Source organism: Streptomyces sp. NPDC032161 (assembly GCF_040636995.1).
Classification (GTDB): domain Bacteria; phylum Actinomycetota; class Actinomycetes; order Streptomycetales; family Streptomycetaceae; genus Streptomyces.
The window spans coordinates 1-45,025 of sequence record NZ_JBEZVN010000039.1 but is presented as its reverse complement, the minus strand read 5'-3'; the positions used below and the strand labels follow the sequence as shown (position 1 = coordinate 45,025).

Sequence of the window (45,025 nt, the reverse complement as noted above, 5' to 3'; positions counted from 1 at the left end):
AACACCCCCCAGGTCATCCACTTCGACAGGGGGCACACAGCCATACCGGACCCGGGGGCCAGGCACCCCATTGCGGGGCCACGAAAAAGGTAACGAGGGGTCGCGCACCGCGCGCGGCCCCTCCCCCCGTACCCGAACCGGTTACGGCCTGGGGAGCGATAGGGAGCGGGCTCGCGCCGCCCTGCGACTCCGCTTGCGACGTTTCGTCGGTTGTCGATGCGCCGCATCGACTCCCTCCTCCGCCTTGCGATCGAAGCCGCATGACGACGCTCCCTGATCCACTCCCTATCGCTCCCCAGGTCGTTACGGGCGCACCCCGTGCTCGTTCACCACGTCCCGGCCGTCCTGCCGGACGTCGAGCCGCGCGTCGAACTTCGCGAGCGGCTTCGCCTGCGCCGGGTCCTGCTGCACGGCGGCCGGGGCGACACCCGCCCAGCGCAGGATGGCCGCGGTGGCCTTCACCCGGTCGTTCTCGGGGAGCTGCGCCACGTTGGAACCGTGGTTGCCGCCGGGCACCGTCATCACGTAGCTGTCCCGCGCGCCCGCGCCCAGCCGGAAGCGCTCGGCGCCCCACGGGTCGTTCTCGCCGTAGACGTAGAGCATGCGGTTGGCGCGGTGCTTCACCCAGGTGTCGATGTCACGCATCGCCCACGGCTGGAACTTCATCGGGATGTCGCGCGGCACGAAGTTGCGCGGCGGCTGGTACCCGTAACGGCTGAGTCCGCCGAGCCACGGCTGCTTGATGTCGGGCGAGCCGAGCTGGGTGCCCGCCTGGTAGTAGTACGGGGTGTACCGCTCCAGGCCCTGGTCGGTGTAGGCGGAGAAGCCGGAGATCGCGTCGACCGAGTCCCAGATCGCCTGGTCGGGGGCGGACTCGGCGTCGGCCGGGAGGGTGTCGCAGTCGGCCAGCAGGCTGTACTGCCAGAACGCCCAGATGTAGTCCATGACCACGGCCTCGTAGGCCCGGTCGAGCGAGCCGACGGTGCTGAAGGTGTAGCCGTTCGCCTCGGCGTACTCCCGGAACCTCTCCTCCAGCGGTCCGCGGCGGATCAGCGCCTCGCGCTGCACCCCGTTCAGCCGGTCGCGGCACTCCTTGGTGCCCACGTTCGCGAAGAACCGGTCGTACGCCGAATCCTCCTTGTTCACCACGTCGTTGGGCGCGACGTACGCGACGACGCCGTCCATGTCCCCCGGGTGGAAGCGCTCGTAGTACGTCGCGGTCATGCCGCCCTTCGAACCGCCGGTGGTCAGCCAGTTCTTGGTGTAGATCCGCTTGAGGGCGGTGAAGATGCGGTGCTGGTCGTCGGCGGCCTGCCGGATGTCGAGCTCGGACCAGTCGGCGGGCGACGGACGCGACGGGGTGAAGAACCGGTACTCCAGCGAGACCTGGTTGCCGTCGACGATCCGGGTCGGCTCGGAACGGCTCGGGTTCGTCGAGACGTTGTAGCCGCTGGTGTAGAAGACGGTCGGGCGGGACGTGTCCTTGTGCAGCAGGGTGAGGCGCTGCTGGAACGTGCCCTTGGACGGGCGCCGGTGGTCGACCGGCTGGGTGTATTCGAGGACGAAGTAGCGGTAACCCGCGTACAGCTTCTCCTCGATGAGACTCATTCCCGGGATGGCCAGAATGCGGTCCTTGATGTCCGCGTTCGTACCGCTCTCGCCGCTGGTCACGGCCCGGGACGTGGTCGGCTGTGCGGCGGTGGCCGCCCCGGCCGTGGCCCCGGTGGCGCTCACCGTGCCGACGAGCACCGCGAGCGACAGGACACCTCTGAGCGCCTTGCGCATGCACCCTCCCCAGGATTCACAACAGTCATCGCGAACCTAGCGGGGGCAACACCCCGGCCGCCAGACCCAGTTGGAGACCGAAAGAAGGGGCCGGGGCGTCAGCAGAGGATCCAGCCCGTGGAACCGGACTTCCCCGCGACGAGGGCCGAGGCCCGGACGCACCGGTTCAGCGCGTGGACCGTCACCGGACCCGCCTGTCTGGCGTACCGGCCGCTGTCCGCGACCGGCCTGCCGCCGCGCGGCTGGATCATCACGGACATCACGCGCTTCGGACCGGGCTTCTTGGCGATCGCGACGGCGCAGGCGTAGGCGCGGCTCTTGTAGACGCGCAGCTCGCCGGTCTTGAACGGGACCGTCTTCGCCAGGCGCCCGGCACAGGACGTCGCGGCGTCGGCCCTGCCGGTGACGGTGCCGGTGAGCACCAGCGCGAGGGCGGTCACGAGCGACAGGACGAGAAGACGCACCAGCGTGCCCCCGCCCGTCCGTCCGGCCCCACCCGTCCGCCCGGCCTCACCCGTGCCCGCGTTCATCAGCGACCCACACCCCCGATCCATCCCCCTGGCCCGTCCCCTGCTCGAACACGCGCACCCTCACTCGACACCTATGCATACATGCGTACGACGCAGCAGTCCGTCCGGAGGTTGCATCCGGCGCGCTCTCCCTTACACGCAACCGAATCGCCACAGCATGGCTCCCACAGGACAGAGTCGCAGGAAAGGCAGGAACACCGCCATGCTCCGATTCCGTACTCCACAGAGCACTTCGCGGGCCCGCTCGCACCTCCGCGGTCGGCCCGCCCTCGCCCCGGCACTGATCGCCGCCGCCCTGCTCGCTCTCACCGCCGCCACGGCCATCCCGGCCATCGCGGCGGCACCGCGGGCCACGACGGGCACCCGCAGCCGCGCCCGGCACCCGGTGCCCGGCCCCCGTGGCCGCACCCGACAGCCGTACCGAGGACGAGTCCCGCTCACACCCCCGCGCGCTCGTCCTCTCCCACGTCCTCCCCCATGTCTTCCCCTATGAAGGTGCGCCACAGCCCGGCGTAGTGGCCGTCCCCGGCGAGGAGTTCGTCGTGCGTGCCGTCCTCGACGACCCGGCCGTGGTCCATCACCACGACCCGGTCGGCACGGGCGGCCGTAGTCAGCCGGTGGGCGACGACCAGGGTGGTGCGCCGGCCGGCGAGGCGGTCGGTCGCCTGGTTGACCAGGGCCTCGCTGGCCAGGTCCAGGGAGGCGGTCGCCTCGTCGAGCAGCAGGACGTCCGGGGCGACGAGTTCGGCGCGGGCGAGCGCGATCAGCTGGCGCTGCCCGGCGGACAGGTTGCGGCCCCGCTCGGCGACCTCGTGGAGGTAGCCGCCGTCCAGGGTGGCGATCATGTCGTGGGCACCGACCGCCCGCGCCGCCGCCTCCACCTCCGCGTCGCTGGCCTCCGGCCGCCCGTACGCTATGGCGTCCCGGACCGTGCCGGCGAAGAGGTACGCCTCCTGCGGCACGACCCCGAGCCGGTGCCGGTACGCGGTGAGGTCGAGGCGGCGCAGGTCGGTGCCGTCCGCCGTGACCCGGCCGCCCGTCGGGTCGTAGAACCGGGCCACGAGCTTGACCAGGGTGGACTTGCCGGCCCCGGTCTCGCCCACGAACGCGACCGTCTGACCGGCCGGGATCCGCAGATCTATGCCGGACAGCGCCTCCTCGACGCCCTCGGCGTCCCGGACGGCCCCGGCGCCCTCGGAACCACCGGCTCCGACGTGGCCGTCATCGGCGCCGTCGCCGCTCCCGTAGGCGAAGGACACGTTCTCGAAGGCGATCTCGCCGCGCAGCGACGGCACGTCCAGCGGTTCGTCCGGGGCCCCGGTCGAGGTCGGCTCCCGCAGCAGCTCCTGGATGCGGCGGAGCGAGACGCTGGCCTGCTGGTAGCCGTCGAAGACCTGGGAGAGCTGCTGCACCGGGGCGAAGAACAGATCGATGTACAGCAGGTACGCGACCAGGGCACCCGCGGTGAGGGTGCCGTTGTCGACCCGGCCCGCACCGACGATCAGCACGGCCGCGGCGGCCACCGACGACAGCAGCTGCACGAACGGGAAGTAGACCGATATCAGCCACTGCCCCCGGACCCGGGCCTCGCGGTAGTGGGCGCTGCGCTCCGCGAACCGGCGCGCGCCGTCGTGCTCGCGGCGGAACGCCTGCACGATCCGCAGCCCGGAGACGGACTCCTGGAGGTCGGCGTTGACCACGCTGATGCGTTCCCGGGCCAGTTCGTAGGCCTGGACGCTCTTGCGGCGGAAGAAGTACGTGCCGATCACCAGCACCGGCAGGGTCGTGAAGACGACGAGGGCCAGCTGCACGTCCAGCACGAGCAGGGCGACCATGATGCCGAGGAAGGTGACGACGGAGACGAAAGCCGTGACCAGACCGGTCTGGAGGAACGTGGACAGCGCGTCCACGTCGGTCGTCATCCGGGTCATGATGCGGCCGGTCAGCTCGCGCTCGTAGTAGTCCAGACCGAGCCGCTGGAGCTGCGCGAAGATCTTCAGCCGGAGCGAGTAGAGCACCCGCTCACCGGTGCGGCCGGTCATCCGGGTCTCGCCGATCTGGGCCACCCACTGCACGAGCACGACGACCAGGGCCAGCGCGGACGCCGCCCAGACCGCGCCGAGCGCGAGCCGCGTGACGCCCTGGTCGATGCCGTGCCGGATCAGCACCGGCAGCAGCAGCCCGCCGCCCGCGTCCACCGCGACCAGCAGCAGGCTCACCAGGAGCGGCAGCCCGAAGCCGCGCAGCAGCCTGCGCAGCCCGTAGGACTCCTCGGAGCGGACGGCCCGCCGCTCGTCGATGTCGGGGGTGTCGGTGGCCGGTGGCAGTGCCTCGACCTGGGCGAGCAGTTCGGGCGTGGCGGGCATGCCGGCCGCGCCGTTGTCGCGCGGTTCGTCCTTGCGGACCCACAGGCGGGGGCTGATGCCGCGTTCCGCGTCGTACTCCGCGTCGAGTTCGGCGTCGAGCTCCTCCTGGAGCGCGCGGTCGTCCTCGGCGGTGGTGTCGGCGGGGGTGGCCGGCCGGTGTCCGGGCGAGGTGCCGCCCAGCTCGTCGGGGTCGGTGAGCAGGCGCCGGTAGAGCGCGGAACGGCTCTCCAGTTCGGCGTGGGTGCCGATGTCGGCGAGCCGCCCGTTCTCCAGGACGGCGATGCGGTCGGCGAGGCCGAGGGTGGAGCGGCGGTGGGCGATCAGCAGGGTGGTGCGCCCGGCCATCACCTGCCGCAGGGCCTCGTGGATCTCGTGCTCGACCCGGGCGTCGACGGCGGAGGTGGCGTCGTCGAGGAGGAGCAGCCGGGGGTCGGTGAGGATGGCGCGGGCGAGCGCGACGCGCTGGCGCTGGCCGCCGGAGAGGGTGAGTCCGTGCTCGCCGACCTTGGTGTCGTAGCCCTCGGGCAGCTCCGCGATGAACCGGTCGGCCTGGGCGGCGCGGGCCGCCTCCTCGATCTGCTCCTGGGTGGCGCCGGGGAGCCCGTAGGCGATGTTGGCACGGACGGTGTCGGAGAACAGGAAGCTGTCCTCCGGTACGAGGCCGATGGCGGCGCGCAGGGACTCCTGGGTCAGCTCGCGCACGTCGTGGCCGCCGACCAGGACGGCGCCGTGCGTCACGTCGTAGAAGCGGGGCAGCAGCAGTGAGACGGTGGACTTGCCGCTGCCGGACGCGCCGACGACGGCGACGGTCTCGCCGGGCTCGATGGTCAGCGAGAACCCGTCGAGGACGGGGCGGCCGTCGGCGTAGCCGAACCGTACGTCGTCGAACTCGACGCTCGCCGGGGCGTCGGCGGGCAGCTCCTTGGTGCCGTCCTTCATGGTCGGCTCGGTGTCGATCAGTTCCAGGACGCGTTCGACACCGGCGCGGGCCTGCTGGCCGACGGTGAGGACCATGGCGAGCATCCGGACCGGGCCGACGAGCTGGGCGAGGTAGGTGGAGAACGCGACGAACGTGCCGAGGGTGATCTCGCCCCGGGTGGCGAGCCAGCCGCCCAGGGCCAGCATCGCGACCTGGCCGAGCGCGGGCACGGCCTGGAGGGCGGGGGTGTAGCGGGAGTTCATCCGGATCGCCCGCAGTCGCCCGGCGAACAGCTTCCGCCCGACCTCGCGCAGCTTGCCGGTCTCCTGCTCCTCCTGTCCGAACCCCTTGACGACCCGGACCCCGGAGACGGCCCCGTCGACGACCCCCGCGACGGCCGCGGCCTGCCCCTGGGCGTACCAGGTGGCGGGGAAGAGCCGGGCGCGGGAGTGGCGGGCTATGTACCAGAGGGCGGGGGCGACGGCGAGCGCGACCAGGGTCAGCAGCGGCGAGAGCCACGCCATGATCACCAGGGAGATGATGAACAGGAGCACGTTCCCGATGGTCATCGGGAGCATGAACAGCAGCCCCTGGATCAGCTGGAGGTCGCTGGTCGCACGCCCCACGACCTGCCCGGTGGACAGCTCGTCCTGCCGCTTCCCGTCGAGCCGGGTGAGCGTCCCGTACATCTCGGTGCGCAGGTCGTGCTGGACGTCCAGGGCGAGGCGTCCGCCGTAGTAGCGCCGGATGTACGTGGCCACGTACACCAGGACGGCCGCGACCAGCAGGAGCCCGGTCCAGACGGCGAGCGACCCGGTGTGGTCGCCGACCACGTCGTCGATGATCACCTTGGTGATCAGCGGGACGACGGCCATCACCGCCATGCCGGCGAGCGACGACCCGAGCGCGAGCAGTACGTTGCGCCGGTAGCGCCACGCGTAGCCGCTCAGCCGTCGCACCCAGCCCGGGGCCCGCGCCGCGCCCGTCGCGCCGCCTCCCGAGCGCTTCGCGCCCTCCGCGTGCCCTGCGTCCGTCACCGGTGCCCTCCCGATCGACCTGCTCTACCGGAAGGCACCAACGCCGTGGGCAGCGGATTTCATCCCGTCGTAACAAACTCGGGGGCGGTTCGGGACCTTGGTCGCAGGTCGGCTCGGACTCTGGTCGGAGGCGGTTCGGCTCTCGGGCCGGGGCGGTCCGGCTCCACGGCGCAGGGCGGCCCGCCCCGCAGGTCCGCGACCGGCTCCGACAACCCGGCGGGCCGTGCGGATCCCGTACTGGCTCGCCCCCGAACGCCGCATCGTGCCGCTGACCGTCTTCCGCAAGACACGGCAGCGCGAGAATGCCGAGGTCGAGCGCGCTCGGCGGGCGAAGGCCGTCTGCGAAGGGGAGCACGAGCCGGCGCATGACGTGTTCAGCCGCGACATCCAGCGACATCTGGTGCCGCTCCCGGCAACGTTTGCCCGTCGCGCCGCCCGGCACGCACGCTCGCAGCGTTGGCCAAGAGCCCACGTAGCCCCGATACGAGGGCTTCCGGGCAAACCTTGCTGGTCACGGCACTAGGCAGGAAGGAAGAGCGACGTGGTCAGTCACGCGGATTGGAGGCTCGCCCGGGACCGGAAGGTCGCGGAGAGCATCTCGGAGGGAAAGGACGGCGCCGAGAGCGCCGAACGTGCGAGGCGGCGCCAGGAGCTCGACCTGGCCTGGGACCTCGGCCAGGCCGTCTACGACCGCCGCACCGAGCTCGGTATCGCGCAGACCGAGCTGGCGCGGCGCGCCAGAATGACGCAGCCGCAGGTCTCCGAACTGGAACTCGGCGGCGCCATGCCCACGGTGCCGCTGCTGGTCCGCCTGGCACGGGCCATGGACTCCACGTTCAGCATGCAGTTCGACGGCGAGACCCTGCGGGTGGCGTTCACCGCCCACGCAGGTACGGAGCCGGACGCGGAGGCGGAGGTGGAGGCCGACGCCCGGGCGGTCGGTGGCTGACCACCCGGGCGGATCGATCGACGGGCCGGTCGGCGGATCGGCTACGAACGCGGCGTCGCGGTGAGCATCCGGACCGCCGGGGCCTCCGGCACCGCGGGAACCGCTTCCTGCGGGGCGGCGGGCGGGGCGATGGTGGTGGTCTGCTTCGCGGCGACGGCCGGGTTCAGGTCCTTGTGGACGGCGCGGGCGACGGCCTGAATGGTGTTGATGCCGTCGTTCATCGTCTTGTTGTCGTGGGTGAGCACGGTGATCGCGTAGTCGTGCCCCTTGCCGGTGAAGGCTCCGACGCTGTGCACCCGCCAGCCGTGGGTGGCGCGCGGCAGCCAGCCGTTCTTGACCTGGACGGTCACCCCGGACGGGGCACCGGCGGGCGTGCCCCAGCGCTGCGAGGAGACGACCTTTCGCATCAGCCCCAGCTCGTACGTCCGGGAGTTGTCGCTCAGCACGGAGTTCTTGGCGGTCAGCAGGGTCAGCAGCCGCAGCTCGTCCTGGGCGGTGATCTGGGTGAGACCCCAGTACCCGCCCGAGCCCGGCACGGTGTGCGTCATCCCGGCCGCCTTGAGGAACGCCTTGATCCTGGTCACCCCGAGCTGCTTCCACAGGGCGGTGGTCGCGTCGTTGTCGGACTTGGTGATCATGGCGGTGGCGAGCTTGGTCTCGCGGTCGGTGAGGTAGCGGTTGTGCTTCTTGTTGTCCCACAGGAGCGTCGCCAGCACGGTCGCCTTCACGACGCTGGCCGAGTCGTACTTCGTCGTCGCCCGCAGGGTGCAGTTCGTCTTGGTGGTCCGGTCGTAGAGCGCCACCGCCGTCGTCGACTTGCGCGCCTTGAGCGCGGCGGTGATGTCCTTCGACAACTTGGCGGCCAGCCCCGCCTTGCCGGACGTGCAGGCCACCGTGGGCGTGGCCGCGGCGGCGGGCGACGCGGCGCCGAGCGCCACGGGCGCGAGCACGCCCGCGGCGAGCGCGACGGCGAGCGCCCGATGCGGTATTCGGGTCGTACCGGGCTGATTCATGTGGCGTTCCCCCCTGAGCTGTTGAGTCCGGCGCGCCCCCGCGCGCCTGTCACTGATGACTGTCGGCGGGCGGAAAAGTTGTACACGGCGCGCCCCTGTTGCCCGCGCGGCGGGCCGGGGTAGGAATGTGCTTCCGCCGACGGAACGGGGAGAGAGCATGTCGGACGACCGGCCCACCGACGCCCACCTGTGCGGGCGGTTGTACGCCGCCCTGGAGATGCTCCAGCGACTGGGCGACATCGACTTCCGTGCGCTGGGCCGCGAGAACACCAGGCTCAGGGCCTCGAAGAGGCCCCGCACGGAGATGACCACGCCGCTGCACACGGTCGGCAAGTCGCTGCACTGGGCCCGGATGCGGGGCAACGGAGCCGCGGCCGGCGCCGTCTTCCGGACGATCCCGGACCTGATGCCCTCCACCAAGGATCTGCCGGGCTCCCTGAACCCGGACCAGCAGCAGGAGTTCCTCCGCGGCCGGGAGGCGGGGCTCGAAGCCATCCAGAAGATCACGGGCGCCGCCGGGGCAGCCGTCGCGCCGTGAGCGGACGCCGAGCCGCACCCCCTTCGGAAACCGGGCCGCACCGGGCCACCGAGCCATCCGCTCCCCGAGCCGCACCGCCCCTTCGGAAACCGAGCCACGGCTGCCCTCCCGGCCGCCCTCCCCTCACAGGTGCGTCGGCTCGAACATCCTCAGCCGAGCAGGCAGCACGATCACCGAAGGGCCCGGCTCCGCGAGGGACTTCGCCAGGTCGACGGCCAGCTTCTCGGGGTTCGTACGGATCGCCGGGACGCCGAAGGACTCGGCGAGGGCGACGAAGTCCGGGCGGGAGAGTTCGGTCGCCGCGGCCTCGCCGAAGGCGTCCGTCATGTACTCGCGCAGGATGCCGTAGCCGCCGCCGTCGACGATCAGCCAGGTGACCGGGAGGTCGTGCTGGCGGGCCGTGGCCAGTTCCGCGATCGAGTACATCGCACCGCCGTCGCCGGACACCGCCAGGACCGGCTTGGTGGGGTCGGCGACCGCCGCGCCGAGGGCGGCCGGGAATCCGTAGCCGAGACCGCCCGCGCCCTGCGCCGAGTGCATCGTGTTCGGGTGGCGGGCGTCGAACGCCGACCACGCCCAGTAGGCGAGGATCGTCATGTCCCAGAAACTGGGGGACGTGTCGGGAAGTGCCTGCCGGACGGCGTCCAGGAGCCGCTGTTCCAGGGCGAGTTCCTGTCCGGCGAGCCGGTCCCGTACCGCTTCGAGCACCGCGCGGACGCGGTCCGCGGCCGACGGGTCCTCGCGGCGGCCGACCGACCCCAGCAGGTCGGACAGGGCCTCGCGGGCATCCGCGTGGATACCGAGAGCGGGATGGTTGGCCTCCAGCTTCCCGGCGTCGGCCTCGGTCTGGATCACCGGCCGCGCGGGCTGAACGTGTGGTAGTTCGAGGAGAGTTCACCGAGTCCGGAGCCGACGACCAGCAGCACGTCGGCGGATTCCAGGAAGTCGGTCGTGTGCCGGTCCTCCAGCCAGGACTGGAGGGAGAGCGGGTGCTCCCAGGGGAAGGCGCCCTTGCCGCCGAAGTGGTGACGCGTCGGCGGCGAAGCCCGCGTTGTTCTCGACGCGCAGCCCGACGTACGTCAGGGACGAGCGGCGCAGCGCGTCGAACATGCCCAGCGCGTGCTTCCGGGCAGACCGAAGACGGTGGTGGCACCGAGACCCTGAAGGGTCTCGACGACGAGGTCGCCCCCGTTGCGCCCGGGCGGAGGGGCGAGGGCGGCCGCGATCCGCCCGGGCCGAGCCGCGGCCGCCCGCCGTGGTGGTCGTGGCTCACTTCACGCGGGCTTGCGCGATCTGGCGGGACATGACCGTGGTCAGTTCGTACGCCGTGTGCGAGGCGGCGACGGACGTGATCTCGGCGTGGTCGTACGCGGGGGCGACTTCGACCAGGTCGGCGGAGACCAGGTTGCAGGAGGCCAGTCCCCGGACGATTTCGAGGAGTTCGCGCGAGGTGAGGCCACCGGCCTCGGGGGTGCCGGTGCCGGGGGCGTGCGCCGGGTCCAGTACGTCGATGTCGATGGAGATGTACAGCGGCCGGTCGCCGATGCGCTGACGGAGCTGGTCGGTGACCTCGTCGACGCCCCGCCGCATCACATCGGCGGAGGTCACGATGCCGAAGCCCATCTTCGCGTCGTCGTCCAGGTCCTGCTTGCCGTAGAGCGGGCCGCGCGTGCCGACGTGGGACAGCGCGGAGGTGTCGAGGATGCCCTCCTCGACAGCGCGGCGGAACGGGGTGCCGTGGGTGTACTCGGCGCCGAAGTAGGTGTCCCACGTGTCGAGGTGGGCATCGAAGTGCAGCAGCGCGACCGGGCCGTGCTTCTTCGCGACGGAGCGCAGCAGCGGCAGCGCGATGGTGTGGTCGCCGCCGAGCGTCATCAGCCGGGCGCCGGTGGAGAGGAGGTCGTCGGCGGCGGACTCGATCGTCTCGACGGCCTCGTCGATGTCGAACGGGTTCACGGCGATGTCACCGGCGTCGGCGACCTGCGCGAGCGCGAACGGCGAGGCGTCCTGCGCCGGGTTGTAAGGGCGCAGGAGGCGCGACGCCTCACGGATCGCGTTGCCGCCGAAGCGGGCGCCCGGGCGGTAGGAGACCCCTGTGTCGAAGGGCACGCCGACGACGGCGATATCGGCGGTGCGGACCTCGTCGAGGCGGGGCAGCCGGGCGAACGTCGCGGGGCCGGCGTACCGGGGGACGCGGGAGGAGTCGACGGGACCGCGCGGCGTTTCGTTGCTGCTCATGGCGGGGGCCTCTCTGTGGCTCGTGTCTCGTATCTCGGGTCTCGTGCTCGCACTCACTGCCCGGTGGCGGGGCGGGTGGCGGCACACGGCGTACGTGGTGGCGCGCCCCGCATGCGTCACGTCGTACGCCCTGTCCGCCGAGGGCGGGCATACGCGCTGGTGCCGCCTTCCGGGCAGACATCGCCGTTCGCACCACCGGTACGGGGTCGTGCGTGCAGTACGCAGGCGTGCGTGCGAACGACGGTAGGTGGCCCGCGCGCGGCGGTGAAGTGTACGTTTTATCCATCATCACCGGACTCGATGGATGGTTCGTCCATGTCGCAGGCGATGCCGCAGGCCCCGGCCGGGGTCACTGCGCCGCCCACTCCCCCGATTCCGCTCACGGAGCTGCTGGCCCGTACGGAACTCGGGCTGCGCCGGATCGCGGGGCCGGCCGAGGCGGAGCTGTTGTGGGTGCACACCTCGGAGATGGCCGATCCGTACCCGTATCTGCTCGGCGGTGAGCTGCTGCTGAGCGCCGGGGTGCTGCTCAAGGACCCGGACGCGTACGTGTCCCGGCTGGTGGAGGCGGGAGCGGCGGCGCTGGGATTCGGGGTGACGCCGGTGTTCGACACGGTTCCGGAGGCGCTGATCGAGGCGTGCGACCGGCACGGGCTGCCGCTGGTGGAGGTGCCGCCCCGGACCCGGTTCACGGCGATCGCGCGGGCGGTGTGGCGGCTGATGGCCGAGGCCCGGCACCGTGAACTGCGCCGGGTGACCCGTGCCCAGCAGGCGCTGGCCTCGGCGGCGGCGCGCCCGGACCCGGTTCCGGCGGTACTGCATCAGCTGGCGGCGCAGTTGGAGGGGCGGGCGGTGCTGCTCTCCGCGGACGGCGAGGAGCTGCACGCGGCGGGCCGTCCCCCGGCCCCCGACGTCGGCGAGGGCCTGGCCCGGCTCGCGCGGGTGGTGTCCACCGCCCCGCGCCCCGCGCCCGCGCCCGCGTCCGCCACCGACACCGTGCGCGGGGCGCACTTGTCCGCGTACGCGCTGGGCGGAGGGCAGGGCCTGGTCCTGGCGCTGGCGACGGAGCGGCGCGCGGCGGGCGATCACACCGTGGCCGGGGTCGCGGTCGTGCTGTTGTCATTGCTGGCCGCCCCGCACCAGGGCGCCGACGCGGCGGGCCGGTCGGCCGCCCTGGTGCGGCTGCTGCTGGGCGCGGCCCCGGAGGACGTGGCACCGCTTCTCGGCGGCACCGAGGAGTGGACGGTGGTGCACGCCCGTCGCGCCGACGACGGTCCCGTCGACCCGCTCACGGCGGGAGCGCTGGGCGCCGCGCTCGGCTCGGCCCTGGTCGACGCGGGCCGGGGCCGTGACGCCGTGCGGGTGCTGGTCCCCGGCGACGAGCGGATCGCCCCGCAGCCGGGCTGGACGCTCGGCGCCTCCGCCCCCGCCTTGATCACCGCTCTCGAAACCGCCGACGGCCAGGCGTCCCGCGCCCTGGGCCGTGCGGCGGCGACCCGCGCCCCGCTGGCCCGTCACCGCGCCGACACCGGTTCCGGCCTGGCCGCACTGGTCCCGCCGGACCGGGCCGAGGCGCACGCCCGCGCGCTCCTCGCCCCGCTCGCCGAACCACTGGCCGAGACCCTGCGCTGCTGGCTGAGCCTGCACGGCAGCTGGGACCGCACCGCGACGGCCCTCCGGGTCCACCGCAACACGGTCCGCCAGCGCATCGCCCGTTGCGCGGCGCTGCTGGACGCGGACCTGGACGACATGGACGTGCGGACGGAGCTGTGGTTCGCCCTGCGGACGCGCTGAGCGGCCGCGCACGGGAACCCGTACGAGCTCGGACCCGCGCACGCCGTACGCGAGCGGGCCCCGTGGCCCCCGTACACGAACCGCCCGTTCCGTCACCGCAGGCCGAGGCAGGGCAACCAGTCGCGCGGGGCGCCGTGGACGACGGTGAGCAGGGCGCTCAGGGCTCCCGGGGCACCGACGAGCAAGGAGGTCCGTGATGCGCCGGAGGTCCGGGGTTCACCGGAGGCCGAGGCGGACACGGGGGCGGGAGCGACCACGGAGGCCGGGGGCGCGGCAAGGACGGCGGGAAGCCGTCGCACCAGGTACTCCGCCATCCGGGAGCCCAGCGCGGCGGCGGCCGGGAGGCGGGCGTGCCGGTGGAACGCGTCGGCCACCATGAGCACGCCCGCCGCGCCGTGGCACAGCCAGAGCCGGTCGGCCAGGGGGGCGCCGACGAGATGGACGTCCTCGTCGTACTGTTCCGCGAGGGTGGTGAACGCGTCCGCCGCCCAGTCGGCCAGACTCCGGTCGCCCAGGGCGTCCGCCGCGTCCCAGAGGGCCCAGGTGACACCGGGGTTGCCGCAGCACCACGCCTGCCGGGCCCGGACACCCGCGGGCGGCGGGCCGTCGAGTCCGGCGCCGTCCCAGCTCCGGACGGACCGGGCGTCGTCGAACGACTGCCGCACCAGCCAGCGAGTGGCACCGCGCAGGGCGTCCAGCAGCTCCGGCCACGGGCCCACGTGGCGGACGGCGGCGGCGAGCGCGGTGACGAGCCCGGCGACACCGTGGCCCATCCCCGTGTTGACCCGGCCCTGCAACCAGCCCAGGCGCGGATGGCCGGAGTACTGCCCGACACGCAGCCGGTACAGGTCGCCGCTGTCGCACAGCTCCGTCAAGTGCGCGGTGAACGGCATGAGTTGGCTGCGTTTCGGCTGCGGCGTGCCGACGCACAGCGCCAGCAGGGTGCCGGACGGTCCGCCGACGAGGTCGTAGTCGGGCAGCCCGACGTCCACGGTCCGCCATGGGCGTCTCCATGCCTCGTCCAGCAGGTGGTCGCGGAGTCTGTCGGCGGCCCGATGCAGGGACGGGTGGATGCGGGCGCCGAGCCTCAGCCCGACCAGCGTCCCGGCCAGCCCGCCGTCGTACAGGCCGCAATGCCCGGGCCCGTGACCGATGGACCGTGCCCACGCCTCCACCGCGCGCTCGGCACTCGCCCCCGCCGCACAGCCGGCGCCCGGCCCGGCGCCCGGCCCCGCCGGACCGCACGTCCCCGCCACGAGGCGGGCCAGTACGGGAATGCCGGGATCGGGGGTCGCGCGCCCGGCCCCGGAGAAGTCGTCGAGAAGTCGGACGGCGATGTCGAGTACGACGCCGTCGAGCGGGGCGGTGTCGGATACGGCGGTACCGGACGCCGCACGGTGCGGCTGGGCCTGTCCTGGGTGCATCGGAACTCCTCGTCGAGGAGCCACCCGGAACGGGTCGGGTCCGGTGACTCCGTTCAACTCAACAGTGGACAGCTGATGTCCGGATGCTGATGTCCGGATGCGGAGCCGTCGGCGCAGGACTCCGTGTCTCGTGGATCGGTCACGGCAGGGCGACGTTGTCGTCCAGCCAGTTTCCCGCTTCGGTACCGACTGAAAGAGATATTGCAATTATTCGTATTTTGGACGGTTGTGCGCGAGGCGCAGCTCACGAGCAGCACGCAGCCGCTCACACCGTCGCACGAGCCGGGCCCTGGCCCTGATCACCGGGAGCCGCGAGGACGACCGCCCGAACGGACCGGCCCGCCCGTGGTTCGGCCCCGGCCCGAGGTGCCGCGTGCCCGCGTCCGTCGATGCCCGTCCGCACCTGTCCCCGCCCACGTTTCACGCCGGTGCGCGACGGAGCGTCACCGTCGCCCAGCGCGCTTCGAGCGCCCTGCATCCGCGCCTGTCTGCGCAGATCACGACCGTGCCACGCTGCCGGTGATCAGGAACGGAGCCCTGATCACCGGCAGGGGAAGCCCTGGTAACTGTCAGCAGGAAGGCATCCACGATGAAACGCTTCACCGCGCTCGCCGTCACCTCCATCGCCATGGCCCTCGGCCTCGCCACCGGACCCGCCGCCGCCTCGCCCGGCGAGGCCGCCTCCGCCGGGGCCCCGAGGACGGCCGCCGCGTACAACTGCACCTCCGGGTACTTCTGCATCTACAGCGACTGGAACGGAGGCGGCACGCGCTGTCAGTGGTCGGACAAGAAGCGTGCGAACACCGCCGACAACTGCTCCTTCATCCAGCGCGGCCAGAACGTCCGCTCCGTGTGGAACTCGACGGACCATCGCGTGCAGTACTACACGAACACCAACTACCACAATCGCGTCGGCTCCACCCCTTCCGGCCGGGGCGGCAACCTCCAGGGCAACTACCAGATCCGCTCCTTCCAGCCGCAGTGACCGGAGAAACGGGGGCGCTCGCATGAGGCGCACCTGAGGCGCACCGCTGAGGTGCGCCGTTCGCCCTCCTCCCCGGTCACCGGCCGGGGAGTGCCCGAGGGGTGGGGAGAACAGCACTGCTCGTCGGCATCGGACCCGGCGGACTTCAAGGAGTCCGCCGGGTCCGATGCCGACGAGCAGCTGTGAGAGATCGACGGCTCGGACCGCTCGCCGTGCGACGGACACGTACGACGCGGTCCGCTCGGTCCTCGGGGCCGCCCCGGCTCACGGATCCGGGCGCCGACCACCGGTCCCGGACGGGCAGCCCTGGACAGCGGCAGTGACCGCCGGGTAACTTCTGACATTGTCTGAGCAAGCGCTTAGCCAGTCCGGCAGGAGCCCGGCTCACAGCGGACCGAAGCCAACCGGGGCCGGCCGAACCCGCCCGCAGCTGATCAAGGAGGCACCCGTGCGCCGTACGGTATTCGACGAGGACCACGAGGCGTTCCGGGAGACCATACGCGCCTTCATCGAGGCCGAGGTCGTCCCCCACTACGACGAGTGGTTCCAGCAGGGCATCGTGCCGCGCGAGCTCTACGGCAAGCTCGCCGAGCTGGGCCTGTTCGGCATCAACGTGCCGGAGGAGTTCGGCGGCGCCGGTCTGGAGACGCACAAGTTCGAGGCCATCCAGTACGAGGAGACCGCCCGCGCGGGCGTCAACTTCGGCGGTTCCGGTGTGCACGTGCTGCTCGCCCTGCCGTACATCAAGATGCTGGCCACCGAGGACCAGAAGAAGCGCTACCTGCCGAAGTTCGTCTCCGGTGAGGAGATGTGGGCCCTCGCGATGACCGAGCCGGGCACCGGCTCCGACCTCGCGGGCATGAAGACCACCGCCAAGCTCTCGGACGACGGCACGCACTACGTGCTCAACGGGTCCAAGACGTTCATCACGGGCGGTGTCCACGCCGACCGCGTGATCGTCTGCGCCCGGACCTCCGCGCCGACCGCCGAGGACCGCCGCTTCGGCATCTCCCTGTTCGCCGTCGACGCCAAGTCCGAGGGCTACTCCATCGGCCGCAAGCTCGACAAGCTCGGCCTGCGCACGTCCGACACCGCCGAGCTGGCGTTCGTCGACGTGAAGGTGCCCACCGAGGACCTCCTCGGCGAGGAGAACAAGGGCTTCTACTACCTCGGCCAGAACCTGCCGTCCGAGCGCTGGGGCATCGCCTACGGCGCGTACGCTCAGGCCAAGGCCGCCGTCGCGTTCGCCAAGCAGTACGTGCAGGAGCGCACGGTCTTCGGCAAGACGGTCGCGTCCTTCCAGAACACCAAGTTCGAACTGGCCGCCTGCCAGGCCGAGGTGGACGCCGCCGAGGCCGTCGCCGACCGCGCGCTGGAGGCCCTGGACGCCGGTGAGCTGACCGCCGCCGAGGCCGCGTCCGCCAAGCTGTTCTGCACCGAGGTCGCGCACCGCGTCATCGACCGCTGCCTGCAGCTCCACGGCGGCTACGGCTACATGAACGAGTACCCGATCGCCCGCCTCTACACGGACAACCGGGTCAACCGCATCTATGGCGGCACCAACGAGGTCATGAAGTCGATCATCGCCAAGTCCATGGGCCTGTAGGACGGGCGCGTTCCATCCATGAGCACAGCACTCGACGCCCTGCTCGATCTGCTCGACCTGGAGCAGATCGAGCGGGACATCTTCCGGGGCACGAGCCGCTCCGCGGTCATCCCCCGGGTCTTCGGCGGCCAGGTCGCGGCCCAGGCCCTGGTGGCCGCGGGCCGTACCGTCCCCGGCGACGGAACGAGCGGTTCCGACCCGTCCTCCGGTCAGGGGCTCGCCGTCCCGGCCGCCCATTCCCTGCACGCGTACTTCCTGCGGCCGGGCGATCCGGGCGCGCCGATCGTCTACGACGTCGACCGCATCCGGGACGGGCGTTCCTTCACCACCCGCCGCGTTGTCGCCGTCCAGCACGGGCAGCCGATCTTCCACCTCTCGGCATCGTTCCAGAGATACGAGGAGGGGCTGGAGCACCAGGCTCCGATGCTGCCCGCCCCGGATCCGGAGACGCTGCCGACGGCCGAGGAGATGCTGCCCCGGTACGCGGACCGTTTCAGCGATCCGGGGGTGGTGGACCGGCTGATCGAGGCGCGTGCCGCGGTCGATCTCCGGTACGTGGACGAGCCGCCGTTCGCCACGGTCGGGCAGCCCCGCGAGCCCCGCTCGCAGGTGTGGTTCCGCACCAACGGCAAGCTCGACGACGACCCGCTGCTGCACGTCTGCATGGCGACGTACGTCTCCGACATGACGCTGCTGGACTCGGTACTGCTCGCGCACGGGCGCGGGGGCTGGGCGGTCGGTGACGTGGTCGGGGCGAGCCTGGACCACGCCATGTGGTTCCACCGGCCGTTCCGGGCCGACGAGTGGCTGCTGTACGACCAGGAGTCGCCGTCCGCGTCCGGCGGGCGCGGCCTCGGCCAGGCCCGCATCTACACGCGGGACGGCCGGCTGGCGATCACGGTGATCCAGGAGGGCGTGGTCCGCGTACCCCGGACCTGACCGGCCCGTCCGGCGGGTCCGGGTGTCCGGTCCGGTTGCCCGGTCAGGCCGAGCGGTCCAGGGCCCTCAGTTCCGCGACGGACATGCGTTCCGCGCGCGCCGCGAGGTGGTCCTGGATGGTCTTGTGCAGGAAGGCGTAACCGTCTCCCGCACGGCGCATGATCGCCCGATCGGTCGCGTAGTCGAGGAAACCCCGTTGGAGGTGGTTCGCGAGCGGCGACCCCAACAGCGGGATGGGCGCCTGGTAGAGGCGGACCGCGAGCCGATAGGCCGGGTTCGACCTGCTGGCGGGGTTCCCGGCCTCGTAGCCGCTGAGCCAACGCATGCCCCTGAACACCGGGTACGCCCATGACGGCACCTGTTGCCTGAGCACGTCGTCCGGTGCCTGGAGAACGATGTGCGAGGGATCGTCCGCGTAGTACACCGTCGCATGGACCTGGGTCAGGGTCCGGGCGAGCCGCAGCAGGTCGGCCCGCACCTGGCCGGCAGGGCGTTTCGGCGTGATCGGCCTGCCTCGCAGGGTCCGGTCGCGGTGGATCATCCGCTCGATGTAGGCGTCGAAGATGCGGCCCCTGCGCTCCTCCGTGTCGCCGAGGGCCGCGACCTCGTTCTCGTCCACGCCCTCGTAGGCGAAGACGGCGACACCCAGCATGAGCGGTGTGGTCAGCAGCCGGGCCAGCACCGGATCGGCGGCAGCGGCGGCTGCCAGGCCACGCAGCCCTTCGCCCGCGCTGTTGAGCAGGGCGTGCACGGCCGCGACCTCAAGGGGCTGCACACCGATCGCGCCGCTCACGGTGAGCCGCTCCCCCAGCTCGTCGTAGTCGACCGTGCGGCACGAGACGGCGATCGGGCAGTGCGGGTACTGCTCGGCGGAGAGCAGCCCGTTGATCGCACGGACGCAGTCGGCGCGCAGCCGCGGGGCGACCTCGTCGAGCCCGTCCAGGACCAGGGCGATGTCGTTGTCCCGCAGCAGCACGAGACCGGTCGCCCTGGGAACGCGATACCGGCTGTGCAGTTCGTCGAGGACCCAGCGCACGAACGGTTCGCCGTGCCAGTCCGTCAGCAGCAGGACGGCCGGGACGGGAGCGGCATCGTCCTGCTCGGCCGCCTCGGCCAGCTTCTCGGTCAGTTCCAGCATCCGCGAGGTCTTGCCCGCGCCGGGAGCGCCCAGGACGAGGAGCTGCGCGTGGTGGCGGTCGAAGACCTCGTCGATCCGGGTCCCCGCTGCCAGCGGCACCCCGCCCTCCGGGCCGTCGGTGGTGAGCCGGGGCGCGCCCCAGGGGTCGTGCACGGCCGCCCGGTGCTCGGCGAGGCCCAGTTCGATCCGCACGGACCGTTCCCATGCCTGGTCCGCGCCGTCCGTCCAGCTCCGGCGCACGGCGTGCAGCAGGGCGGCGCGCGCCCTGGCCCGTTCGTCGGCACCGAGTTCGGGGGTCGTGTCCTGCGGCACGAGGCTTCGCAGATGCACGATGTAGAGGAGCAGGCCCACGAGTACGAGGGCGACGGACGCGCCCACGACGAGCGTCCGGCGGTCGTCGCCCGCGAAGCCCTTGTAGATGTCGGGCAGCAGCCCGGCGGCGAGTTCCTGGAGGAGGAAAAGGGCGAGCAGGATGAGCAGCCCGATGAGAACCGACTTCGGCCCGCTCCTGCGGGGCCGCTGCCCCGATGTGAACATGCGCCCCCCACAGCACTGGACATTCGTGGCGCAGAGTAGCAACTGTGCGGGCGAGTCGTGGAGTTACGGACCTGCGCCGTGGAGCGGGCCGGACCGGGCACGGATCGGCCCCGGGCAACCGCCGCTCCCGCACCCGGCCGGTCGGGATCAGCCCGGGATCAGCCCGGGATCAGCCCGGGAGCATTCCGGGATCAGCTCGGGAGCAGTCCTGCCGCGTCCAGGAGGTAGTCCGTGAGCGGGTCGTAGAAGCGGGGATCCAGTACGTGGTCGTCCAGCGGCACGACCACCTGGAGCGTCCCCTCCGCCTCCCCGAGGAACAGCGCCGGGTCGTTGCAGTCCGCGTACCCCACCGCGTCCAGCCCCCGCTGCCCCGCGCACCCCGCCCAGCCGTGGTCGGCCACCACCAGGTCGGGCAGCGGGCGGCCCTCCCGTTCCAGACCGTCCAGGATCGCGGCCATCGGGGCGGGCGAATGGGTGTGCCAGAGCGTCGCGCCCCGCTCCTGCACCGCCACGTCCGCGAACTGGAACACCATGCCCTCGTCGGCCACCAGCCCCGACGGAATCCGTACGATCTCGCAACCGGCGGCCCGCAGCGCCTGCGCGGTCTGCCGGTGCACGTCGAGGAGACCGCCCGGGTGCCCGGTCGCGAAGAGCACCCGTTCCGAAGCCTCCGCCGCCTTCCGCAGCCGCGCCGCCATCCGTTCCAGGGCGCCGACGGTCAGCTCCGGGTCGATGGTGTCCTGCCCGAACCGGTGCTCCGGGTCGTCGCTGACCCCGCAGCGCTCGGCCATCACGGCCAGCACGTCCTGCTCGTCGCACCACCGGTCGCCGAGTTCCAGTCCCAGCCAGTAGTGACGGTCGCCGTTGGCGAGCTTGCGGTAGTGGGAGAGATTGTTGTCGCGGGGTGTGGCGACGTCTCCGGCGATGCGCGTACGGACGAGGTGTTCGACGAGGGCGGCACGTCTGGGTATCGGCATGAACCCATTGTGCCGTCAGGTGTGCGCAGTGTGCCGGGCTCTTGCTGTGACAGGGCGGGTCCTCCTCCGCTCTCCTCCGTCGGCCCTTGCCGCGCCCTCCGCACCCGCCGGGCCGGGCGTCGTCGGCCGGGCTCCCGGGCTCGGGGAAGGCGCGCTCAGGGAAGCCGCGTCGAGTACGTGATCCTCTCCAGGTGGTAGTACCGGGCCACGCACTGCCCCGGCCACAGCCTCTTCCCGTTGCCGCCGAACGGCTCCCCCATCCCGCTGACCGACACCGGCGTGTACGGCAGCACTCGGGCCCCGCGCGCCGCTCCCTCCCGCAGTGAACGGTCCTGGCGGTCCCAGCGCTGGGCACGTACATCCATCCGCTGTTCCAGCCGGAACAGCGGGACGGCGAGCCCGACGCAGGTCAGCGCGCACAGGGCCGCCGCGACCGCCGTCGTCACCGTCACCGTGCGCGCGCCCTTCGCGCGTCGGCCCGAGCGCCGCGCACGCCTCAGCAGCCCCCGCCCCAGCAGAGCTCCGGCGCACACCAGGAGCAGCACATACAGCAGCAGGAAGTCGCCCCAGACCCGGGGCGCGTTCGCCACGTTCCCCCCGAAGGCGGGAAGGGCGACGACGGTGCAGAAAAAACCGGCGACCAGGAAGGCGAGGAAGCCGACGAGCAGGGGGACGAGAGGGCGACGTCCCAGGGGCCCGCCCGACCACGGCGCGCCCGGCCCCTCCGCCCGTCGCCCGTCCGTCCCCGGCCCCTCCGCCCGTCGCCCGTCCGTCCCCGGCCCCTCCGCCCGTCGCCCGTCCGTCCCCGGCCCGTCCGTCCCGCGTCCGTCCCTCCCCCGTCCGTCGCGGCGTACCAGCAGTCCCAGCAGCACACCGACCGCGACCGCCCCCAGGTACTGCCACGTCATGAGGACCGTGCCCAGGATGTCGGCGAAGGACCGCAGCGCGTCGCTCAGCGCCTGCGGGCCGAGCATGGTGGTGGAGTCGGCGCCGAACCGTTCGCGGCGGGTGCGCGCGCCCGGTGACAGGTACAGAATGGCCGCCCCGATCACGACCCCGACGACGGCGACCCCGCACCAGACGCGGGTACGGGTCCGGATGGGCCCCGGAACCGCCCGGAGACTGAGCAGCAGGAGGGCCGCGAGAAGGACGAGGACGACGACCGCGGTCTCCTCCGACAACGTGCCGATGAAGACCCCGGCCACGAGCGCGACGCCCAGCGCGAGGCCCCACCCCCGGCGGGTCCGCGCCCGCAGCAGCGGAATCACGGCGGCGCAGGCCAGGACCGGTGAGACGGTGTGCGAGACGGAGGAGGCGGGCCAGTAGAACACCTTGTACGTGTTCGATGTGGCCAGGAGGAAGACGGCCGTGGCCATCGCCGCCACCAGCAGGGCGAGGCCGCGGGACGCGGTCAGCCGGGCCCTGCCGAGCGCGGAGGCGACCAGCGCCCAGAGGACGCCCAGCATGACCACCCCGCTGACCAGGGCGAACCACTGGTGTCCGGCGACGCCGAAGGCTCCGTACGCGACGACGAGCAGCGCGTTGGCGACCCGTCCGTTGTCCTGGAGGTAGAACTTCGCGATCATCCCGGCGGCGCCCTCGTCGCGCACGACCGGGAGGAAGCACCAGTCGTCCGCGCCCGGACGGACCAGGCGGCCGATCCAGAAGGCCGTGCCGAGCAGGGCGAGCGGCAGGAGGGTGAGCAACCGCAGCGCCCGGACCGGGATGCGGTTCGTCACGCGCCGGCCCGTACGGTCGGAGTCCGGGGCACTCCCGGCGTCGGGGGCACCCCCGGCGTGCGGGGCGGCTTCCGCGCCGTCGTCCGGGCGGATCGGACCCCCGCCCCTCCGTCGCTCGTCGTCGTCGGCGGTCTTCGGCGTTTCCGCGGTCATGTGCGCTGGGACCTTCCGTACGGGGCTCACGCCATGCGTGTCTCTGTCACCACACGTGTCCGTGTCGCGATGCGGGTGTCTGTGTGTCGTGCGTCTCGGGGTTCGCGGACGGCGCGGAGGCTCAGGGCGCGGTGCGTCCGGCGCGGCTCCCGGCCGGTGCGGCACGTCGACGGGTCAGGTCCGCGCCGGTGTCGATGGCCCAGCGGGCGAGGAGGAACGAGAAGGGCGTGGCGAGGATTCCCGCGGCGAGGGCGGCGACGTTCTTGCCCAGACCCAGATGGCTCACGCCGATGTAGAGCAGCGTCCCGGTGAGCACGAGATTGACGACGCTCGACAGCGGATACCGGAAGAGGGCCTGCCAGGTCGGCTTCGTCCGGCAGGTGATGTACGAGTTGAGCAGGAACGAACCCAGAACACTGATCACGTATCCGACGACGTGCGCGGCCAGATAGGGAATCCAATCGTTCAGCGAGACGTACACCGCCAGATATACCGCCGTATTGATGAAGCCGATCGCCACGAATGCGATGAACTGGCGCATCGTACGGAATCTGGATGCGCCGATCGCGGTCGCCCCGGACGGCCGCGCACGTGACCGTTCGACCGCCGCGGCCGGCGGCCCCGGGCGGCCGTCCGCCCGCCGTCCGTCGACCGGCGGGAGCGACGTCGCCTTCGCCGCATCGTTCGTTTCACGCACCACGTAGTGCGGACGGCGTTTCGTCTCGCAGTAAATGCGCCCCACGTATTCACCGATGACGCCGAGCGTCGCGAGCTGGATTCCGCCGAGGGCGACGACGGTGGTCAGCAGGGTGGTGTAGCCAGGCACGACGACGCCGTGCAGGGCCACCTCGGCGATGATCCACAGGGCGTATCCGAATGCCGTGAGCGCGAGCGCGAGACCGGCGTGGATGGCCAGGCGCAGCGGGCGGCTGTTGAACGAGATCAGCCCGTCGATCCCGTAGTTGAACAGCCGCCTGCCGCCCCACTTCGAGCGTCCCGCCGCACGCTGCATGTTCTGGTAGGTGAAGCTGACCGTGTCGAATCCGATCCAGGAGAAGATCCCCTTGGAGAACCGGTTCGTCTCGGGCATCGCGAGCACGGCGTCCACGGCGGCGCGCGACAGCAGCCTGAAATCGCCTTCCCCGTCCACGACCTCGACGTCCATGCACCGGCCCATGGCCTTGTAGTAGACGGAGCTGAGGAGGGTGCGCAGGGTGCCCTCCCCCGCACGGTCCCGTCGTGCGACGACCTGGTCGTAGCCGCAGCGCCGCAGTTCCAGCATGCGGGGCAGCAGTTCGGGCGGGTGCTGGAGGTCGGCGTCCATGAGGACGACGGAGTCGCCGCGGGACATGCGCAGCCCCGCGAGCATCGCCGCCTCCTTGCCGAAATTGCGGCTGAAGGAGGTGTAGCGGACCCGCCGGTCGGCGGTGGCGAGCGAGCCGATCCTGAGCCTGGTGCGATCGCTGCTGCCGTCGTCGACATAACAGATCTCGAAGGTCCGACGGGTCGAATCGAGGGCACGGATCAGCGCGCGATGAAATGCGTCGATCACCTCGTCCTCATTGAAACAGGGGACAACGACCGAAACCTGACATGTTTTCATTCAAATTCCCCATCAGGCGTGGCGGGACAGCTCAAACCATATGCCTGGGGATCATCGCGACACCTGAGCGACGGAGCCCGCGGAGAAAAAGGAAAGGGAATTTGAGGAATGACCTCCGCGCCGCCGCATCAATTCATATATTCAGGGTGACCCCGGAGCCGGAGGCACGGCCCCGCGCACACCCCTTCCCCCGTCGCCCCCATGCACGGGCCTTCCCCTGCCGAGGGACCGGCGGCGGCGCAGTGACGGAGCCCTTAGCGGCAGGCCGCCGCCTCGAACGCACCGCGCGCCAGTCGCTGCAGCAGCGCGGCCGTGTCCGCGCGGTCCGGCCGCGCGTCGGGGCGCCCCAGGTGCGGGGTCGAGTTCAGCAGACCGAAGACGGCGTGGACGGCGGCGCGCGCCTCGTGCTCGGGCAGGTCCGGGTACAGCTCGCGGACGACGTCCACCCACACCTCGACGTACTGCCGCTGGAGCTGGCGGACCCGTTTGCGGTCGGCGTCCCGGAGGCGGTCCAGCTCGCGGTCGTGCAGGGTGATGAGGGGGCGGTCGTCGAGGGCGAAGTCGATGTGCCCCTCGATGAGCGCGTCCAGCAGGGCCCGCGGGGAGCCGTCCGCGCGGGCCGCGTCCTCCGACACCCGCAGCCGCCCGCCGGCCAGCAGTCGCTCGCTGATGCCGACCAGCAGTTCGGCGAGCATCGCGTCCTTGCCGGGGAAGTGCCGGTAGAGGCCCGGGCCGCTGATACCGACGGCGGCCCCTATCTCGTCGACGCCGACGCCGTGGAAGCCGCGCTCGGCGAAGAGGCGGGCGGCCTCCTTGAGGATCTGCTCGCGGCGGGTGGGGGCCGCGACGCGGGCGGCGGCGTTGGTGCTCATGAGGATTCATTCTAGACAACCCTGTTAGCGCTCGTTAACCTGAAGGCGAGAGACGTTAACGGTCATTAACAACTCGACCGCGCGACGGCAGTGGCCGACCGTACGGACAACAGTGGACAGCGGTACGTGGACAGCGGTACGGACAGCGAGCGGTACGGGCAAGGGGGCTCGACACGATGCAGCAGGCACCGGTGCTGGTGAGCGCGGCGGATCCCGCCTCCGAGACCTGGCAGGCCAACGAGGCGGCGCATCTCGCGCTCACCGACGAGCTGCGCGCGCGGCTCGCCACGGCCAGGCTGGGCGGGGGCGAGCGGGCCCGTGCCCGGCATGTGGCACGCGGCAAGCTGCTGCCCCGCGACCGGGTGGACACGCTGCTCGATCCGGGCTCCCCGTTCCTGGAGCTGGCCCCGCTGGCGGCCGAGGGGCTGTACGGGGGCGCCGCCCCGGCGGCCGGGGTGATCTCGGGGATCGGCCGGGTCAGCGGCCGGGAGTGCGTGATCGTCGCCAACGACGCGACCGTCAAGGGCGGCACGTACTACCCGATGACGGTGAAGAAACACCTGCGCGCGCAGGAGGTGGCGCTGGAGAACCGTCTCCCCTGCCTGTACCTCGTCGACTCCGGCGGCGCCTTCCTGCCGATGCAGGACGAGGTCTTCCCGGACCGGGAGCACTTCGGCCGGATCTTCTACAACCAGGCCCGGATGTCGGGGGCGGGCATTCCGCAGATCGCCGCCGTCATGGGCTCGTGCACGGCGGGCGGGGCGTACGTCCCCGCGATGAGCGACGAGGCCGTGATCGTACGGAACCAGGGCACGATCTTCCTGGGCGGCCCGCCGCTGGTGAAGGCGGCGACCGGCGAGGTCGTGACCGCCGAGGAGCTGGGCGGCGGCGAGGTGCACTCCCGTACGTCCGGCGTGACCGACCACCTCGCCGAGGACGACGCGCACGCGCTGCGGATCGTGCGGAACATCGTCTCCACGCTGCCGCGGCGCGGGGCGCTGCCGTGGCCGGTGCGGCCGGTCGAGGAGCCGAAGGCGGATCCCGTCGGGCTGTACGGGGCCGTCCCCGTCGACTCGCGCACGCCGTACGACGTGCGCGAGGTGATCGCCCGGGTGGTGGACGGCTCACGGTTCGGCGAGTTCAAGGCGGAGTACGGCACGACGCTGGTCACCGGCTTCGCCCACATCCACGGCCACCCGGTCGGGATCGTCGCCAACAACGGCATCCTGTTCTCCGAGTCCGCCCAGAAGGGTGCCCACTTCATCGAGCTGTGCGACCAGCGCGGCATCCCGCTGGTCTTCCTCCAGAACATCTCGGGCTTCATGGTGGGGCGCGACTACGAGGCCGGCGGCATCGCCAAGCACGGCGCGAAGATGGTGACGGCGGTCGCCTGCACCCGCGTACCGAAGCTGACGGTGGTGGTCGGCGGCTCGTACGGGGCGGGCAACTACTCCATGTGCGGCCGGGCCTACTCCCCCCGCTTCCTGTGGATGTGGCCCAACGCGAAGATCTCCGTCATGGGCGGCGAGCAGGCCGCCTCCGTCCTCGCCACGGTCAAGCGCGACCAGCTGGGCGACGACTGGAGCGCGGCGGACGAGGAGGCGTTCAAGGCCCCGATCCGCGAACAGTACGAGACCCAGGGCAACGCCTACTACGCCACGGCCCGGCTCTGGGACGACGGTGTGATCGACCCGACGGAGACCCGGCAGGTGCTGGGGCTCGCCCTGACCGCGTGCGCAAACGCTCCACTTCCCCAAAAGGACCCCGCCGCGCCCGGCTTCGGCGTCTTCCGGATGTGAGGAAGGGGTGCCTTCCATGCGTGAGGAACGGATGACCTCCGGAAGCGATGGGGAGCGGGTGCCTTCCGGACGCGAGGTGCGGATGACCCCCAGGTGCGAGGTGCAGCAGATGACCTCCGGATGCGATGTGAGGAACAGATGACGATGTTCGACACCGTTCTCGTCGCCAACCGCGGCGAGATCGCGGTACGGGTCATCCGTACGCTGCGCGCCCTCGGCGTCCGCTCGGTCGCCGTGTTCAGCGACGCGGACGCGGACGCCCGCCATGTGCGGGAGGCCGACACGGCGGTACGGATCGGCCCCGCGCCCGCCGCCGTGAGCTACCTGAGCGTGCCCGCGCTGCTGGACGCCGCCCGCCGCACCGGCGCCCAGGCCGTCCACCCCGGGTACGGGTTCCTCGCCGAGAACGCGGGCTTCGCGCGGTCCTGCGCGGAGGCGGGGCTGGTCTTCATCGGCCCGCCCGCCGACGCCATCTCGCTGATGGGCGACAAGATCCGGGCCAAGGAGACGGTCGCGGCGGCCGGGGTTCCGGTGGTACCGGGCTCCTCCGGTACGGGACTGACCGACGCCCAACTGGTCGACTCGGCGCGGGAGATCGGCACACCCGTGCTGCTGAAGCCCTCGGCGGGCGGCGGCGGCAAGGGTATGCGGCTGGTGCGTGACGAGGCGCTGCTCGCGGACGAGATCGCCGCCGCCCGGCGCGAGGCCCGCGCCTCGTTCGGCGACGACACCCTGCTCGTGGAGCGGTGGATCGACCGGCCCCGGCACATCGAGATCCAGGTGCTGGCCGACACCCACGGCAACGTGGTCCACCTCGGCGAGCGCGAGTGCTCCCTCCAGCGCCGCCACCAGAAGATCATCGAGGAGGCGCCGTCCGTCCTGCTCGACGAGGAGACCCGGGCGGCGATGGGCGAGGCGGCCGTCCAGGCGGCCCGTTCCTGCGGCTACGTCGGCGCGGGCACGGTCGAGTTCATCGTCCCGGGCGACGACCCGGCCGCGTACTGCTTCATGGAGATGAACACCCGCCTCCAGGTCGAGCACCCCGTCACCGAGCTGATCACCGGCCTGGACCTGGTGGAGTGGCAGCTGCGGGTCGCTGCGGGCGAGCAACTTCCGTACGAACAGCGGGACATCACGCTCACCGGTCACGCGATCGAGGCCCGGGTCTGCGCCGAGGACCCGTCCCGCGGCTTCCTGCCGTCCGGCGGCACGGTCCTCGCGCTGCACGAGCCGCAGGGCGACGGCGTGCGCACGGACTCCGGGCTGCGCGCGGGCGGCGAGGTCGGCAGCCTGTACGACCCGATGCTGTCGAAGGTCATCGCGTACGGGCCCGACCGGGCCGCCGCGCTGCGTCGGTTGCGCGCCGCGCTCGCGGACACGGTGATCCTCGGCGTCCCGACGAACGCCGGCTTCCTGCGCCGTCTGCTCGCCCACCCGGCGGTGGCGGCGGGCGAACTGGACACCGGCCTGGTGGAACGCGAGGTCGACGATCTGGTGCCGGAGGGCGTGCCGGAGGAGGTGTACGCGGCGGCGGCGCTGCTGCGGCAGTCCCCCGGACCCGACGCCCCGAAGGACTCCTCCGGCGGGAGTGGCCCGTTCTCGGTGCCGAACGGCTGGGTGGACCCGTCCTCGTCGCCGAACGGCTGGGTGGACCCGTCCTCGTCGCCGAACGGCTGGGTGGACCCGTTCTCGGTGCCGAACGGCTGGCGGCTGGGCGGCACCCCGGCCCGTACCGTGTTCGACTTCCGGCTGCCGGGCCGCGACCCCGTGCAGGTCTCGCTGCGCACCCGCGCGACGGGCGCCGAGCTGGCGTTCGGCCATGTCGGGGAGGGCGCGGAGCCGCCGGAGCCCGCGACGGGCGCGTGCGGCCCGCTCGCCCCGATGCCCGGCTGCCGGGAGACGGCGCGGGCGGTCGAGATCTCCGAGCACCGCATCGTCGTCGAACTCGCCGGTGTCACCCACGCGTTCACCTACGCGGCCGCCCCGGACGGGGTCTGGCTGGGCCGGGACGGCGACACCTGGCACGTGCAGGACCACGACCCGGTGGCGGCGTCGCTGGCCGGGGCCGCCCGTTCCGGCGCCGACACCCTCGCCGCCCCCATGCCGGGCACCGTCACCGTCGTGAAGGTGGCCGTCGGGGACGACGTCGCGGCCGGTCAGAGCCTGCTCGTCGTCGAGGCGATGAAGATGGAGCACGTCATCTCCGCCCCGCACGCCGGGACCGTGATCGAACTGGACGTGACCGCCGGTGCCACGGTCGCCATGGACCAGGTCCTGGCCGTCGTGGCCCCCGCCGGAACCGGTCCCGGCGACGCGCCCGCCACGTCTCCCGGGGAGGACGCATGACCACGACCTCCGGGGAGGACCGCATGACCCCCCGCACCCTGCCCATGACCGTGCCCACCCAGGATCTGCCGCCCCGGGTGCGCATCCACGAGGTCGGCGCCCGCGACGGGCTCCAGAACGAGAAGACCGTCGTACCGACCGAGGTGAAGGCGGAGTTCATCCACCGCCTCACCGCGGCCGGCCTGACCACCATCGAGGCCACCAGCTTCGTGCACCCCAAGTGGGTGCCCCAACTGGCCGACGCGGAGGACCTGTTCCCCCGGCTCCGCGACATCGGGGGCGTGGCCCTGCCGGTCCTCGTGCCGAACGAGCGCGGGCTGGACCGGGCGCTGGCGCTCGGCGCCCGCCGCATCGCCGTGTTCGGCTCGGCGACCGAGACGTTCGCCTCCCGCAACCTCAACCGCACGATCGCCGAGTCGCTCGCCATGTTCGAGCCGGTCGTGTCCCGCGCCAAGGACGACAAGGTGCACGTCCGGGGCTATCTGTCGATGTGCTTCGGCGACCCGTGGGAGGGGCCCGTCCCCGTCCACCAGGTCGTCCGGGTCGCGAAGGCGCTGATGGACCTGGGCTGCGACGAGCTGTCCCTGGGCGACACCATCGGCGTGGCCACGCCCGGTCACGTACTGGACCTGCTGTCCGAGCTGAACGAGGAGGGCGTGCGCACCGACACCATCGGGGTGCACTTCCACGACACGTACGGCCAGGCCCTCTCCAACACCCTCGCCGCTCTCCAGCACGGGGTGACCACCGTGGACGCCTCGGCGGGCGGCCTCGGAGGCTGCCCGTACGCGAAGAGCGCGACCGGCAACCTCGCCACCGAGGACCTCGTGTGGATGCTCGACGGCCTCGGCATCGAGACCGGGGTCGACCTCGACGCGCTCACCGCCACCAGCGTGTGGCTCGCCGGGCGACTGGGCCGCCCCAGCCCCTCCCGTACCGTCCGCGCGCTGTCGGCGCGGTGACCACCGCCATGCGCGCCCCCTGCCCCCCGCACCGTCCCAGTCGCCCACAAGGAGTGACCTGCCATGCCCCTGGACCACCGGCTGACCGCCGAGCACGAGGAACTGCGGCGCACCGTCGAGGAGTTCGCGCACGATGTGGTCGCCCCGAAGATCGGGGACTTCTACGAGCGTCATGAGTTCCCGTACGAAATCGTGCGGGAGATGGGACGGATGGGTCTGTTCGGGCTGCCGTTCCCGGAGGAGTACGGCGGCATGGGCGGGGACTACCTCGCCCTCGGGATCGCCCTGGAGGAGCTGGCCCGGGTCGACTCGTCCGTGGCGATCACCCTGGAGGCCGGGGTGTCGCTCGGCGCGATGCCGGTCTACCGCTTCGGCACGGAGGAGCAGAAGCGGAAGTGGCTGCCGAGGCTGTGCGCGGGCGAGGCGCTCGGCGCGTTCGGCCTGACCGAGCCGGAGGCCGGCTCGGACGCGGGCGGCACGCGCACGACGGCGGTGCGCGACGAGGCCACCGGCGAGTGGGTGATCAACGGTTCGAAGTGCTTCATCACCAACTCCGGTACGGACATCACGGACCTGGTCACGGTCACGGCGGTGACCGGCCGCAAGGAGAACGGCACCCCGCTCATCTCCTCGATCATCGTCCCGTCCGGCACCCCCGGCTTCACCGTCGCCGCCCCGTACTCCAAGGTCGGCTGGAACGCCTCGGACACCCGCGAACTGTCCTTCACCGACGTCCGCGTCCCGCTGGACAACCTGCTGGGCGAGGAGGGCCGGGGCTACGCGCAGTTCCTGCGCATCCTCGACGAGGGCCGGATCGCCATCGCCGCCCTGTCCACGGGCCTGGCGCAGGGCTGCGTGGACGAGTCGGTGAAGTACGCGCACGAGCGCCACGCCTTCGGCCGGCCGATCGGCACCAACCAGGCCATCCAGTTCAAGATCGCCGACATGGAGGCCCGCGCCCACATGGCCCGCCTCGGCTGGCGCGACGCGGCGTCCCGCCTGGTGGCGGGCGAGCCCTTCAAGAAGGAGGCGGCGATCGCGAAGCTGTACTCCTCGACGGTCGCGGTGGACAACGCCCGCGAGGCCACCCAGATCCACGGCGGCTACGGCTTCATGAACGAGTACCCGGTGGCCCGGATGTGGCGCGACTCCAAGATCCTGGAGATCGGCGAGGGCACGAGCGAGGTCCAGCGCATGCTGATCGCAAGGGAGTTGGGCCTCCCGGCCTGACCTGCCCCTTGCCCCCTGCCCGCAGGGCCTGCGCGCCGCCGCTCCCGGGAACGCCCGGGAACGCCCGGGAACGCCCGGGAAACGGCGGCGCGCGGGGTCAGGGGTGCGGAGGGGACGCTCACTCGCAGGGGCGTCCCCGCCGTCCACCATTCCGTGGCCCCGGCCCGCCCTTCAGCCTCTCCGCTTCCTCGGCCCTCTGTCGCCGCGAGCCCCTTCCGAACCTGCCCAATGCCTCAGGCCTCGTCCTTCGGGACTACGTAGTCCGGACACTGCGGATGCCCGCACTCACACGGCGGCCATCGGAGCGCCGCGCCTGGAACGAGATCCGCGCCGTTCGCGCCCGTCTCGTCCTTCGGAACGATGAGCACGCCGTCCCTGCCGAATGCGCCCGTCAGCCGGGAAAGATACCGCCGCGCCTTACTACTGTCCGTCATTTCGCTTCGCCTCACAGTCTCACTCCCTCGCGAAAGTCGACCAACAGAGCGCGACAGCGACGAAGTGGCCTTCATCGCGGACCGCGTGGTGTCCGGTCGCGCGCACAATCGTGGGGACCAGACGCAGACCGTGCTCCTTGTCGCAGCACCGCCCGTTGTCGCCGCAGCTCACGGATTGCCTGTCGGTGCTCCGGTGTACGCCCGCGCGCGACTCGTAAAGGAAGACGGACGGCCAACACACTCGCTGACCAGCTATTACCGTCCTGAGCACGTGGAGGGAACGCGGATCGTCGACCCATCCCCCGGCCCGGCCGGTCCCGGCGGTGGATTTCGCGTGCTGTACGACGCGGGCTACGAGATCGACCACATGAAGGAGGAACTGTTCGCACGCGCCTCGACGCCCGAGGAGGTGAAACTCCTTATGCTGCCCAACGGTGAACCGGTCGTCGAGTTGCGCAGGACCACCTGTACGGCCAACGGCACCGTCGTCGAATTCGCCATAGGTGTGCACGCCGCTTCACGATTTACCTGGTCGTACGAATTCAAGGTCCCGGACTCCGCACGCAGTGAGGGCGATAGGCAGTGATTTCCAACCAGGAGTGGTCGGACGCCCGCCGGTTGTGGGACCACCACCTGCTGCACCACGAGCCGCGCCCCTGCTCGGTGGCGATCGGGCTCGGGAGTCACGACCTCGGCGTGGCCGACGCGGCTGTCGGGCTCTACCGGCGCGGCATGACTCCGCTCATCGTCTTCACCGGCGCGACGAGCCGGACGACACGTGACCGTATGCCGCGCGGCGAGGCCGTGCACTACCGGGAGCGGGCACTCGAACTCGGCGTCCCCGACAGTGCGGTGCTCGTGGAGCCGCGTGCCCGCAATACCGGCGAGAACATCCGCTTCTCGCGGGAACTGCTCGAAACGACAAGCGTCCGCGTCTCATCCGTGCTGCTGGTCAGCAAGCCGTACGAGGAACGCCGCGCCCATGCCACCGCCCGCAAGCTGTGGCCCGGCGTCGTGTTCGTGAGCGCGTCGAGCCCGATGACGTTCGAGGAGTACGTGACCTCCATCCAGGACGAGCGCCTGGTGATCGACATGCTCGTCGGCGCCTTGCAACGCCTGATGATCTACCCGGCACGCGGCTTCATGGCCGCCGACCCCGTCCCCGACGACGTGGTGGCGGCGTACGAGCGGCTGTGCCGGGCCGGGTTCACGAGCCGGCTCGTGGCGGACGGTGCGAAGGGCCCGCCGGGCCCGGAGACCGGCTGACACCGGCTGATCCGGTCAGCCCGGCAGGCCCGGCCACTCCTCGCGGAGCATCCCGAACAACACGGTGTCGTACCGCCTGCCCGCCACCAGCACGGTTTCCCTGCGGCGGCCCTCCTCGCGGAAGCCCGCCCGGGTGAAGGCGCGGACGGCCCGCTCGTTGCCGCTCCAGGTGTCGAGTTCGATGCGGTGCAGCCCGTACGCCCCGAACAGGTGCCCCACCAGCAGGCGCAACGCGTCCGAGCCGTGGCCGCGGCCCCAGCGGTCCCGCTCGCCGATGGTGATGCCGACCGTGGCACACCCGGCGAACGGGTCCAGGTCCCGGTAGTCCGCCATGCCGATCACCGTGCCGTCGGCCAGGTCCTCCACGGTGAATACGGCCGACTCCCTCGGGCTCAGCCGCAGCATGGCCTCGAAGGCCAGCCCGACGGCCTCCGCCGTCACCGGGCCGAAGCACGGGTCGCCGGCCGTGGCCCAGTGCACCACCTCCGGATCGTTGCGCCACCGGACGTGGTGCTCCGCGTCCTCCGCGCGCAGCGCGCGAAGCCTGACCAATTCACCCTCGAACATACGGCGATCCTATGTCGATGGGCCCTGATGGTGATCTCGATGCGGTCACATCATCAATGCGCGGGCGCGCGCACCATGGCGCGAGGCAGGATGACGCGGTCGGCAGAACGGGGACGGGTCGGCGAGGGACGGTTCATGACACTGCTGGTGCACACCTTCGTCTACGACGAGGACGGAACGTCGCGACTGCTCGACGCCCCGGAGGACGGCAGCGACATGGCCGGGTTCGAGAGCACTCGGACCGGCCTGTGGGGCTCCGGGTACACCCGGGCGCTCGGGGCCCGGATCTTCCCCGGGCTGGCCGACGGCGTTCTCCGCGTGGAGCCGGAGGACATCGGTGAATTCCTCGCGGAATGCGCGTTGTTGGGGCGGCACACGGCGACGCTCGCCGCACGCGGCGGCTACTGGGAGGACTACGTGGCGGTCCGGCTCGCCAACATCACCGCCGCCGCCCGGCGGGCGCGGTCCGTGGGCGGCGGCGTACTGATCTGGTGAGCCGGGCCCCGGCCCCGATGCCGGCGGTCGACGACCGCTCACTGATCACATCGATTCGCCTTCGGGCGACGACTTCCTCCCCTGCTCGACCGCGGAACGGATCCTGGCGGTCGGGACTCCCCGGGGCCCGCGGGGCGGGTCCCGGGGAGTCCCGGGGCGCGGGCGTGCACCTCGCTCCGCGCCCCGGGGGACCACCTCGCTCCGCCGCCCGGGGTTCCTCCGCCACCCGCAGGAGTCCCCCAGGACCCCTACGCCGCCCCGGGGGACTCCGCCGCCCAAGGCACCTCCGGCGCCCGGTAGTAGTCGATGCCGAGCGCCGAGAACCGCGGCCCCTGCGCGCCGAGCCGCGCCTTGTACGCGTCCCAGTCGTGCGCGGACGCGGGCGACCAGCCCAGCTCCGCGATCCCGGGCAGCCGGGGGAACGCCATCTGCTCGATCTCCGCGCTGTTCGTCAGCGTCTCCGACCAGAGCGGTGCCTCGACTCCGAGGACCGAACCGGGCCGGGCCCCGTCCAGGTAGGCCGCCGGATCCCAGTCGTAGGAGCGCCGGACGGAGACGTAACCGGCCCAGGACAGGCCCAGCCGGGTGTCCTTGTCGTACTTCATGTCCAGGTAGCCGCGGTCCGCCGGGGAAAGCACCAGCTTCGTGCCCCTCGCGGTGGCGTCCGCCACCTGCTTCCGTTCGTCCGCGCCCGTCCGGTCGTAGCCCCAGTACTGGGCGACCGCGCCCTCGACCGGAGTGGCGCCGGTCAGCTGGTGCCAGCCGATCACGGTCTTGCCGTACCGGTAGACGACGGCCTGCGCCTTGTTCATGAAGGCCACGTAGTCGTCATGGGCGGTGGAGTGCGCCTCGTCGCCGCCGATGTGGAGGTACGTGCCGGGGGTGAGCGCGGCCAGCTCGCGGATCACGTCGTCCACGAAGTCGTACGTGACGGCCTTCGGGACGCAGAGCGAGCTGAAGCCGACGTTCGTACCGGTGTAGAGCGGGGGCGCGACGCCGTCGCAGTTCAGTTCCGCGTACGAGGCGAGCGCCGCGTTGGTGTGGCCGGGCAGGTCGATCTCCGGGACGACCTCCAGATAGCGGGAGGCCGCGTACCGGACGATCTCCCGGTAGTCCGCCTTCGTGTAGTAGCCGCCCGGGCCGCCACCGACCTCCGTCTTCCCGCCGTACGCGGCGAGCCTCGGCCAGGAGTCGATGGCGATGCGCCACCCCTGGTCGTCGGAGAGGTGCAGATGGAGCTTGTTGAGCTTGTACAGGGCGAGCTGGTCGATGTAGCGCTTCACCTCGGCGACGGAGAAGAAGTGCCGCGAGACGTCCAGCATGGCCCCTCGGTACGCGTAGCGCGGGGCGTCCCTCACCGTGCCGCCCGCGACCGTCCACGGGCCCTCCTGACGGCTGTTCCGCTCCACCCGGGCCGGGAGCAGCTGGCGCAGGGTCTGGACGCCGTGGAAGAGCCCGGCGGGCTCGCGCGCGGTGATGGTGACGGAACCGGAGTTCGACCTCAGCGTGTACCCCTCGGCGCCGGACGCGTTGTCGTGGGGGTCGAGCCTGAGCCGGATGCCGTCGCCGCCCCGGCCGGTGACCGGCAGGGCGTAGCCGGTCGACGGGCGCAGCAGGCCCGCGAGTTGGTCGGCGATCCGCCGGGCCTCCCGGGATGCGCTCTCGACGCGGATCCTGGTGCCGGCGGCGATGGCGTACGGGGAGCCGCCCGGCTTCGCCTCGACGGGAGCGGGGACCACCTGCCCGAGCGGACGCGGCGCGGGAGCGGCGGCGGCCGGGCCGCTGCCCGCCGCGGCACCGGCCGCCATGACGAGCAGCAGCGAGCCGAGGAGGCGGGGAAGAGCGACGGGGCGGGGAAGAGCGACGGGGCGGGGAAGAGCGACGGGGCGGGAAAGGCCGAGGAGGCGGGGAAGGGTGATGCGCCGGGCCCTGCGCGGTGTCCGTACCGATCGCGGTGGCGGTACGGAGGAGCTCTGTCGTGTCCTGTGCAGTCTCACAAGCCGGGTCCCTTCGACGGGTTCACACCTGTGGATGTCCTGACCGAACCATCACCATGCGTATCGCCCGTCCCACGCACAGTCAATGCGCGGATCGTCTCCCCTTGAGCGCGCCTGAGAGAATCCGTCCCATGGCGGAGATAACCCAGCACGACGGGACATGGACCTTCGACGGCGAGACGGTACGGATCGTGCCCGGCCAGGGAAGGGGGGTGCACCCCGTCCGGCGGGAACTGGGCGAGCTCGCCGTCCCGCTGCGGGCAGTGGCGGGTATCTCCTTCGAACCCCACCGCAAGGGCGGCCGGCTGCGGCTGCGGCTGCGCGACGGGGCCTGCCCGGTCCTGCGCGCCGCGGACGGCCGGCTCAAGGACGCCGCGGATCCGTATCAGCTGGCCGTGGAGAAGGACCGCGGCGGCGTGGCGGACTACTTCGTCGAGGAGGTACGCAACGCCCTGCTGCTCGAACAGGTGCCGTCCGGGCCCACCGACGGCTTCCTGCTGCCGGGCCCCTCGGTGCCGGTCGCCGGGGGCGGCGGGGACGGCACGGCCTCGTTCGACGGGGAGACCGTCCGGCTCACCTGGAACTGGAAGGCCGAGGAGGTGAAGAGTTCCGGCGGTCCGGTCGCCTTCCCGGTGTCGGAGGTGACCGGGGTCCACTGGATGCCGTCCATCGGTCTGGCGAACGGGCATCTGCGCTTCGTCCGGGGCGTGGCCGGACTGAGTTCCGCGCCGGCCCCGGCGGCCGAGTACGACCCGTACGCGCTGGACCTGTGGGGGCTGTCCAAGAAGGAGTACACGGCGGTGCTGGTCGCGGCGGCGGTCCTGGTCAGACTCCCGAACGCGATGACCACCGACACCGCCGGACCGGGTACAGCCGCGATTCCGGGCGCGGCGGCGATTCCGGGCGCGGCGGCAGCGGCGTCCGGCACGGCGATCGGGGCGACGGCGACGGGGGCCGTCGGGGCGGGTCCGGACGGGGGCGGTGCGGCCGAGTGGGCGCGGCTCTCGAAGGCCCCCGCGACTCCCCCGGCCACCGCCACGGCCATGCCCCCCGGCCCGACCGCGGCGGCCCCGGCCCCGGCCCCCGCCCCGGACGCACCACCGGCCGCCGACGATCACGACGTGCTGTTGCGACGACTCCGGGAGCTCGGCGAGCTGCATCGGAGCGGGGTGCTCACCGAGGACGAGTTCACCGCGGCCAAGCAGGCCGTACTGAAACGCCTCTGACCGCTCCCCCGTCGGTTCCGGGCCCGTTCGAGAGCGTAATCACACTCACCTCTGCCCGATATCGGGCAGGATTGTTGCGTCAGCTCCCCTTCCACCGCAATATCAACGAGTGCTCGAACGCCGCCCGTCGCATGACGACCTCATCGACCACCTGGTGCGCAGCACCGCGCTCCAGCGCGGTGAGGCCGCCCGGGTGGTACTCGACGTGCTGGCGTACTTCGACGAGACGACCGACGACTTCGTGCGCCGCCGTCACCGGGAACTGCAGTCCGGTGGCCTGGTGAACGCGGAGATCTTCGAGCGGATCGCGGCCGAGCTGCCGCACCGCGCGGTCGCGCCACCGGAGCTCTCGCTCCGCCAACTGCGCCGCATCGTCTACGGCTGAGCCGAAGCGGCCGAAGGACCGGCACGACCGCGAGAGCCGGCCCGGCCGTGAGGACGGCACGACCGCGAGGGCCGGGCGTCGGGCACGACAAGTACATCGATGGAGGGGCAGAGACTCTATGTGCGGAATCGTCGGATATATCGGGAAGCGCGATGTGGCCCCGCTGCTGCTGGAAGGGCTGCAGCGACTGGAGTACCGGGGGTACGACTCCGCGGGCATCGTCATCACCGGCAAGGCGTCGGCCGGGAAGCCCGCCGCCCTGAAGATGGTGAAGGCGAAGGGCCGGGTCCGTGAACTGGAGGCCCGTGTCCCCAAGCGCTTCAGCGGCACCACCGGCATAGCCCACACCCGCTGGGCCACCCACGGCGCCCCGAGCGACGAGAACGCGCACCCGCACCTGGACGCCGAGAACAAGGTCGCCGTCGTACACAACGGCATCATCGACAACGCCTCCGAGCTCCGTGCGAAGCTCGTCGCCGACGGTGTCGAGTTCCTCTCCGAGACCGACACCGAGGTGCTGGTCCACCTGATCGCCCGCGCCCAGGCGGACAGCCTGGAGGAGAAGGTCCGCGAGGCGCTGCGCTCGGTCGAGGGCACGTACGGCATCGCCGTGCTGCACGCCGACTTCAACGACCGGATCGTGGTCGCACGCAACGGCTCCCCGGTCGTCCTCGGCATCGGCGAGAAGGAGATGTTCGTCGCCTCCGACGTCGCCGCACTCGTCGCCCACACCCGCCAGGTCGTCACCCTCGACGACGGCGAGATGGCCACCCTGAAGGCCGACGACTTCCGTACGTACACGACGGAGGGCTCGTCGACGACGGCCACGCCCACCACCGTGGAGTGGGAGGCCGAGTCGTACGACATGGGCGGCCACGACACGTACATGCACAAGGAGATCTCCGAGCAGGCCGACGCCGTCGACCGGGTGCTGCGCGGCCGGATCGACGACCGGTTCGCCACCGTGCACCTGGGCGGTCTCAACCTGGACGCCCGCGAGGCGCGCGGGGTGCGCCGGATCAAGATCCTGGGCTGCGGCACCTCGTACCACGCGGGTCAGATCGGCGCGCAGCTGATCGAGGAGCTGGCCCGGATCCCCTCGGACGCCGAGCCTGCCTCCGAGTTCCGCTACCGCAACCCGGTCGTCGACCCGGACACCCTGTACATCGCGGTCTCCCAGTCCGGTGAGACGTACGACGTGCTGGCCGCCGTCCAGGAGCTCAAGCGCAAGGGCGCCCGGGTGCTCGGCGTCGTCAACGTGGTGGGCTCCGCCATCGCCCGCGAGGCCGACGGCGGCACGTACGTGCACGCCGGGCCCGAGGTCTGCGTCGTGTCCACCAAGTGCTTCACCAACACGGTCGTCGCGTTCGCGTTGCTCGCCCTGCACCTGGGCCGGATCCGGGACCTGTCGGTCGCCGACGGCAAGCGGATCATCGAGGGGCTGCGCAGGCTGCCCGCCCAGATCAGCGAGATCCTGGCGAACGAGGACGAGATCAAGCGGCTGGCGGCCGAATACGCGGACGCCAAGTCGATGATGTTCATCGGCCGGGTGCGCGGCTACCCGGTGGCCCGCGAGGCGTCCCTGAAGCTCAAGGAGGTCTCGTACATCCACGCGGAGGCCTACCCCGCCTCCGAGCTGAAGCACGGCCCGCTGGCGCTGATCGAGCCCGCCATGCCGACGGTCGCGATCGTGCCGGACGACGACCTGCTGGAGAAGAACCGCGCCGCGATGGAGGAGATCAAGGCCCGCAGCGGCCGCATCCTCGCCGTCGCCCACCAGCCGCAGGACAAGGCCGACCACACCATCGTCGTGCCGAAGAACGAGAACGAGCTGGACCCGATCCTGATGGGCATCCCGCTCCAGCTCTTCGCGTACCACACGGCGCTGGCCATGGGCCGGGACATCGACAAGCCGCGCAACCTGGCGAAGTCCGTCACCGTCGAGTAGACCCGCCGCGGTCGTGGTGGTCCCGTCCTCCCCGCGCCCGCCGCACACCCGGCCGAACGGCCCCGCACCCGCTGTCATGGTGGGTGCGGGGCCGTTCCCGTACCGGCCCCTGTCGGCCCCTCGGGCACGTTCGCGAGTGACCGATACCGAACGCCCGCGGAGCCGGCAACGGCACGGCGCACCCGGGGCCGACGGCACCAACGGCTCGCGCCCGGGCGGCCGTCGCCCTCGGCGGACGCCCGCCGCAAGCGCCCGCCCTGCAACCCGTTGAGCGTTATGCACCTTTCGCGTACCGGTACTTCACCACCACCAGCCGGCGGATCGCCGGTTTCCGACAGGCGACTTGACGCCACGTCGGGCGAGTGGATCACACCTCACGACCGGGTCGGCCCCCTACAACGGGGGTGGCGGCCAGGACGACCGCGGCGACGTACTACGGAACGACGGACCGGTCCGGGACGCCGGCACGGGCAATACGGGCGAAGGCGCCGGAAGGAGCGGAGGCAGCGGAGGCAGCGGAGGCAGCGGAGGCAGCGGAGGCAGCGAGAACGGCGGAACAACGGGAGCGGCACCGACGGAGGCGACGGATCGCGATCCACGACGGGCCGAGACGCACCGGCAGGACCGAGGTGCACCGGGCCGGGGCCCTCGGGGGCAGCCACCGCCCGGACACCGCGCGAATGAATGAGGCCGTCCACCGGCCGAGGCGCCCTACGGCCTCGCCCCTCTCCCGCTCAGGGGATGACGACGACCGGGCGCTGGGCGCGCCGCGCGAGGCGTCCCGCCACCGAGCCGAAGATGCGGCCGACGACGCCGTGCGTGGAACCGACGACGATGGCGTCGGCCGAGTACTCCCGGCCGACCTCCTCCAGCTCGTGGCAGATGTCCCCGCCACGCTCGACGAGCACCCAGGGAACCTCGGAGAGGTAGTCCGCGCAGGCGAGCTCCAGGCCGAGCACCTCGGTGCGGTGGTCGGGCACGTCGACGAAGACGGGCGGCTCGCAGCCCGCCCAGACGGTGGTCGGCAGCCGGTTGGCGACGTGGACGATGATCAGGCCGGAACCCGATCGGCGGGCCATGCCGATGGCGTACGCGAGCGCACGTTCGCTGGAGGTCGAGCCGTCGAAGCCGACGACGACCCCGTGTTGGAAGGCAGGGTCGCAGGAATGACGTGATTCTTCGGCCGCCTGCGGGCCCGACATGGGGTCGGCCACCTGCTTGCGGTCGGCGGGTTCGGGGATTTCGTGACCGGCCATCGGTGTCTCGGCGAAGAGAGTCCTCGTGAGGAGAGCGACGTGGGAAAGAGTGTCAGCGGGCGGTGTAGCGGTGTCCGGGAATCATCTTCCCAACCCCTTACCCTCAAAGGGTACGGCGCCATTCCTCCACTGCCCAGACCCGCGCAAAGCGCGCGCGACGTTTCACGGAGCATGCCCGAGGCGGACTCGTATGGCAATGCCGGTTGCGCCGTACACCGACGGGAGCGACTCCGGTACGCCCCCGGACGGTTCCCCTCCGTGACTTCGCGGCGGCTCCGCAGCCCTGTCCGTCGCACCGCCACCCGCCCCCGCGCGACCCCGCCCCGCCCCGGAATCCCGGCCTCCGCACGGAGTGGATCACCGCCCCGCGAGGGGCCGGCGCGACGGCGGCCCGCCTCGCCGACACCCGCCCTCCCCATCCGCCTCCACCGCCCCACCCCGGCGCCCGCCACCCGGCGACGGACCGATACCGGCCCGCAGGCCGGAATCCGTTCGCCCGTCGACACCACCCCGACATACGGGACGATCGGTCGCCCGACCTGCCCAGGGGGGCGCAAAGAAGCAGCCGGGCAACGGGGTTGTGCGCCGGTTTACTGACTGAATCACGTATGCACAACCATCTATTTTCAGCCAACTTCTCACCCCCATAGGTTCCTTGCCGAAATGGCCGATCAACCCCCTTGCCACCAGGAAGGAAGAGACCGCGCGGTACGATTCTGCCCGCCGAAGACGGGACGGGGACGGGCCATCAAGGCCAGGCGCCCTTCCATGGAGGGCTGCCGAGTGAAACGCTTCGTGATCGAATGCTTCCCGCCAAGTTGCCTTGTCGACATAACGCCGGTTGGTGAACTTGTCACGACTGCAGCACGGGACGCAGTAGATTCGATCTTGGGTATCGAGGACCGGGGACTCGTGCAGGACCGAGGGGAAAAGTGCAGGAGCGACAGGCCCGCAAGGACCAGGAAGACGCGAACACCGAGGGGGGCTTAGCGTCATGAGCCAGGACTCCGCCACCGCAACGGAGGCTGTACGGAAGCTCAGCGGCCGACGACGACGAGAAGTCGTCGCCGTGCTGCTGTTCAGCGGCGGCCCCATCTTCGAGAGCTCGATCCCGCTCTCCGTGTTCGGAATCGACCGACAGGACGCGGGAGTCCCGCGTTACCGACTGCTCGTCTGCGGCGGGGAAGAGGGACCGCTGCGAACCACCGGGGGACTCGAACTCACCGCGCCCTACGGGCTGGAGGCGATCGGCAGGGCCGGCACCGTCGTGGTGCCCGCCTGGCGTTCGATCACCTCGCCGCCGCCCGCGGAGGCGCTGGACGCGCTGCGCCGCGCCCACGAGGAGGGGGCCCGCATCGTCGGGTTGTGCACCGGCGCGTTCGTGCTGGCCGCGGCCGGCCTGCTGGACGGCCGCCCGGCGACCACGCACTGGATGTACGCGCCGACGCTGGCCAAGCGCTATCCGTCGGTCCACGTCGATCCGCGTGAACTCTTCGTCGACGACGGCGATGTGCTCACGTCGGCCGGGACCGCCGCCGGGATCGATCTCTGCCTCCACATAGTCCGCACCGACCACGGCACGGAGGCCGCCGGGGCACTGGCCCGTCGGCTCGTCGTACCGCCGCGGCGCAGTGGCGGTCAGGAGCGCTACCTCGACAGGTCTTTACCTGAGGAGATCGGCTCCGACCCGCTCGCCGAGGTCGTGGCCTGGGCACTGGAGCACCTCCACGAGCAGTTCGACGTGGAGACGCTGGCCGCGCGCGCCTACATGAGCCGACGGACCTTCGACCGCAGGTTCCGCTCGCTCACCGGAAGCGCACCGCTCCAGTGGCTGATCACCCAGCGGGTGCTGCAGGCGCAGCGGCTGCTGGAGACGTCCGAGTACTCGGTCGACGAGGTCGCGGGCCGTTGCGGCTTCCGCTCGCCGGTCGCGCTGCGCGGGCACTTCCGGCGCCAGCTGGGCTCCTCCCCCGCCGCGTACCGGGCCGCCTACCGGGCCCGTCGTCCGCAGGGCGGAGGCGTCGAAGGGGTCGGCGACGTGCTGGAGACGATCGTGCCCGCCCAGGCGGGTGCGGTGGGCCGGCGCGGTGCGGCCATGACGCCGGGGCCTCATGTCGTGACGCCGTCGGCGGTCGCGGCGGGAGTGCCGGAGCTCGGGAAGCCGGGCCCCGACGCATACGTGACCGGACGCCCGGCCCTGCCAGGGCAGAGGAGCGCCCCGTAGGGTGGGGCCATGAACGACCGCATGGTGTGGATCGACTGCGAGATGACCGGGCTCTCGCTGGCGGACGACGCACTCATCGAGGTGGCCGCGCTGGTCACCGACTCGGAGCTGAACGTGCTCGGCGAAGGGGTGGACATCGTGATCCGCCCGCCGGACGCGGCCCTGGACGCGATGCCCGAGGTGGTGCGCCGGATGCACACCGCCTCGGGCCTCCTCGACGAGCTGGCCCGGGGCACCACCCTGGCCGACGCCGAGGCCCAGGTGCTGGCGTACGTCCGCGAGCACGTGAAGGAGCCCGGCAAGGCCCCGCTCTGCGGGAACTCGGTCTCCACCGACCGCGGGTTCCTGGCGCGGGACATGGCGGCGCTGGAGGGCTATCTCCACTACCGGATCGTCGACGTTTCCTCGATCAAGGAACTGGCGCGCCGCTGGTACCCGAAGGCGTACTTCAACAGTCCGGAGAAGAACGGCAACCACCGGGCGCTCGCGGACATCCGCGACTCCATCACGGAGCTGCGCTACTACCGCGAGGCGGTCTTCGTCCCGCAGCCCGGGCCGGACTCGGAGCACTCCAAGGCCATCGCGAAGCGCGTCGCGCCGCCCGCTCCGTAGGCCGGGCCCACGGAGCTCCGCCGTACCGCCCGGCCCGCGCGCAGCGTACGGGGCGGTACGGCGGTGCTTCGCGGACACGCCGCGGCCGGTGGCGAAGTCACTGGTCATGGGCCTTTCGGGGGTTCCGGGCGACGGCCGAACAACTGTGGCGCGAGCACCCTCCCGGACCCTGTACACTTTTTCTCGGCCGGTCGGAAACGACCGGACACGGTGGGTATAGCTCAGCTGGTAGAGCACCTGGTTGTGGTCCAGGATGTCGCGGGTTCGAGTCCCGTTACTCACCCTGAATGATCGGTCCCTGACCTGGGAAAACGGGTCAGGGACCGATCCCTTTCCTATTCACGGTCCAACCATGGCCCAACGTCCCCCTCAAATCGGGCCTACCGTCCTGCCATGGCGACCATCAGGAAGCGTGAATGGAAAGACGGCCCACGACCGGTACGCCGTCATCACCACCTGGCCTGAGCCCCACAGCACCCTCACCGCACAGACGGGTGACGCGTGGCCGCCCGCCGGGGACGGGCTTGCCCGGTTCCGGGGCGCCCGAGACCCCCGACGGTGGAAGTGGACCGGCCGACACCCGACGCCCAGTACGCGGCACTGTGACTCTACGGCCTCGTCACCGACTCCCCCGGCCCCGTCCGGCCCCTCCCCGGTCGGTCCCGTCAGCTCATCACGGACACCGCCCGAGACGCCCTCGACCACATCGAGCGCACGCTTCGCCTCGCCCGGCTCACCACCACCATCGGCATGCCGTGCGCCTGCGGCGCACGCATCCTTCCCGACGGCGACGGCACAACGCCACACCTCATCTGCTCAGCCTGCGGCCGGTACTTCGCCGGCCGGCACACCACCTGACGCACAGCAGGGCCGCCCAGCAGTCGCATTGCCGGACGGGCCCCGACCACGCAGGACGGGCCCCTCCACGGCCAAGCCGAACCTGCCCAGAAGGCCGCCCCACCCCACCGAAGCCCAGCGCGCGACCCGCCTTCCGCGTCGTCCGACGCGTCCGGCGCGGCGGCGGCCCCGACACCTGGCACTACTAGTAGTGCTTGGTCAGGTTGGTATTGGGGTGGGTATGTCGCGGTGGCAGGTGGGGCAGGCGCCGGTCCAGACCGCGAGCAGGGTCTGCAGTT

32 protein-coding genes, 1 tRNA gene and 2 pseudogenes are annotated in these 45,025 nt (G+C 71.8%); 20 read left to right on the top strand and 15 right to left on the bottom strand.

Annotation, left to right across the window (positions count from 1 at the left end; all coding sequences use genetic code 11):
* Positions 1-303: 303 nt before the first annotated feature.
* The 3 genes from AB0E67_RS32105 to AB0E67_RS32095 form a co-directional block, all read right to left on the bottom strand.
* Positions 304-1,785 (bottom strand): S28 family serine protease, encoded by a 1,482-nt coding sequence (locus tag AB0E67_RS32105; protein ID WP_362033421.1) that lies wholly within the window; start codon positions 1,783-1,785, stop codon positions 304-306.
* 98 nt (positions 1,786-1,883) lie between these two features.
* The gene (locus AB0E67_RS32100) at positions 1,884-2,315 is read right to left on the bottom strand and encodes a hypothetical protein (protein ID WP_362033418.1); all 432 of its coding nucleotides are present in this window, start codon (positions 2,313-2,315) and stop codon (positions 1,884-1,886) included.
* Positions 2,316-2,752: 437 nt separating this feature from the next.
* Entirely contained in the window at positions 2,753-6,559 is a 3,807-nt protein-coding gene (locus tag AB0E67_RS32095; protein ID WP_362033433.1) for an ABC transporter ATP-binding protein, read from the bottom strand.
* Between the two features lie 298 nt (positions 6,560-6,857).
* Here AB0E67_RS32095 and AB0E67_RS32090 point away from each other — a divergent pair.
* Together AB0E67_RS32090 and AB0E67_RS32085 are read left to right on the top strand one after the other, a co-directional pair.
* Positions 6,858-7,019, top strand: a pseudogene (locus AB0E67_RS32090) (type II toxin-antitoxin system RelE/ParE family toxin); the annotation flags it as partial.
* A 159-nt stretch (positions 7,020-7,178) separates the two neighbouring features.
* Complete coding sequence (locus AB0E67_RS32085) at positions 7,179-7,586, top strand: helix-turn-helix domain-containing protein (protein WP_362033415.1); 408 nt, start codon at positions 7,179-7,181, stop codon at positions 7,584-7,586.
* 41 nt (positions 7,587-7,627) lie between these two features.
* Here the strand turns inward: AB0E67_RS32085 and AB0E67_RS32080 are convergent, their stop codons facing one another.
* Complete coding sequence (locus AB0E67_RS32080; protein WP_362033412.1) at positions 7,628-8,599, bottom strand: serine hydrolase; 972 nt, start codon at positions 8,597-8,599, stop codon at positions 7,628-7,630.
* A gap of 157 nt (positions 8,600-8,756) precedes the next feature.
* Between AB0E67_RS32080 and AB0E67_RS32075 the strand changes: the two genes are divergently transcribed.
* Positions 8,757-9,137, top strand: coding sequence for a hypothetical protein (locus AB0E67_RS32075; RefSeq protein WP_362033409.1), 381 nt, complete (start codon positions 8,757-8,759; stop codon positions 9,135-9,137).
* A 123-nt stretch (positions 9,138-9,260) separates the two neighbouring features.
* Here AB0E67_RS32075 and AB0E67_RS32070 read toward each other — a convergent pair.
* Together AB0E67_RS32070 and speB are read right to left on the bottom strand one after the other, a co-directional pair.
* Positions 9,261-10,363, bottom strand: a pseudogene (locus AB0E67_RS32070) (thiamine pyrophosphate-dependent enzyme).
* A gap of 43 nt (positions 10,364-10,406) precedes the next feature.
* Positions 10,407-11,375: an agmatinase gene (gene speB / locus AB0E67_RS32065; RefSeq protein WP_362033406.1), complete on the bottom strand. Its 969-nt coding sequence runs from the start codon at positions 11,373-11,375 to the stop codon at positions 10,407-10,409.
* A 327-nt stretch (positions 11,376-11,702) separates the two neighbouring features.
* On the opposite strand from speB, the gene AB0E67_RS32060 reads away from it, so the two are divergent.
* On the top strand, positions 11,703-13,169 hold the full coding sequence (locus AB0E67_RS32060; protein ID WP_362033430.1) for a PucR family transcriptional regulator: 1,467 nt from the start codon (positions 11,703-11,705) through the stop codon (positions 13,167-13,169).
* Positions 13,170-13,261: 92 nt separating this feature from the next.
* On the opposite strand, the gene AB0E67_RS32055 is transcribed toward AB0E67_RS32060, so the two are convergent.
* A complete protein-coding gene (locus AB0E67_RS32055) occupies positions 13,262-14,593 on the bottom strand; it encodes a lanthionine synthetase LanC family protein (protein ID WP_362033404.1) in 1,332 nt (443 codons plus the stop codon).
* A 589-nt stretch (positions 14,594-15,182) separates the two neighbouring features.
* On the opposite strand from AB0E67_RS32055, the gene AB0E67_RS32050 reads away from it, so the two are divergent.
* The 3 genes from AB0E67_RS32050 (at position 15,183) to AB0E67_RS32040 (ending at position 18,123) form a co-directional block, all read left to right on the top strand.
* Positions 15,183-15,578 carry a peptidase inhibitor family I36 protein gene (locus AB0E67_RS32050; protein WP_362033402.1) on the top strand — a complete coding sequence of 132 codons (396 nt, stop codon included), beginning with the start codon at positions 15,183-15,185 and terminating at the stop codon, positions 15,576-15,578.
* 448 nt (positions 15,579-16,026) lie between these two features.
* The gene (locus AB0E67_RS32045) at positions 16,027-17,184 is read left to right on the top strand and encodes an acyl-CoA dehydrogenase family protein (RefSeq protein WP_362033399.1); all 1,158 of its coding nucleotides are present in this window, start codon (positions 16,027-16,029) and stop codon (positions 17,182-17,184) included.
* Positions 17,185-17,202: 18 nt separating this feature from the next.
* Entirely contained in the window at positions 17,203-18,123 is a 921-nt protein-coding gene (locus tag AB0E67_RS32040) for an acyl-CoA thioesterase II (protein WP_362033396.1), read from the top strand.
* Between the two features lie 43 nt (positions 18,124-18,166).
* Here the strand turns inward: AB0E67_RS32040 and AB0E67_RS32035 are convergent, their stop codons facing one another.
* The 5 genes from AB0E67_RS32035 to AB0E67_RS32015 all read right to left on the bottom strand — a co-directional run bounded on the left by AB0E67_RS32035 (position 18,167) and on the right by AB0E67_RS32015 (position 25,142).
* The gene (locus AB0E67_RS32035; RefSeq protein ID WP_362033394.1) at positions 18,167-19,798 is read right to left on the bottom strand and encodes an NACHT domain-containing protein; all 1,632 of its coding nucleotides are present in this window, start codon (positions 19,796-19,798) and stop codon (positions 18,167-18,169) included.
* Between the two features lie 191 nt (positions 19,799-19,989).
* Complete coding sequence (locus AB0E67_RS32030; protein ID WP_362033391.1) at positions 19,990-20,775, bottom strand: phosphatase; 786 nt, start codon at positions 20,773-20,775, stop codon at positions 19,990-19,992.
* A gap of 155 nt (positions 20,776-20,930) precedes the next feature.
* Positions 20,931-22,667 carry a DUF6056 family protein gene (locus tag AB0E67_RS32025; RefSeq protein WP_362033388.1) on the bottom strand — a complete coding sequence of 579 codons (1,737 nt, stop codon included), beginning with the start codon at positions 22,665-22,667 and terminating at the stop codon, positions 20,931-20,933.
* 121 nt (positions 22,668-22,788) lie between these two features.
* Entirely contained in the window at positions 22,789-24,270 is a 1,482-nt protein-coding gene (locus AB0E67_RS32020; protein ID WP_362033386.1) for a glycosyltransferase, read from the bottom strand.
* A gap of 254 nt (positions 24,271-24,524) precedes the next feature.
* Complete coding sequence (locus tag AB0E67_RS32015) at positions 24,525-25,142, bottom strand: TetR/AcrR family transcriptional regulator (RefSeq protein ID WP_351519029.1); 618 nt, start codon at positions 25,140-25,142, stop codon at positions 24,525-24,527.
* Positions 25,143-25,318: 176 nt separating this feature from the next.
* Here AB0E67_RS32015 and AB0E67_RS32010 point away from each other — a divergent pair, with 176 nt between their 5' ends.
* The 6 genes from AB0E67_RS32010 to AB0E67_RS31985 all read left to right on the top strand — a co-directional run bounded on the left by AB0E67_RS32010 (position 25,319) and on the right by AB0E67_RS31985 (position 33,179).
* Positions 25,319-26,941 carry a carboxyl transferase domain-containing protein gene (locus tag AB0E67_RS32010; protein WP_362033383.1) on the top strand — a complete coding sequence of 541 codons (1,623 nt, stop codon included), beginning with the start codon at positions 25,319-25,321 and terminating at the stop codon, positions 26,939-26,941.
* 144 nt (positions 26,942-27,085) lie between these two features.
* A complete protein-coding gene (locus tag AB0E67_RS32005) occupies positions 27,086-29,287 on the top strand; it encodes a biotin carboxylase N-terminal domain-containing protein (RefSeq protein ID WP_362033427.1) in 2,202 nt (733 codons plus the stop codon).
* A 23-nt stretch (positions 29,288-29,310) separates the two neighbouring features.
* Positions 29,311-30,249, top strand: a complete 939-nt coding sequence (locus AB0E67_RS32000; protein WP_362033424.1) for a hydroxymethylglutaryl-CoA lyase — start codon at positions 29,311-29,313, stop codon at positions 30,247-30,249.
* Positions 30,250-30,312: 63 nt separating this feature from the next.
* Complete coding sequence (locus tag AB0E67_RS31995; protein ID WP_362033380.1) at positions 30,313-31,479, top strand: acyl-CoA dehydrogenase family protein; 1,167 nt, start codon at positions 30,313-30,315, stop codon at positions 31,477-31,479.
* Between the two features lie 360 nt (positions 31,480-31,839).
* Positions 31,840-32,499, top strand: a complete 660-nt coding sequence (locus AB0E67_RS31990; protein ID WP_362033377.1) for a UTRA domain-containing protein — start codon at positions 31,840-31,842, stop codon at positions 32,497-32,499.
* Complete coding sequence (locus AB0E67_RS31985; protein ID WP_362033374.1) at positions 32,496-33,179, top strand: YdcF family protein; 684 nt, start codon at positions 32,496-32,498, stop codon at positions 33,177-33,179. The genes AB0E67_RS31990 and AB0E67_RS31985 overlap by 4 nt, the downstream gene beginning before the upstream one ends.
* Positions 33,180-33,194: 15 nt before the next feature.
* On the opposite strand, the gene AB0E67_RS31980 is transcribed toward AB0E67_RS31985, so the two are convergent.
* Complete coding sequence (locus tag AB0E67_RS31980) at positions 33,195-33,746, bottom strand: GNAT family protein (protein WP_362033371.1); 552 nt, start codon at positions 33,744-33,746, stop codon at positions 33,195-33,197.
* 135 nt (positions 33,747-33,881) lie between these two features.
* Between AB0E67_RS31980 and AB0E67_RS31975 the strand changes: the two genes are divergently transcribed.
* Positions 33,882-34,241 (top strand): hypothetical protein, encoded by a 360-nt coding sequence (locus AB0E67_RS31975; protein ID WP_362033368.1) that lies wholly within the window; start codon positions 33,882-33,884, stop codon positions 34,239-34,241.
* Positions 34,242-34,489: 248 nt separating this feature from the next.
* Here AB0E67_RS31975 and AB0E67_RS31970 read toward each other — a convergent pair whose 3' ends face one another.
* Positions 34,490-36,049: a beta-N-acetylhexosaminidase gene (locus AB0E67_RS31970; protein WP_362033365.1), complete on the bottom strand. Its 1,560-nt coding sequence runs from the start codon at positions 36,047-36,049 to the stop codon at positions 34,490-34,492.
* 320 nt (positions 36,050-36,369) lie between these two features.
* Here AB0E67_RS31970 and AB0E67_RS31965 point away from each other — a divergent pair, with 320 nt between their 5' ends.
* The 3 genes from AB0E67_RS31965 (at position 36,370) to glmS (ending at position 39,797) form a co-directional block, all read left to right on the top strand.
* Positions 36,370-37,464: a DUF4429 domain-containing protein gene (locus AB0E67_RS31965; RefSeq protein WP_362033362.1), complete on the top strand. Its 1,095-nt coding sequence runs from the start codon at positions 36,370-36,372 to the stop codon at positions 37,462-37,464.
* Between the two features lie 109 nt (positions 37,465-37,573).
* On the top strand, positions 37,574-37,849 hold the full coding sequence (locus tag AB0E67_RS31960; RefSeq protein ID WP_073783215.1) for a hypothetical protein: 276 nt from the start codon (positions 37,574-37,576) through the stop codon (positions 37,847-37,849).
* A gap of 118 nt (positions 37,850-37,967) precedes the next feature.
* Positions 37,968-39,797 carry a glutamine--fructose-6-phosphate transaminase (isomerizing) gene (gene glmS / locus AB0E67_RS31955; RefSeq protein ID WP_362033359.1) on the top strand — a complete coding sequence of 610 codons (1,830 nt, stop codon included), beginning with the start codon at positions 37,968-37,970 and terminating at the stop codon, positions 39,795-39,797.
* Positions 39,798-40,531: 734 nt separating this feature from the next.
* On the opposite strand, the gene AB0E67_RS31950 is transcribed toward glmS, so the two are convergent.
* Positions 40,532-41,053, bottom strand: a complete 522-nt coding sequence (locus tag AB0E67_RS31950) for a universal stress protein (protein ID WP_362033356.1) — start codon at positions 41,051-41,053, stop codon at positions 40,532-40,534.
* A gap of 994 nt (positions 41,054-42,047) precedes the next feature.
* Here AB0E67_RS31950 and AB0E67_RS31945 point away from each other — a divergent pair.
* The 3 genes from AB0E67_RS31945 (at position 42,048) to AB0E67_RS31935 (ending at position 44,172) form a co-directional block, all read left to right on the top strand.
* Positions 42,048-43,277, top strand: coding sequence for a helix-turn-helix domain-containing protein (locus tag AB0E67_RS31945; RefSeq protein ID WP_362033353.1), 1,230 nt, complete (start codon positions 42,048-42,050; stop codon positions 43,275-43,277).
* 9 nt (positions 43,278-43,286) lie between these two features.
* Positions 43,287-43,889, top strand: coding sequence for an oligoribonuclease (gene orn, locus AB0E67_RS31940; protein WP_073783223.1), 603 nt, complete (start codon positions 43,287-43,289; stop codon positions 43,887-43,889).
* A 210-nt stretch (positions 43,890-44,099) separates the two neighbouring features.
* Positions 44,100-44,172, top strand: a tRNA-His gene (locus AB0E67_RS31935).
* Positions 44,173-45,025: the final 853 nt, after the last annotated feature.

Excerpts from the sequence above, each read along its gene's own strand:
- AB0E67_RS31945 (WP_362033353.1), top strand. The coding sequence starts at position 42,048 with ATGAGCCAGGACTCCGCCACCGCAACGGAGGCTGTACGGAAGCTCAGC.
- AB0E67_RS31950 (WP_362033356.1), bottom strand. The coding sequence starts at position 41,053 with ATGGCCGGTCACGAAATCCCCGAACCCGCCGACCGCAAGCAGGTGGCC.
- AB0E67_RS32030 (WP_362033391.1), bottom strand. The coding sequence starts at position 20,775 with ATGCCGATACCCAGACGTGCCGCCCTCGTCGAACACCTCGTCCGTACG.
- AB0E67_RS32060 (WP_362033430.1), top strand. The coding sequence starts at position 11,703 with ATGCCGCAGGCCCCGGCCGGGGTCACTGCGCCGCCCACTCCCCCGATT.
- AB0E67_RS32105 (WP_362033421.1), bottom strand. The coding sequence starts at position 1,785 with ATGCGCAAGGCGCTCAGAGGTGTCCTGTCGCTCGCGGTGCTCGTCGGC.
- AB0E67_RS32050 (WP_362033402.1), top strand. The coding sequence starts at position 15,183 with ATGAAACGCTTCACCGCGCTCGCCGTCACCTCCATCGCCATGGCCCTC.
- AB0E67_RS32005 (WP_362033427.1), top strand. The coding sequence starts at position 27,086 with ATGTTCGACACCGTTCTCGTCGCCAACCGCGGCGAGATCGCGGTACGG.
- AB0E67_RS31975 (WP_362033368.1), top strand. The coding sequence starts at position 33,882 with ATGACACTGCTGGTGCACACCTTCGTCTACGACGAGGACGGAACGTCG.
- AB0E67_RS32055 (WP_362033404.1), bottom strand. The coding sequence starts at position 14,593 with ATGCACCCAGGACAGGCCCAGCCGCACCGTGCGGCGTCCGGTACCGCC.
- AB0E67_RS32020 (WP_362033386.1), bottom strand. The coding sequence starts at position 24,270 with ATGAAAACATGTCAGGTTTCGGTCGTTGTCCCCTGTTTCAATGAGGAC.
- AB0E67_RS32080 (WP_362033412.1), bottom strand. The coding sequence starts at position 8,599 with ATGAATCAGCCCGGTACGACCCGAATACCGCATCGGGCGCTCGCCGTC.
- AB0E67_RS31995 (WP_362033380.1), top strand. The coding sequence starts at position 30,313 with ATGCCCCTGGACCACCGGCTGACCGCCGAGCACGAGGAACTGCGGCGC.
- AB0E67_RS32015 (WP_351519029.1), bottom strand. The coding sequence starts at position 25,142 with ATGAGCACCAACGCCGCCGCCCGCGTCGCGGCCCCCACCCGCCGCGAG.
- AB0E67_RS32025 (WP_362033388.1), bottom strand. The coding sequence starts at position 22,667 with ATGACCGCGGAAACGCCGAAGACCGCCGACGACGACGAGCGACGGAGG.
- AB0E67_RS32010 (WP_362033383.1), top strand. The coding sequence starts at position 25,319 with ATGCAGCAGGCACCGGTGCTGGTGAGCGCGGCGGATCCCGCCTCCGAG.
- AB0E67_RS31965 (WP_362033362.1), top strand. The coding sequence starts at position 36,370 with ATGGCGGAGATAACCCAGCACGACGGGACATGGACCTTCGACGGCGAG.
- glmS (WP_362033359.1), top strand. The coding sequence starts at position 37,968 with ATGTGCGGAATCGTCGGATATATCGGGAAGCGCGATGTGGCCCCGCTG.
- AB0E67_RS32040 (WP_362033396.1), top strand. The coding sequence starts at position 17,203 with ATGAGCACAGCACTCGACGCCCTGCTCGATCTGCTCGACCTGGAGCAG.
- AB0E67_RS31970 (WP_362033365.1), bottom strand. The coding sequence starts at position 36,049 with ATGGCGGCCGGTGCCGCGGCGGGCAGCGGCCCGGCCGCCGCCGCTCCC.
- AB0E67_RS32100 (WP_362033418.1), bottom strand. The coding sequence starts at position 2,315 with ATGAACGCGGGCACGGGTGAGGCCGGGCGGACGGGTGGGGCCGGACGG.
- speB (WP_362033406.1), bottom strand. The coding sequence starts at position 11,375 with ATGAGCAGCAACGAAACGCCGCGCGGTCCCGTCGACTCCTCCCGCGTC.
- AB0E67_RS31990 (WP_362033377.1), top strand. The coding sequence starts at position 31,840 with ATGAGCACGCCGTCCCTGCCGAATGCGCCCGTCAGCCGGGAAAGATAC.
- AB0E67_RS31980 (WP_362033371.1), bottom strand. The coding sequence starts at position 33,746 with ATGTTCGAGGGTGAATTGGTCAGGCTTCGCGCGCTGCGCGCGGAGGAC.
- AB0E67_RS32035 (WP_362033394.1), bottom strand. The coding sequence starts at position 19,798 with ATGTTCACATCGGGGCAGCGGCCCCGCAGGAGCGGGCCGAAGTCGGTT.
- AB0E67_RS32000 (WP_362033424.1), top strand. The coding sequence starts at position 29,311 with ATGACCCCCCGCACCCTGCCCATGACCGTGCCCACCCAGGATCTGCCG.
- orn (WP_073783223.1), top strand. The coding sequence starts at position 43,287 with ATGAACGACCGCATGGTGTGGATCGACTGCGAGATGACCGGGCTCTCG.
- AB0E67_RS32075 (WP_362033409.1), top strand. The coding sequence starts at position 8,757 with ATGTCGGACGACCGGCCCACCGACGCCCACCTGTGCGGGCGGTTGTAC.